The organism is Nonomuraea angiospora (assembly GCF_014873145.1).
GTDB lineage: Bacteria > Actinomycetota > Actinomycetes > Streptosporangiales > Streptosporangiaceae > Nonomuraea > Nonomuraea angiospora.
Genome location: NZ_JADBEK010000001.1, coordinates 8,051,181 through 8,107,803 on the forward strand (window position 1 = coordinate 8,051,181; position 56,623 = coordinate 8,107,803).

General features: G+C 70.4%; 52 protein-coding genes and 1 pseudogene (2 of these 53 only partly in view). 30 read left to right on the plus strand and 23 right to left on the minus strand.

What is annotated here, in order from left to right; all coding sequences use genetic code 11:
• Both H4W80_RS36860 and H4W80_RS36865 read right to left on the minus strand, forming a co-directional pair.
• Positions 1–820, minus strand: partial view of a TIGR04013 family B12-binding domain/radical SAM domain-containing protein gene (locus H4W80_RS36860; protein WP_318787236.1) — the 5' portion only. Its footprint begins 461 nt before the window's first position; the window shows 820 of its 1,281 coding nt (coding positions 1–820); its start codon is at positions 818–820; its stop codon lies beyond the left edge, outside the window.
• A 15-nt stretch (positions 821–835) separates the two neighbouring features.
• Positions 836–1,408 carry an NADPH-dependent FMN reductase gene (locus H4W80_RS36865; protein ID WP_192789278.1) on the minus strand — a complete coding sequence of 191 codons (573 nt, stop codon included), beginning with the start codon at positions 1,406–1,408 and terminating at the stop codon, positions 836–838.
• 87 nt (positions 1,409–1,495) lie between these two features.
• On the opposite strand from H4W80_RS36865, the gene H4W80_RS36870 reads away from it, so the two are divergent.
• From H4W80_RS36870 to H4W80_RS36895, 6 genes are all read left to right on the plus strand, one after another.
• Positions 1,496–1,828: a winged helix-turn-helix transcriptional regulator gene (locus tag H4W80_RS36870; RefSeq protein WP_192789279.1), complete on the plus strand. Its 333-nt coding sequence runs from the start codon at positions 1,496–1,498 to the stop codon at positions 1,826–1,828.
• A 192-nt stretch (positions 1,829–2,020) separates the two neighbouring features.
• Entirely contained in the window at positions 2,021–3,145 is a 1,125-nt protein-coding gene (locus H4W80_RS36875; RefSeq protein WP_192789280.1) for a S1 family peptidase, read from the plus strand.
• A gap of 136 nt (positions 3,146–3,281) precedes the next feature.
• A complete protein-coding gene (locus H4W80_RS36880) occupies positions 3,282–3,686 on the plus strand; it encodes a VOC family protein (protein ID WP_192789281.1) in 405 nt (134 codons plus the stop codon).
• Positions 3,687–3,831: 145 nt separating this feature from the next.
• Entirely contained in the window at positions 3,832–4,518 is a 687-nt protein-coding gene (locus H4W80_RS36885) for a DUF998 domain-containing protein (RefSeq protein WP_192789282.1), read from the plus strand.
• 56 nt (positions 4,519–4,574) lie between these two features.
• A complete protein-coding gene (locus tag H4W80_RS36890; RefSeq protein WP_192789283.1) occupies positions 4,575–6,986 on the plus strand; it encodes a sensor histidine kinase in 2,412 nt (803 codons plus the stop codon).
• Entirely contained in the window at positions 6,983–7,360 is a 378-nt protein-coding gene (locus H4W80_RS36895) for a DUF742 domain-containing protein (RefSeq protein WP_192789284.1), read from the plus strand. The genes H4W80_RS36890 and H4W80_RS36895 overlap by 4 nt, the downstream gene beginning before the upstream one ends.
• On the opposite strand, the gene H4W80_RS36900 is transcribed toward H4W80_RS36895, so the two are convergent.
• The 5 genes from H4W80_RS36900 to H4W80_RS36920 all read right to left on the minus strand — a co-directional run bounded on the left by H4W80_RS36900 (position 7,357) and on the right by H4W80_RS36920 (position 11,841).
• The gene (locus H4W80_RS36900) at positions 7,357–7,929 is read right to left on the minus strand and encodes a GTP-binding protein (RefSeq protein WP_192789285.1); all 573 of its coding nucleotides are present in this window, start codon (positions 7,927–7,929) and stop codon (positions 7,357–7,359) included. The two genes, H4W80_RS36895 and H4W80_RS36900, sit on opposite strands and share 4 nt — an antisense overlap.
• Positions 7,910–8,272 carry a DUF742 domain-containing protein gene (locus tag H4W80_RS36905; protein ID WP_192789286.1) on the minus strand — a complete coding sequence of 121 codons (363 nt, stop codon included), beginning with the start codon at positions 8,270–8,272 and terminating at the stop codon, positions 7,910–7,912. Before H4W80_RS36905 ends, H4W80_RS36900 begins: the two co-directional genes overlap by 20 nt.
• Positions 8,269–8,676 (minus strand): roadblock/LC7 domain-containing protein, encoded by a 408-nt coding sequence (locus tag H4W80_RS36910; RefSeq protein WP_192789287.1) that lies wholly within the window; start codon positions 8,674–8,676, stop codon positions 8,269–8,271. The genes H4W80_RS36905 and H4W80_RS36910 overlap by 4 nt, the downstream gene beginning before the upstream one ends.
• A 13-nt stretch (positions 8,677–8,689) precedes the next feature.
• Positions 8,690–10,816 (minus strand): sensor histidine kinase, encoded by a 2,127-nt coding sequence (locus H4W80_RS36915; RefSeq protein ID WP_192789288.1) that lies wholly within the window; start codon positions 10,814–10,816, stop codon positions 8,690–8,692.
• Positions 10,817–10,983: 167 nt separating this feature from the next.
• A complete protein-coding gene (locus tag H4W80_RS36920; RefSeq protein ID WP_318787237.1) occupies positions 10,984–11,841 on the minus strand; it encodes a PrsW family intramembrane metalloprotease in 858 nt (285 codons plus the stop codon).
• 225 nt (positions 11,842–12,066) lie between these two features.
• Here H4W80_RS36920 and H4W80_RS36925 point away from each other — a divergent pair, with 225 nt between their 5' ends.
• The 4 genes from H4W80_RS36925 to H4W80_RS36940 all read left to right on the plus strand — a co-directional run bounded on the left by H4W80_RS36925 (position 12,067) and on the right by H4W80_RS36940 (position 15,920).
• A complete protein-coding gene (locus H4W80_RS36925) occupies positions 12,067–12,267 on the plus strand; it encodes a hypothetical protein (RefSeq protein ID WP_192789289.1) in 201 nt (66 codons plus the stop codon).
• A 14-nt stretch (positions 12,268–12,281) separates the two neighbouring features.
• Positions 12,282–13,754, plus strand: coding sequence for an SPFH domain-containing protein (locus H4W80_RS36930; RefSeq protein ID WP_192789290.1), 1,473 nt, complete (start codon positions 12,282–12,284; stop codon positions 13,752–13,754).
• Positions 13,755–13,833: 79 nt separating this feature from the next.
• The gene (locus H4W80_RS36935; RefSeq protein ID WP_192789291.1) at positions 13,834–15,165 is read left to right on the plus strand and encodes a flotillin family protein; all 1,332 of its coding nucleotides are present in this window, start codon (positions 13,834–13,836) and stop codon (positions 15,163–15,165) included.
• Positions 15,166–15,275: 110 nt separating this feature from the next.
• Positions 15,276–15,920 (plus strand): hypothetical protein, encoded by a 645-nt coding sequence (locus H4W80_RS36940; protein WP_192789292.1) that lies wholly within the window; start codon positions 15,276–15,278, stop codon positions 15,918–15,920.
• A 51-nt stretch (positions 15,921–15,971) separates the two neighbouring features.
• Here the strand turns inward: H4W80_RS36940 and H4W80_RS36945 are convergent, their stop codons facing one another.
• Both H4W80_RS36945 and wecB read right to left on the minus strand, forming a co-directional pair.
• Positions 15,972–18,008 (minus strand): glycosyltransferase family protein, encoded by a 2,037-nt coding sequence (locus tag H4W80_RS36945; RefSeq protein WP_192789293.1) that lies wholly within the window; start codon positions 18,006–18,008, stop codon positions 15,972–15,974.
• Between the two features lie 56 nt (positions 18,009–18,064).
• Positions 18,065–19,195, minus strand: coding sequence for a non-hydrolyzing UDP-N-acetylglucosamine 2-epimerase (wecB, locus tag H4W80_RS36950; RefSeq protein ID WP_192789294.1), 1,131 nt, complete (start codon positions 19,193–19,195; stop codon positions 18,065–18,067).
• Positions 19,196–19,371: 176 nt separating this feature from the next.
• Between wecB and H4W80_RS36955 the strand changes: the two genes are divergently transcribed.
• The 5 genes from H4W80_RS36955 (at position 19,372) to H4W80_RS36975 (ending at position 25,924) form a co-directional block, all read left to right on the plus strand.
• The gene (locus H4W80_RS36955) at positions 19,372–20,919 is read left to right on the plus strand and encodes a glycosyltransferase family 4 protein (protein WP_318787238.1); all 1,548 of its coding nucleotides are present in this window, start codon (positions 19,372–19,374) and stop codon (positions 20,917–20,919) included.
• Positions 20,920–21,040: 121 nt separating this feature from the next.
• Positions 21,041–22,303: a nucleotide sugar dehydrogenase gene (locus H4W80_RS36960; protein WP_192789296.1), complete on the plus strand. Its 1,263-nt coding sequence runs from the start codon at positions 21,041–21,043 to the stop codon at positions 22,301–22,303.
• 19 nt (positions 22,304–22,322) lie between these two features.
• Positions 22,323–23,414, plus strand: coding sequence for a glycosyltransferase (locus H4W80_RS36965; protein WP_185069817.1), 1,092 nt, complete (start codon positions 22,323–22,325; stop codon positions 23,412–23,414).
• A gap of 10 nt (positions 23,415–23,424) precedes the next feature.
• Positions 23,425–25,215 carry a DUF4434 domain-containing protein gene (locus H4W80_RS36970; protein ID WP_192789297.1) on the plus strand — a complete coding sequence of 597 codons (1,791 nt, stop codon included), beginning with the start codon at positions 23,425–23,427 and terminating at the stop codon, positions 25,213–25,215.
• A gap of 43 nt (positions 25,216–25,258) precedes the next feature.
• Positions 25,259–25,924: an NUDIX hydrolase gene (locus H4W80_RS36975; protein WP_185069819.1), complete on the plus strand. Its 666-nt coding sequence runs from the start codon at positions 25,259–25,261 to the stop codon at positions 25,922–25,924.
• Here the strand turns inward: H4W80_RS36975 and H4W80_RS36980 are convergent.
• Positions 25,914–26,570 (minus strand): GNAT family N-acetyltransferase, encoded by a 657-nt coding sequence (locus H4W80_RS36980; RefSeq protein WP_225963862.1) that lies wholly within the window; start codon positions 26,568–26,570, stop codon positions 25,914–25,916. The two genes, H4W80_RS36975 and H4W80_RS36980, sit on opposite strands and share 11 nt — an antisense overlap.
• A 109-nt stretch (positions 26,571–26,679) precedes the next feature.
• Here H4W80_RS36980 and H4W80_RS36985 point away from each other — a divergent pair, with 109 nt between their 5' ends.
• Positions 26,680–27,585 (plus strand): glycerophosphodiester phosphodiesterase family protein, encoded by a 906-nt coding sequence (locus tag H4W80_RS36985; protein ID WP_192789298.1) that lies wholly within the window; start codon positions 26,680–26,682, stop codon positions 27,583–27,585.
• Here the strand turns inward: H4W80_RS36985 and corA are convergent.
• Positions 27,582–28,691: a magnesium/cobalt transporter CorA gene (gene corA / locus H4W80_RS36990; RefSeq protein WP_192789299.1), complete on the minus strand. Its 1,110-nt coding sequence runs from the start codon at positions 28,689–28,691 to the stop codon at positions 27,582–27,584. The genes H4W80_RS36985 and corA overlap by 4 nt on opposite strands.
• 353 nt (positions 28,692–29,044) lie before the next feature.
• Here corA and purD point away from each other — a divergent pair, with 353 nt between their 5' ends.
• From purD to H4W80_RS37010, 4 genes are all read left to right on the plus strand, one after another.
• A complete protein-coding gene (gene purD, locus H4W80_RS36995) occupies positions 29,045–30,259 on the plus strand; it encodes a phosphoribosylamine--glycine ligase (protein ID WP_192789300.1) in 1,215 nt (404 codons plus the stop codon).
• Complete coding sequence (locus tag H4W80_RS37000) at positions 30,256–31,092, plus strand: phosphoribosylaminoimidazolesuccinocarboxamide synthase (RefSeq protein WP_192789301.1); 837 nt, start codon at positions 30,256–30,258, stop codon at positions 31,090–31,092. Before purD ends, H4W80_RS37000 begins: the two co-directional genes overlap by 4 nt.
• Positions 31,093–31,169: 77 nt before the next feature.
• Positions 31,170–32,435, plus strand: a complete 1,266-nt coding sequence (gene murA / locus H4W80_RS37005) for a UDP-N-acetylglucosamine 1-carboxyvinyltransferase (RefSeq protein ID WP_192789302.1) — start codon at positions 31,170–31,172, stop codon at positions 32,433–32,435.
• Positions 32,436–32,636: 201 nt separating this feature from the next.
• The gene (locus H4W80_RS37010; RefSeq protein ID WP_192789303.1) at positions 32,637–33,926 is read left to right on the plus strand and encodes a GTP cyclohydrolase IIa; all 1,290 of its coding nucleotides are present in this window, start codon (positions 32,637–32,639) and stop codon (positions 33,924–33,926) included.
• Positions 33,927–34,472: 546 nt separating this feature from the next.
• On the opposite strand, the gene H4W80_RS37015 is transcribed toward H4W80_RS37010, so the two are convergent.
• Positions 34,473–34,907 carry a rhodanese-like domain-containing protein gene (locus tag H4W80_RS37015; protein ID WP_192789304.1) on the minus strand — a complete coding sequence of 145 codons (435 nt, stop codon included), beginning with the start codon at positions 34,905–34,907 and terminating at the stop codon, positions 34,473–34,475.
• Between the two features lie 164 nt (positions 34,908–35,071).
• On the opposite strand from H4W80_RS37015, the gene H4W80_RS37020 reads away from it, so the two are divergent.
• Complete coding sequence (locus H4W80_RS37020; protein WP_225963863.1) at positions 35,072–36,091, plus strand: EamA family transporter; 1,020 nt, start codon at positions 35,072–35,074, stop codon at positions 36,089–36,091.
• On the opposite strand, the pseudogene H4W80_RS37025 reads toward H4W80_RS37020, so the two are convergent.
• A pseudogene (locus tag H4W80_RS37025) lies at positions 36,026–37,264 on the minus strand (aspartate aminotransferase family protein); the annotation flags it as partial. The gene H4W80_RS37020 and the pseudogene H4W80_RS37025 overlap by 66 nt on opposite strands.
• Positions 37,265–37,369: 105 nt before the next feature.
• Here H4W80_RS37025 and H4W80_RS37030 point away from each other — a divergent pair.
• The 5 genes from H4W80_RS37030 to H4W80_RS37050 are packed head-to-tail and all read left to right on the plus strand — an operon-like array spanning position 37,370 to position 42,346.
• The gene (locus tag H4W80_RS37030) at positions 37,370–38,215 is read left to right on the plus strand and encodes a fumarylacetoacetate hydrolase family protein (RefSeq protein WP_225963864.1); all 846 of its coding nucleotides are present in this window, start codon (positions 37,370–37,372) and stop codon (positions 38,213–38,215) included.
• A 9-nt stretch (positions 38,216–38,224) separates the two neighbouring features.
• Entirely contained in the window at positions 38,225–39,301 is a 1,077-nt protein-coding gene (locus H4W80_RS37035) for a helix-turn-helix domain-containing protein (protein WP_192789306.1), read from the plus strand.
• 14 nt (positions 39,302–39,315) lie between these two features.
• The gene (locus H4W80_RS37040; protein ID WP_192789307.1) at positions 39,316–40,335 is read left to right on the plus strand and encodes a BadF/BadG/BcrA/BcrD ATPase family protein; all 1,020 of its coding nucleotides are present in this window, start codon (positions 39,316–39,318) and stop codon (positions 40,333–40,335) included.
• Positions 40,332–41,609 (plus strand): hypothetical protein, encoded by a 1,278-nt coding sequence (locus H4W80_RS37045; protein WP_192789308.1) that lies wholly within the window; start codon positions 40,332–40,334, stop codon positions 41,607–41,609. Before H4W80_RS37040 ends, H4W80_RS37045 begins: the two co-directional genes overlap by 4 nt.
• Positions 41,606–42,346 (plus strand): sugar isomerase domain-containing protein, encoded by a 741-nt coding sequence (locus H4W80_RS37050; protein ID WP_192789309.1) that lies wholly within the window; start codon positions 41,606–41,608, stop codon positions 42,344–42,346. Before H4W80_RS37045 ends, H4W80_RS37050 begins: the two co-directional genes overlap by 4 nt.
• On the opposite strand, the gene H4W80_RS63935 is transcribed toward H4W80_RS37050, so the two are convergent.
• From H4W80_RS63935 to H4W80_RS37080, 6 genes are read right to left on the minus strand one after another with little or no spacing between them, the layout of a single operon-like run.
• Positions 42,343–43,683, minus strand: coding sequence for a GTP cyclohydrolase IIa (locus H4W80_RS63935; protein ID WP_192789310.1), 1,341 nt, complete (start codon positions 43,681–43,683; stop codon positions 42,343–42,345). The genes H4W80_RS37050 and H4W80_RS63935 overlap by 4 nt on opposite strands.
• Positions 43,662–44,468 carry an amidohydrolase family protein gene (locus H4W80_RS37060; protein ID WP_192789311.1) on the minus strand — a complete coding sequence of 269 codons (807 nt, stop codon included), beginning with the start codon at positions 44,466–44,468 and terminating at the stop codon, positions 43,662–43,664. The genes H4W80_RS63935 and H4W80_RS37060 overlap by 22 nt, the downstream gene beginning before the upstream one ends.
• Complete coding sequence (locus H4W80_RS37065) at positions 44,465–45,202, minus strand: amidohydrolase family protein (protein ID WP_225963865.1); 738 nt, start codon at positions 45,200–45,202, stop codon at positions 44,465–44,467. Before H4W80_RS37065 ends, H4W80_RS37060 begins: the two co-directional genes overlap by 4 nt.
• The gene (locus tag H4W80_RS37070) at positions 45,186–46,778 is read right to left on the minus strand and encodes a heparinase II/III family protein (protein ID WP_192789313.1); all 1,593 of its coding nucleotides are present in this window, start codon (positions 46,776–46,778) and stop codon (positions 45,186–45,188) included. The genes H4W80_RS37065 and H4W80_RS37070 overlap by 17 nt, the downstream gene beginning before the upstream one ends.
• Positions 46,769–47,770 (minus strand): Gfo/Idh/MocA family protein, encoded by a 1,002-nt coding sequence (locus H4W80_RS37075; protein WP_192789314.1) that lies wholly within the window; start codon positions 47,768–47,770, stop codon positions 46,769–46,771. Before H4W80_RS37075 ends, H4W80_RS37070 begins: the two co-directional genes overlap by 10 nt.
• Positions 47,754–49,049 carry an ABC transporter substrate-binding protein gene (locus tag H4W80_RS37080; RefSeq protein WP_192789315.1) on the minus strand — a complete coding sequence of 432 codons (1,296 nt, stop codon included), beginning with the start codon at positions 49,047–49,049 and terminating at the stop codon, positions 47,754–47,756. The genes H4W80_RS37075 and H4W80_RS37080 overlap by 17 nt, the downstream gene beginning before the upstream one ends.
• A 191-nt stretch (positions 49,050–49,240) precedes the next feature.
• On the opposite strand from H4W80_RS37080, the gene H4W80_RS37085 reads away from it, so the two are divergent.
• From H4W80_RS37085 to H4W80_RS37095, 3 genes are read left to right on the plus strand one after another with little or no spacing between them, the layout of a single operon-like run.
• Positions 49,241–50,137 (plus strand): carbohydrate ABC transporter permease, encoded by an 897-nt coding sequence (locus tag H4W80_RS37085; protein ID WP_318787634.1) that lies wholly within the window; start codon positions 49,241–49,243, stop codon positions 50,135–50,137.
• A complete protein-coding gene (locus H4W80_RS37090) occupies positions 50,134–50,955 on the plus strand; it encodes a carbohydrate ABC transporter permease (RefSeq protein ID WP_225963866.1) in 822 nt (273 codons plus the stop codon). Before H4W80_RS37085 ends, H4W80_RS37090 begins: the two co-directional genes overlap by 4 nt.
• A 31-nt stretch (positions 50,956–50,986) precedes the next feature.
• On the plus strand, positions 50,987–52,510 hold the full coding sequence (locus H4W80_RS37095; protein WP_192789317.1) for a hypothetical protein: 1,524 nt from the start codon (positions 50,987–50,989) through the stop codon (positions 52,508–52,510).
• On the opposite strand, the gene hisC is transcribed toward H4W80_RS37095, so the two are convergent.
• From hisC to fbaA, 4 genes are all read right to left on the minus strand, one after another.
• Complete coding sequence (hisC, locus tag H4W80_RS37100; RefSeq protein WP_192789318.1) at positions 52,511–53,569, minus strand: histidinol-phosphate transaminase; 1,059 nt, start codon at positions 53,567–53,569, stop codon at positions 52,511–52,513.
• An 80-nt stretch (positions 53,570–53,649) separates the two neighbouring features.
• Positions 53,650–54,933 carry an adenylosuccinate synthase gene (locus H4W80_RS37105; protein WP_185069831.1) on the minus strand — a complete coding sequence of 428 codons (1,284 nt, stop codon included), beginning with the start codon at positions 54,931–54,933 and terminating at the stop codon, positions 53,650–53,652.
• A gap of 107 nt (positions 54,934–55,040) precedes the next feature.
• Complete coding sequence (locus tag H4W80_RS37110) at positions 55,041–55,451, minus strand: DUF3151 domain-containing protein (protein WP_225963867.1); 411 nt, start codon at positions 55,449–55,451, stop codon at positions 55,041–55,043.
• 34 nt (positions 55,452–55,485) lie between these two features.
• Positions 55,486–56,508, minus strand: a complete 1,023-nt coding sequence (gene fbaA, locus H4W80_RS37115) for a class II fructose-bisphosphate aldolase (protein ID WP_192789320.1) — start codon at positions 56,506–56,508, stop codon at positions 55,486–55,488.
• Between the two features lie 108 nt (positions 56,509–56,616).
• On the opposite strand from fbaA, the gene H4W80_RS37120 reads away from it, so the two are divergent.
• A protein-coding gene (locus tag H4W80_RS37120) for a DedA family protein (protein WP_192789321.1) crosses the window boundary here: on the plus strand, positions 56,617–56,623 show its beginning. 701 nt of this gene lie beyond the right edge of the window; only the first 7 of its 708 coding nucleotides appear in the window; the start codon lies at positions 56,617–56,619; the stop codon falls past the right edge of the window.

Below are 56,623 nucleotides of genomic sequence, written 5' to 3' on the forward strand. Positions count from 1 at the left end.
TGGCCTCGGGGGTGACATGCTCGGGCCGCACCTCCGAGGGGAAGCTCCCGAAGAAGACCCGGCCGCGCGCTGGCAGCTCCTCCTTGACCCCGGCCAGCAGCTCCTCCACCTTGCCCAGGTCGGGATCGGGCCCGGGGGAGCCGTAGGAGAGCGAGGTCGGCGTGATGAAGCGGATGTCGCGCAGGCCCCTGTCGACCATCCCGCGCACGTGCTCGCGCACGCTGGCGACCGAGCGGTGGCGGAACTGCCCGCCGAACATGAACGGCGTCTGGCAGAAGCGGCAGGTGTAGCGGCAGCCGCGGGTGATCTCGATCGGCCCGTTCCGGCCCACGAAGGAGGGGAACGCGTCGAGCGGCAGCTGCGGCGCCGGCCTCGTGCGCAGGGCGACGCCGTCGGCGTCCTTGATCGCCAGCCCGGGCACCGAGGTGAGCGGCTCGTCCTGCTGGAGCGCCCGGACGAGGGAGATGATCGTGGTCTCGCCCTCGCCGATCCCCGCCAGGTCCCAGCCCGCGTCGATGACCTGCTGCGGCTCGGCCGTGGCGTGCACGCCGCCCGCGATGTGCAGCCCCCGGCCGCCGCTCAGCGACCTGACCGTGGCCAGCTCGGCGGCCATGGCCTCGGCGTCGGGCGAGTAGAACGACCAGAGCACGAGCACGCGGTCGGCCTGGCTGGCCGTGATGTGCTCCGCGGTCTCCTCAGGGGTGGTGCCGAGTCTCAGCTCGTGCTCCACCCCGGCGCTCTCCAGCGCGGCGAGCAGCGCGTGCACGCCGTACGTCACCGCCTTGCGGTAACGGACCACCACACCTACAGCCAGTGCCACGTCCGGCAGCGTAGCTCAGGCGGCGCGCATCGAGCGCAACGCGCCGGTCAGCTTGGCCAGCTCGGCCAGCATGGCGCCGGCGGCGGCGTCCATGACGTCGTTGGCGCGCACCTCGCCGTCCTCGCCGATGAACTGCGCGTAGAACGGGATGTTCACCGCCTCCACCACCGGGATCATCTTCAGCGTGCTGGTGACCTGGCGCAGGCTGTTCACGGCGCGGGTGCCGCCGGAGACGCCGCCGTAGCTGACGAACCCGGCCGCCTTGTGCTGCCACTCGTGGTGCAGGTAGTCGAGGGCGTTCTTCAGCACGGCGTTGAAGCTGTGGTTGTACTCGGGGGTCACGAACACGTACGCGTCGCCCCGCTCGACGGTGGCGCTCCACTCCTTGGTGTGCGCGTTCACGTACTGCTTGAGCCGGGGGTGGTGGGGCTCGTCCAGGAACGGCAGCGCGACCTCCGCCAGGTCGATCAGCTCCACCTCGAACAGCCCCGACTCCACGGCCTTGCCCTGGAACCACTCGGCGATGGCGCGCCCGGCGCGACCGGGACGGGTGCTGGCGACGACGATCTGCAGGACCGGCTTGCCCATGACATGCTCCTTCACTCAGGCGGTGTAGCTACTCAACATTATTGAGGTACTACATATTTCTGAGCAAGCGCTGGTAGGATTTGTGGCATGAGTCTCGATTCGGTCTGCGTGCGCTTCCACGTCGCCTTGGAGCTGATCGGTGCTCGCTGGTCGGGCGCGGTGATCCACATGATCTTCAAGGGCGCCCACCGGTACGCCGACCTCAAGGCGGCCATCCCCGGCATCAACGACACGATGCTGGCCCGGCGGCTGCGCGAGCTGGAGGGCGCCGGGCTCATCGAGCGCCGCGTGCTGCCCACCTCGCCGGTGCGCGTCGAATATCACCTGACCGAGATGGGGCAGGAGCTGCGGCCGGTGCTGGACGAGCTGGTGACGTGGGCGCACAAGTGGATCCCGCTGCCGGAGGCCAGGTCCGCCTAGCCCTCAGGAGCGGGAAGACGGGATCCGCTTGGGCAGCGGCGGCGGCGCCGGGGCCCACCTTTAAGGCGATAAATCGGGCCATGGCTCCTGTGTCCGAAAAGCCCCCATAACACCGAAATAGAGCCTGTTTGGCATGCTGGCAGGCGCCTTAGCAGCCGTTAGCTTGACAGCACCCCCACCCGAGGAGTGCACATGTTGAGTAAACGCTGTGCGTTGGTCGGCGGCGTCATCCTCGCCGCCTGCCTGGCCACCCCCCTCAGCACCGCAGCAGCTGACTCGGCGCCTCAATCCGCCTCCCCATCCCTTCCCCCGTCCGTCGTCGACGCGCTCGAAAGGGACCTCGGACTCTCCGAGCAGCAGGTCAACGCCCGGCTGGCCAACGAGGAACGCGCCGCGTCCACCCAGGCCAAGCTCACCTCCCAGCTCGGCGCGTCGTACGGCGGCGCCTGGCTGAACGACGACGCCTCCAAGTTCCTGGTCGCCACCACCGACCCCAACGCCACCGCCACCATCAAGGAGCAGGGCGCCGAGCCGGTCGTGGTCGCACGCTCGCTCGCCCAGCTCGACGCGGTCGTGCAGCAGCTCGACCAGGCGCCGAAGAAGGCCCAGGCCGGGGCGGCGCTGTGGTTCGTGGACGTCAAGACCAACAGCGTCGCCATCCAGGCGCCCACGGTGGAGGCCGCCGAGGCCCTGGCCAAGGCCGCGGGCGTGGACAGGAGCGCGGTCAGCGTGTCGGCGACCGCCGAGCGGCCCGTACCGCTGATCGACATCATCGGCGGCAACCCGTTCTACATCGGCTCCAGCCGCTGCAGCGTCGGCTTCTCCGTCACCAGGGGCAGCACCCCCGGTTTCGTCACCGCCGGGCACTGCCGCGTGGCCACCAACACCACCAACCCGACGGGCACCTTCCAGGGCGCGTCCTTCCCGGGTAACGACTACGCCTGGGTCGCCGCTCCCGGCAACACCCCGCAGCCGTGGGTACGCGGCTCCGGCGGCGCGAACGTGATCGTCCGCGGCTCCACCCAGGCCGCCGTGGGCTCGTCCATCTGCCGCTCCGGTTCGACCACCGGCTGGCGCTGCGGCACCATCCAGCAGCACAACGCCACGGTCACGTACCCGCAGGGCACCGTCACCGGCCTGACCCGCACCAGCGCCTGCGCCGAGCCCGGCGACTCGGGCGGCTCGTTCATCTCGGGCAACCAGGCCCAGGGCGTCACCTCGGGCGGCTCGGGCAACTGCTCCGTCGGCGGGACCACGTACCACCAGCCCGTCAACGAGATCCTGAGCGTCTACGGGCTCACCCTCCGCACAGGCTGACCCCCGGCGCCGAACTCCGCGCGGCACGCCCGGCTGGGCGGGCCGCGCGGACTTTTTGCGTGCACGGCGATGAGTTCTCCCGCTCCGTCCGGTCTGTCTGGTGGAAAGCCCGTCAACACCATCGGAGGAGCCCGCGATGAGGCGACCCGTTCTCGGCAGCCTGCTGCTCGCCAGCACGAACCCCGAGCGTCTGCGCACCTGGTACGCCGACGCCCTCGACCCGGAGGACAACTCCGACGTCGGCGGGTACGGGGTGCTCAAGTTCGGCGAGTTCTACCTGTTCATCGACACGCGGACGGACGTGTCGGACAAGAATCCCGAGCCCGGCAGGGTGATCCTGAACTTCGACGTGTCCGACGCCCGCGCGGTCGCCGAGCGCATGGAGAGCGCGGGCGTGACGTGGCTGGCGCAGCTCGAGGACCGCGACGGCAGCCTGTTCGCCACCGCGATCGACCCGGACGGCAACTACGTCCAGATCATCCAGCTGCGAGGGAGCGCCGGTGTCTGGACTGAGGAGGGAGGGAGCGAAGCGACCGAGTGACGAGGGAAGACACCGGACTTCAGCGACCGAGCCGCGATCCGCAGGATCGCCATAAGCACGTCACCCCCCTCTCAGGGTCGGGTCAGGGTCGGGTCGGGGATGGCGCCCGATGTTAAACACTTGTCCCCGGCGGGAGAGTTGCCTCATGACCGCAGTGAAGAGGCTCTCCCCCCTGATCGCCTGCGCGGCGATCCTGTTCTCGGTGGTCGCCGTGCTGGTCGGGCAGTTCGGGCCCGATCCTCAGCTCGACCCCATGAACGTGACCATCAGCGAATACGCCGTGTCCGACCGCGGGGGCGTCACGGAGGTCGCCATGGCGGTGCTCGGGCTGGGGTCCCTGGCGCTGCTCCTGGGGTTGCGGGCGGCCGGCGCGCCGGTGCGGGGGATGCCTCAGTGGTTGCTGGGGGTGTGGTCCGGGGCCCTGGTCGTGGCGGCCGTGGTCCCGACCACGCCCCTCGGGACGGATCTCGACCTCGCGGCCCAGATCCACCGGTACGTGTCCGTCGCGGCATTCGTGAGCCTGCCCGCCGCGGGGGCGTTGATGGTGCCCAGACTGGGCTCAGACGCCCGCTGGAAGCCCGTGGCGCGGGTGGTGGAGTGGGTGGCCCTGGCCGGGGGGTTCGGGCTGCTGGCGATCACGTACGTGGCCCTGCCCGGCGAGCGGGTGATGATCGGGCTCGTCGAGCGGTTGCTGCTGGGCGCGGAGGTGACACTGCTGGGCGTGCTGGCCGCGTGGCTGGCGTGGCTGACCTGGCGTCCAGTGACCAGCCGAGCTGATGCGCAACGTGCGAATTTCCTGACATATCACAGATTTATCGCAAGTCGATCTTAAAACCACCTGTTTCGATGCTATTCTCTCCCGCGATCTTCTATCCGGGAGCAGGTGTCATGGCATCGGGCAGATCCATCAGATTCAAGATCTCGACGCTGCTGGTCATCCCCTTGGTCTCCCTGGTCGCACTCTGGGGCTTCGCCGCGAGCACCACGTCGGGGGACGCGCTCAACCTGCTCAAGGTCGAGACGATCTGGACGGGCGTCATCAACAACGCCGACGGCCTGATCTCCAACCTCCAGACCGAGCGCCTGGCCTCCGCCGAGCGGATCGCGGGCTCGGTCACGGCCCCCGACGCGCTGAACAAGGCGCGGGCCAAGGTCGACAACAACCGCAAGACGCTGCGCGAGCGCGCCATGTCCGAGGACGTGCAGTCGGCGCTCACGCAGGACATGAAGACCCAGCTCCAGAATGTCTTCGAGGCGATCGACCGGATCCCGGACATCCGCAGCAAGGTGGACGGCCGCAAGCTCACCCCCGGCACCCTCGTCACCGAGTACGCGAAGGTCTCCGACGAGATCCACCTGCTGTACTCCAGGATGATGGTCAGCACCGACCTCCAGATGGCGCTGCAGGCCCAGGGCCTGATCGCCGCTGACGAGGTACGCGAGCTGCTGAGCCGGGAGCACGCGCTGATCGTCGCCGGGAACGGCCGGATGACCATGCACTCCGACCTCCACCTGCTGGCCGGCCTGGACCACACCAGGACGTACCTGTTCCCCAAGGCCCTGGCCAACCTCGACACCGAGCTGCGGGCCCCGTTCGAGAAGCTGTTCTACTCCCCGCGCTACGGCACCATGGAGAACCTGCTGGAGAGCTACATCTCCGGCCAGCCTGTGGACGTCGAGCTGTGGCGGGGCGTGTCCGAGCAGGTGCAGAAGGAATACCGCGAAGCCGTCTGGCGCACCGGCGACAAGCTGCTGGCCCGGATGGAGCCCGCGGGCGTGGGCATCGTGGTGCGGGCGGCCATCGCGGGCGCGCTCGGCCTCATCGCCGTCATCTTCTCCATCGTCATCTCGATCAGGGTCGGCCGCAGGCTCACCCGCGAGATGCGGACGCTGCGCCGTACCGCGCTGGACCTGGCCGAGATCCGGCTGCCGGACGTCGTGACGAAGCTGCGCAAGGGCGAGAGCGTGGACATCGCCACCGAGGCGCCGCCCATTGCGGTGGATCGCGGCTCGACCAGCGAGGTCGCCGACCTGGCCGCGGCGTTCGACAGCGTGCAGAGCACGGCCGTGGACGCGGCCGTCGAGCAGGCCAGGCTGCGCGAGGGCGTGTCGCAGGCGCTGCGCAACCTCGCCAGGCGCAGCCAGTCGCTGCTGCAGCGCCAGCTCAAGATGCTCGACGAGATGCAGCGCCAGACGGAGGAGCCGGAGGCGCTGGAGCGCCTGTTCAGGCTCGACCACCTGACCACCCGCATGCGCCGCCACGCCGAGGGCCTGGTGCTGCTCTCGGGTGGCGCGGCGGGCCGCAGGTGGCGCGGCGTCATCCCGATCGAGGACGTGCTGAGCGGCGCGGCGGCCCAGGTCGAGGAGTACACCCGGGTACGCGTCTACCCGATGGCCGAGTGCGGCGTCTCGGGCGCGGCGGTGGCCGACCTCATGCACCTGTTCGCCGAGCTGATCGAGAACGCCGCCTCCTTCTCCTCGCCCAGCAACGAGGTCTCCGTACGCGGTGAGATGGTCGGCCGGGGCTTCGCCGTCGAGATTGAGGACCGCGGCCTGGGCATGGACGAGGCCGCCCGCAGGGGCATCAACGCGCGCCTGGCCAGCCCGCAGGAGTTCGACCCCTCCCAGACCGAACGGCTGGGCTTCGCGGTGGTCGGCATGCTCGCGGCCAGGCACGGCGTCAAGGTGACGCTCAAGCCCTCGCCGTACGGCGGCACCACCGCCATCGTGCTCGTGCCCGGCTCCCTGGTGGAGCCCATGGCGACCCCGGTGCAGCCGATGGCGTTCGAGTCCGTCTCGGTCTCGGTGCTCGGCCGCGGTGAAGTCCGGCAGGAGCCCACGGGGCCGGGCGAGCTGCCGCGCCGGGTCCGTACCAGCAAGCGAGGCCAGCAGACGGGCGGGACCGGCCCCGTGGCCGTGCCCCAGCAAGTGCCCCAGCAAGTGCCCCAGCAGGTGTCACAGCAGGTGTCACAGCAGCAGACGGGCAGCGGCCCGATGGCCCTGCCGCAGCAGCAACAGGAGCCCGACCTGCCGCGCCGCCAGCGGCAGCGGGAGACCGGGTTGCCGCAGCGCGAGCGCCAGAGGGAGACGGGGCTGCCGCAGCGCCAGAGGGAGACAGGGTTGCCGCAGCGCGAGCGGCAGGCGGACCTGCCGCAGCGGCTCAAGCAGACGCCGCCACCGGCGCCGCCGGCCGAGGAGCGCTCACCGGAGGAGGCCAGGGCGCTGCTCTCCTCGCTCCAGTCGGGCTGGCAGCGCGGGCGGCAGGACGCCAGTGACCAGGATGGGGGATCTCAATCGTGAGCGGCGAGCACGAGTGGGTGGATGAGGAGGCGGGCCCCGTCGTGCGGCCGTACGCGGTCGCGCGTGGGCGCACCAGGCCCACTTCCTCCAACGCCCTCGACCTGCTGGCGACCGTCGCCGGGACGGGGCTGCCCGTCCCGGCCAAGGCGGAGCTCAGCGCCCAGCACCGGCGGTTGCTGAGCGTCGTGGCAGGTCAGACCAGGCCCGTCGCCGAGGTCGCCTCGGATCTGGGCCTGCCCGTCGGCGTCGTGAGAGTGCTGCTGGGCGACCTGCTCGACCACGGACTGGTCACGGTCCGCCCGCCCCGCGACAAGGCCGCGACGCCCACGGAGAGCCTGCTCCGAGAGGTGATCAACGGCCTCAGGGCGCTCTAGTTCGCTGAGGCCAGCGTCCGCAGGGAGTGCTCCACGAGGGCGATCATGACTTCCTTGGCGGAGGTGCGCCTCCGCACGTCGCACAGCATGACCGGTACGTCGTCGTCCAGGTCGAGCGCGATGCGCACGTCCTCGACGCTGTGCCGCGCCGCCCCGTCGAAGCAGTTGACGGCCACCACGAACGGCGTGCCGCGCTGCTCGAAGTAGTCGACGGACGGGAAGCAGTCGGTCAGCCGCCGCGTGTCCGCGATCACGACGGCGCCCAGCGCGCCGTAGGACAGCTCGTCCCACATGAACCAGAACCGCTCCTGGCCGGGCGTCCCGAACAGGTACACGACCAGCCCGTCGCGGATCGTGATGCGGCCGAAGTCCATCGCCACGGTCGTGGTGTTCTTGGCCTCCACGCCGTCGAGGTCGTCGATTCCGATCCCACGGTCGGAGAGCACCTCTTCCGTGCGCAGCGGCTTGATCTCGCTGATCGCCCCGACCAGTGTGGTCTTGCCGACGCCGAACCCCCCTGCGATGAGAATCTTCAGCGCGACGGGGTCCTCAGAGAGCACGGAGTCCATTGATCACTTCCTTGAGAATGCGCTCATTCGACCGCGACCCTCCGGATGAGGGCGACGACACCGAGATGAGGCCGTGGTCACGCATGTCGCCCAGCAGGACCCGGACGACGCCGACGGGCAGGTCGAGCTCGACGGCCAGATCGGCCACCGAGATCGGATTGCGAGCTGCCCGCAGGATGAGTTGCTGTTCGGGACCGAGCTCGCCAGGCGGGTCGCCGATGGCGCGCACGGTTGCCACGAGGTCGAACATGTCCCCTGAGGAACGTGTACGGCCGCGAATGAGAGCATAGGGCCGAACGACGGGCCCCGCGTCCTCATCGAACCACTGCGGGCTATCGCTCATGACGCTCCAGCGCGCGGATTGGTGGTGATGTGCTGGCCCACCCGCTTGACCAGCATCGCCATCTCGTAGGCGATGTGGCCGACGTCCACGTTCGCATCGGCGATCACGGCCAGGCAGGTGCCCTGTCCCGCCGCTGTCACGAACAGGAAGGCCGACTCCATCTCCACAATGGTCTGACGCACGTCGCCGCCGCCGAAATGGCGTCCGGTGCCACGGGCCAGGCTCTGGAACCCGGCCGCAACCGCCGACAGGTGCTCGGCGTCCTCCCGGACCAAGCCTTTCGAGTACCCAATCGCGAGGCCGTCGGTCGACAAGATGACGGCCTGGCGCACCGCGGCGACCCTGGTGGCAAGATCGTCCAGCAGCCAGTTGAGCTCACCGGTGTTGGTGGTCGGCAAAGTCATGCATCCCCCTTACTCATGGCCCCTCCTCAGAGGCTTCTTCTCGGGCTCGTTGGGTCCCCCGCTGGAACGCGGAGAACAAGTCCCTTACCTCGTCCGGAGAGCGTTCGGGCGGCGGCTCCTGCTCGCGCGGCTCCTGCTCGGGAGCCCGCTCCTGCCCGAGCGGCGGGCTCTCCTTGAGCTGCGGCACCAGGTTGGCCTGCCGCACCCGCCTGGGCAGTCCCGCGTGGGTGCCCGAGGTCACCACGGCGAGCGCCTTCTTCCGCGTACGGCTCGGCAGATCGGCCTTGCCGTCGACGTCGCCCGCCTCCAGCGCCGCCTGCTCGGTCACCATCGAACGCGGCACGAGCACGATGGCCGTCGTCCCGCCGAAGGGCGAGGCCCGCAGCAGCACCTTGATCCCGTACCGTTCCGCCAGCTTGGCCACCACGAACAGGCCCAGCCTGTCGCTGTCGGCCAGGTCGAACTCCGGCGGCGCGGCCATCCGCGTGTTGAACGCCGAGTACTCGGCGACCGACAGCCCGAGCCCCCGGTCCTCCACCTCGATGACGTATCCGTTGCTCACCAGGTCGCCGCGCACCTGGACCGTGGTGTCCGGCGGTGAGTAGATGGTGGCGTTCTCGACCAGCTCGGCCACCAGGTGGGTGAGGTCGGCGGCGGCGGTGCCGTCGACCGCGGCGACCGGCATGCCCTCGACGGAGACCCTGGTGTAGTCCTCGATCTCGGCGATGGCGGCGCGGACGATGTCGATCACGGGCACCGGCTTGCGCCAGGCCCGTCCCGGCGCGGACCCGGAGAGGATCATCAGGCTCTCCGCGTGCCGCCGCATGCGGGTGGTCAGGTGGTCGAGGCGGAAGAGCTCCTCGAGCCGGTCGGGGTCGTGCGTACGGCGCTGCATGGCGTCCAGCAGCGAGAGCTGCCGGTGCAGCAGGCCCTGCTTGCGGCGGGCGAGGTTGAGGAAGACCTGGCCGACCCCGCGCCGCATCGCGGCCTGGCCGACCGCCGCCGTCACGGCGGTGCGCTGCACGGAGCCGAAGGCCCTGGCGACGTCGGTGATCTCAGCGGAACCGTGCACCCTGATCGCCCTGGCCTCCTTCCGCACGTCGACCTCCTCGCCCCTGCGCAGCCGCTCGACGATGTCGGGCAGCCGGCTCTGCGACAGCTCGATCGCGGCGGAACGCAGCCCGGCCAGCTCGCCGGCCAGACGGCGGCCGAAGCGTACAGAGATGATGATCGACGCGAGCACGGCGATCAAGCCCACGCCGCCCGCGACGGAGATCTTGACGATGGTGGAGGTCGCGGCCTCGGACGTGCGCGTGGCCAGCACGCCGGCAGAGGAGGAGCCGAGCTGGTCGAGCCGCGAGGTGAGCTGGTCGACGGCCTCGGTCCAGCCTTCGGCGGTGGGGGGCGGGCTGCCGGTCTTGATGATCCGCGCTTCCATGGTGGCGAAGGTCTGGAACGGCTCGGTGGCGAAGACCTGCTCGTACGGCCGGCGCAGCGTCACGTCGAGCCCGGCCAGGCCGCGCGCGTGCAGGAACTTCCTGGAGGCCGCGTACTCGGTGAAGGCGGAGACCTCGGGCGCCGTGAGCCGGCGGTCCGCCAGGGCCCCGATGATGAGCGCGTGCTCCCTGGCGATGTACTCCCTGGCCATGCCCATGGCCTGCAGCGAGGACGCCTGCTGGAAGATCGTCAGGTCGGAGACGGAGACCAGGTGGTCGTAGAGGGTGAAGATCGCGTCGAGGATGCGGTTGTACTCGTTCAGCCCGGCCAGCCGGGAGCCGAGGCCCCCGTCGATGTCGGCCCTGATCGCCCCGAGGCGGCCGAGGGCGGACTGGAGGGTGTCGAGCGGCAGCCGCAGGTCGTCGCCGACCGAGCCGCCGGCCTCCATGACGGCCAGCTTGAAGTCGGTGGCGGACCGGTCGGTGCGGGCGCGCTGGGCGCTGAGCACCGAGGTGAGCTTACGCGTGGTGAGCGTCTCGGCGGAGCGCACCCGCTCCGCCTGCAGCTGTAGTCCCAGGTCGGTGGAGGTGACACCGAGAGTCCGATAGAGCGTGTTCGCGCGGAGCAGTGACTGGGCGTCGCCCATGGTGAGGTTGAGGACGAAACCCCAGAGCGCGCTCAGAGACAGGAGGGGTAGCAGCAACAATAAGAAGATCTTGAACCGAATTGACCGGTTTCGCGAGCCCATGTCCCAACCTCGAGTCGGGGGCATTTCCACACCTTGTGTAAATACACCTCCGGAAGATCGCATAGGAGACTAGCACCGTTTATGGTTCCGGCGCAGTGGGAGGAACACGTTCATTACCGTGATTATTGGGACAAGATCTCGCGCCCGCGACGGGCCTTGGCGGCGATCGTCCGCAGCCACAGCAGCGCTACCAGCGAGATCGTGATGAGCCCGGCCCAGTTGACCATGGTGTACACGTGTACCTGCCATGTGGTCACGTTCGGGACCCGGCCGATGCGCAGGAGCTCCCACTGCCACGGCTGGCCGGTCAGCACGAGCGTGATCGCGATCGCGATGGCGGTCATGGAGTCCCAGAGGGCGTGCAGCAGCGAGACGCCGAGGTAGGCCAGGACGACGGAGCCGGTGAGCCGGCCACGCGCCGCGAACAGCACGCCGCCGGCGATGGCCGTCCACAGGCCGTGCCCGACGGGCGACAGGATGCCGCGCAGCACCTCGGTCTCGACGAGCTGGGACAGCGACAGGCCGTCGGAGGTGAAGAGGGCGTTGAAGGCGTACCCGGCGCTCTCGAACGCGGCGAAGCCGAAGCCGACGGTGGCGCCGAGCACGATGCCGTCCCGGGCGGAGCGCCGGACCATCCTCCTGGTGAGGAACATCAGCGCGCCGAGCTTCACGCCCTCCTCGATGAGGCCGACGAGGACGTACATGGCGATCGACGGGCGGATCAGCAGGCTCTCGAGGAGGGACGCGCCCAGCACGCCCAGCACGCCGCCCACCACGAACGCCACGAACAGCAGCTCCACCGTCACCTGCGGCGAGCGGTCGCGCCCGTACGCCCAGACCACGAACGTCACGGGCACCAGGAAGCTGCCGATCAGCACCACGGTCGGCACGAGGTTGGAGTTGGCCGTCCAGGAGGTGACCGCGACGCTGGCCAGCCACAAGACGAACCCGATCAGGAAGACCCGCGCCCACAGCTTCACAGCGCCTTCACCTCCACAGCGCGGAGGGCCGCCGCGACGGCGTCGCCAGGCCGGGCCCAAACCGTCGAGGCGCGAATACCCCGTTCCCCAGGCGTCAACCGTCGTCTCAGGCGCCAATCGTCCCGAATGTCCGAGTATTCGGGCCCGCCGGAATCTTCGTGCGGCCTATTACCGCGAATGCTCGTTTGGAGTAGCGTCCGGAATATCGCGAGCGGGGGGAGTCCGGTGGTCGGCAAGCAGGGCAGGGTCACGGGAAAGATCGGCCCAGGGCTCGTCGGCGAGGTCATGATCCCGGTCAGGGGCGGCGTGGAGGCGTTCTACGCACATCCCAGCGTGCCCGACGAGGAGTTCCTGACCGGATCCATCGTGGTTGTGGTCGAGTACTTCCCCCCGCGGACCGTCTACGTGGCCAGGGCGCTCATCTAAGGGAGGCCGCTCCGATGTCCCCCGAGTTCTACATCGCCGCCGGTGGCATCGTCGCCGCCGCGGTCGTCATCATCCTGCTGTTCAAGGCCGTGTGGCGGGTCGCGGAACCCAACGAGGCCCTGATCATCTCCGGGCTGGGCGCCCGCCGCCGGGGCGAGGGCGTGGACAGCCTGGGCTTCAAGATCATCACGGGCAAGGGCGCGGCCGTGCTGCCCGGGTTCCAGGCGGCCAGGCGGCTGCGGCTGGACACCAGGGCCGCCAACCTCCAGGTCTCCTGCGTCACCCAGCAGGGCATCCCCGTCCACATCCGCGGCGTGGTCATCTACAAGGTCGGCGACGACCTGTCCTCCATCGCCAACGCCGCCCGCCGCTTCCTCGACCAGCAGGACTTCATGACGAGCGCCATCCACGAGCTGTTCACCGGCCACCTGCGCTCGATCATCGGCAACCTCACCATCGAGGACCTCATACTCAACCGCGAGCGCCTGACCAGCGAGACCAGGGCCTCGGCCGCCGACGAGATGAGCAAGCTGGGCCTGATCGTCGACTCCCTGCAGATCCAGGAGATCGACGACGAGACCGGCTACATCGTCAACCTCGGCAAGCCGCACGCCGCCAAGGTCGCCTCCACCGCCCGCATCGCCCAGGCCCAGCGCGACCAGGAGGCCACCGAGGCCGAGCAGATCGCCGCCGCCAACATGGCCGCCGCCCGCCGCGACTCCCGCATCAAGGAGGCCTCCTACCAGGCGGAGATCGACCGCGCCCAGGCCACCGCCCGCCAGGCGGGCCCGCTGTCGGAGGCGACCGCCCGCCAGGAGGTGGTGGTCCAGGAGACCAAGGCCGCCGAGCTGGAGGCCAAGCTCGCCGAGCAGCGGCTGCAGTCGCAGGTGCGCAAGCCCGCCGACGCCAAGGCGTACGAGACCGTCACGCTCTCCCAGGCCGAGCGCGACGCCCGCATCGCGCAGGCGGAGGCCGAGGCCAGGGAGACCGAGCTGCGCGCCGCCGCGCAGGCCTCCCAGGTCAAGCTGGCCGCCGCGGCGGACGCCGAGTCCGTACGGCTGCGCGGCGAGGCCTCCGGCGCCGCCACGAAGATCGCCGGTGAGGCCGAGGCCCAGGCCGCCCGGGCCCGCGGTCTGGCCCAGGCCGAGGCCGCCAAGGCGCTGGGCCTGGCCGAGGCCGAGGCGTCGGAGGCCAAGGGCCTGGCGGAGGCGCAGGCGATCAGGGCCCGCGCCGAGGCGCTGAAGGAGAACCAGGAGGCGGTCATCGCCCAGCAGCTCGCCGAGCGCTGGCCGGAGGTCGTGGAGGCGGGGGCGAAGGCGTTCGGGAACGTGGACCACATGGTCGTGCTGAACGGCGCCCAGGGCGTCGAGGAACTGCTGGCCAAGGCCCTCACGCTCGGCGGCGCCGGGATCGGCCTGGCCAGGGCCCTGCTCAACGGCGCCACCCCCAACGGGACAGAGCCGGAAATATCTAGTAAAGCGCCTTGATCGGGCGTACCTTCTGAATAGGGCGAGCCGGGAAGTCTGGTCGGCGACTCATACGACCACGTCTTCCCTGGAGTGAGTCATGGACTTAATGCTCGCAGGCATCATCGCCCTCATCGCGTTCGTCGGCGTCGTGGCGTTCAAGCTGGTCTGGCGGGTCGCGGAGCCCAACGAGGCGATCCTCATCTCCGGCCTGGGCGCCCGCGGCCGGGAGACGCTCGGCTTCAAGATCGTCACCGGGAAGGGCGCGCTGGTCGTCCCCGGGTTCCAGACCGCGCGCCGGATGTCGCTCGACAGCCGCGTCTCCCAGCTCGAGGTCAAGTGCGTCACCAAGCAGGGCATCCCGGTACACGTGCGCGGCGTGGTGATCTACAAGGTGGGCGACGACTTCGTCTCCATCGCCAACGCCGCCCGCCGCTTCCTCGACCAGCAGAAGACCGTGGACGAGAAGACGCACCAGCTCTTCTCGGGCCACCTGCGCTCGATCATCGGCAACCTCACGGTCGAGGACCTGATCGTCAACCGGGACGCGCTCACCAACGAGATCCGCACCTCGTCGGCCGACGAGATGAGCAAGCTCGGCCTGAACGTGGACTCCCTGCAGATCCAGGAGATCGACGACGCCACCGGCTACATCTCCAACCTCGGACGCCCGCACGCGGCCGCGGTGGCCTCGCTGGCCAGGATCGCCGAGGCCCACCGCGACCAGGAGGCCAACGCCGCCGAGCAGGAGGCCGCCATCAAGAAGGCCGCCGCGGTCCGCGAGGCGCGCATCCAGCAGGCCGGGTACCAGGCCGAGATCGACCGGGCGGCGGCCCTGGCCAAGCAGGCGGGCCCGCTGGCCGAGGCCACCGCCCGCCAGGAGGTCGTGGTCCAGCAGACGACCGCCGCCGAGCGCGAGGCCCTGCTCGCCGAGAAGCGGCTGGAGGGCGAGGTGCGCAGGCCCGCGGACGCCAGGGCGTACGAGCAGGTCACGCTCGCGGAGGCGGCGCGGCGCGCGGCGGTCGCCGAGGCGCAGGCCGAGGCCGAGGGCATCCGGCTGCGCGGCGAGGCGGAGTCGGAGGCGACCAGGCTGCGCGGCATGGCGGAGGCCGCGTCCGCGCGGGCCAAGGGGCTGGCGCAGGCGGAGGCCATCAAGGCGCGTGCGGAGGCGCTGGCGAGCAACCAGGAGGCGGTCGTCGCGCAGCAACTCGCCGAGCGCTGGCCGGAAATCGTCGAGGCCGGCTCGAAGGCGTTCGGAAACGTCGAGCACATGGTGGTGCTGAACGGCGCCCAGGGTGTCGAGGAAATGCTCGCCAAGGCGCTCACGCTCGGGGGCGCCGGATTGGGCCTGGCCAGAGCCCTGCTCAACGGCGGATCACCAAACGCCGCCGAACCGGAAATCGTTCGTGAAACCACTGAATCCCGCGAATAGCGACGTTACTCGGCTGTCCGGTCTTCCATTCATCTAGCGTTTTGACAATGCCGCTGGAGCGAATTGGAGGACGAATGCTTAAGCCCATTTCCGGAATATTCCTGAGTTTGGTGGCCATTTCCGGATGTTCCGCCGACAATGCCCCGTCGGCGGCGCCCGCGGCCGCCGCGCCGTCCGCGGCGCAGGCCTCCGCCGAGACGGCCCGGCTGCGCGCCGCCCTGCTGCCCGTCCCCAAGGGCATGCACGTCGCGTACGGGCCCGAGCTGGGCGCGTTCGGCTCGCTCAAGTCCACCCAGCAGGGCCTCGCGGCCGTCCGCGCGGCCAAGCTGCAGCGGCCGGAGTGCGCGGGCGCGGCCCAGCTCGACGCCGACCAGCCCGACGTCGCCCAGGCGCCGGCGGCCGTGATCGCCTTCGCCGCCGACCGCGGCTCGATCACGCAGGCCGTGGTGTCGCTGCCCAAGAAGGCCTTCCCGGCGCCGCTGCCCAAGGAGTGCAACTCCTATACCGCGGACGTGAGCGGTACGCAGGTCACCTACAAGACGCGCATGCTCGCGATGCCGGCCAAGGGCGACGAGTCGCGGGCCTACCTCACGACGGCGGCGGGGGACCAGAAGAACGCGCAGATCGGGTCGGTCATGATCCGGCGAGGGACACTGATCATGAGCATGCTGGTGGTGGGGCAGCGGGTGAAACCGCAGGGGCTCTACGAGCTCGCCCGCCTCGCCGACCAGAACCTGGCCCAGATCACCCACTGACCGGTCCTTCTGAATGGGGGCACCGCCTGCGCGGCGCTCCCAGGGGAGGCCCTAGATGAGGACGTGGTCGTCCGGGCGGCCGACGAAGGAGAACTGGGCGTTGCGGGTCAGCTTGATGTGGTCCGCCTGCCAGGTGTGCATCGACGCGTCCGCGCTGCGCCAGTAGACGAAGTTGAAACGGTCCGCCGAGTAGATCTTGACGGAGTCCTCCTTCAGCCGCCGCACCAGGTGGGTGTCCTCACCACGGGTGATGTCCGCGAAGCCGTACGAGCGGAACATGTCCGCCTTGCCGAGGAACGTGCCGCCCTGGACCAGGAAGGAGTAGCGGTGCTCCAGCCCCGGCAGGCGGAGCATGGTGGTGTTGCTGCCCTCGAAGTACGCGTAGTGCGCCCCCTTGCCGACCAGCTCGGCGTCGGAGTAGTCGAACGCGCGCACCAGGTCCGACAGGTAGTGCTCCCCGTACAGGTTGTCGTCGTCCATCTTGGCGATCAGGTCGCCCTCGGCGGCCGCGATGCCCAGGTTCATGCAGGCGCCGAGCGACAGGGATGCGTCGGCGGGCAGGACGACGACGTCCGAGATGCCCGCCATGCGGGCCTTGTCGGCGACCACGACCGGGTCGATGTCCAGCCCGTGCAGCACCATGACGAGCTGGAGCGGCCGGTGGAGCTGGCGGGCCACGGAGGAGATGGCGTGCTCGATCTGGGAGGCGCGGTTGGTGGGCAGCACGACCGAGATCGAGCGCGACCTGGGCCGCACCTGGTGCCCGAGGTCCTGGAGGATCTGGTCCACGCGGTGCGAGAACAGGTGCTTGTCGAAGACCTCGCGCATCGCCAGGTGCCCCATCCTGGCCCGCAGTTCGGGGCTGTTGATCAGGTGCAGGACCTGGTTGTACGACTCGACCGGCTCGCGCGCGATGGGGATGAGCTCGCCGAACGTCTCCTCGACGGCCCGTGACCACCCCGACACGACGGGCGTGGCGCAGGCGGACAGCTCGAAGACCCGGCGGGCGCACATGGTCGGCGACTCGAGCACCGAGTTGACGTTGAGGAAGACCTTGTACATCCGGTACGCGGCCAGCATCTGGTCGTAGGGCAGCTCGCCCACGATGTGCGGCCGGTACTTCTCGGGCCAGGCGTACTTCTCGTCCACCTCGCCGTTGCGCGCGAAGATGTGCAGACCCAGCTCCCTGACCGGGTCGATGACCGTCTCCATCTGCTCGCGGCGCTCGGGGTGCTTGTCGCGGAAGTACATCCCGGCGAAGACCACGTCGTGCAGGCGTCCCTGCCGCTGCTGGATCGGGTTGTGGACGCGGGGCTGCGCGGCGAACTGCAGCACATCAACCCGATCGTGTCCCAAAATTTCCCGATATTTCGGCACCATGTCACCGTCGCAGGTGAACACGTAGTCGAACAGCTTGGCCGTGTCGATGAAGAAGTCGAAGTTCGGCGGGTCCTCCTTGTTCCAGAAGACCGTCGGGATGCCCTCCCGCCTGCACCAGGCCACCAGCTCGCGCAGCGGCTCCTTGGGCGCGTTGGTGCCGGTCATCTGGTAGCGCCAGCGACCCTGGTTCCCGTGCCAGGCCGACTCGCAGAACAGCAGGTCGGGCCGCTTCTCGGCGAAGATCTCCGGCCAGTCCTTGAGCCCGAACTCGATCTGGTCCCACTCGTACTTGAAGGCCATCCGGGAGAAGTCGTCCAGGATCACCGCGACCTTCAGGTCCGGCCGGTTGACCGGCCCCTTCGGCCACTTCACCGCCGGCACCTCGACCAGCGGCGGCCGGTGGTTGGCGAGCTCGGTCGCCTCGGAGACCGGGACGGGCGGCTTCGGCGCCTTCTCCTTCGACCTGACCGCCTCGACGATCTTCCCCGGGCTCTTCGAGCCCAGGGCCTCGCCCAGCTTGAACGTCCGCTTCGCCTGCGTGGCCTCCAGCTTCCAGCTCGCGTACGCGGCCTTGGCCTCGGCGATCTCCAGCCGCCGCCGCAGCTCCCTGACCTCGGCCTCGAATCGCTCGACGAGCTTGCGCTCCTCGGGCAGCCAGTTGACGGGCCCGAGCCGCTGGTACGTGGGCTCTTCGGGGGTTTCGGCCATGGTGATACGCCTATCGCTTAGCGGAGGTACGTGTCATGTTAAGGGGGATAAGGCCGCTATTCGGGGCGTTTGGCCTGAGAGGCAGGGGCGAGGTTGTCGCCCTTCAGCCACGCGGAGATCACCCGCGCGATCCGCGGCCCGGCCTGGCCGTCCCAGAGCACCGGCAGCTCGCCCGCCGGCGTGGCGGCGCCGTCGGCCAGCGCCTTCTCCGCGGCGGCCGGCAGGAGGGCCGGCGTGACCAGGCGGTTCGTGCCGTGCGTGATCGTGATCGGCCGCTCGGTGTTGGGCCGCAGGGTCAGGCAGGGGACGCCCAGCACGGTCGTCTCCTCCTGGACGCCGCCGGAGTCGGTGACCACCAGCGCGGCGCCGCGTACGAGTGAGAGAAAGTCCACATAGCCCAGCGGGTCGACGACCTTGATCGACTCCCCGTCGACCAGGCCCGCCTCGGCCAGCCGCGCCTTGCCGCGCGGGTGGACCGGCACCACGACCGGGATCTGGCGCGAGACCTCCAGCACCGCGTCCACGAGCTCCTTGGCGGCCTCGGGGGTGTCCACGTTCGCGGGCCGGTGCAGGGTCGCCACGGCATAACGAGCCGGTATGGCCAGCCGCTCCACGACGGGCGCCGGGTCCAGCGTCGGCAGCGCCGCGTACAGGCTGTCGATCATGGGGTTGCCCACCAGGTGCACCTTGGACGCGGGCACGCCCTCGTTCGCCAGGTAGGCCAGGGCCTCGGGGGAGGTGGCGAAGAGCAGGTCGGCCAGCGCGTCGGTGACGACCCGGTTGACCTCCTCCGGCATGCCCCGGTCGAACGAGCGCAGCCCCGCCTCCACGTGCGCGGTCCTGACGCCCAGCTTGGCGCAGACGAGGATTGCGGCCAGCGTCGAGTTCACGTCGCCGTAGACGACGACCAGGTCGGGGTCCTGCTCCTGGACGACCTCCTCCAGGCCGACGAGCAGCGCCGCGGTCTGCTTGGCGTGGCTGCCGGAGCCGACCCCCAGGTTCGCGACGGGCTCGGGGAGGCCGAGGTCGGCGAAGAAGACGTCGGACATCAGCGCGTCATAGTGCTGACCAGTGTGGATGATGCCCTGCCGCACGCCGAGTTCACCGAGTGCCCGCACCACCGGGGCCGCTTTCACGAAATTGGGACGAGCGCCCAATACGTGCAGGACCAGGGGGTTCTCCCTCATTGACCTCGCCTTTCATAGCGGAAGGGGAAAAACGTTGCCTATGGTACGGTCACCGCGTGGCATCCGACGCCAGTCGTCAAGACTCCTCCAAGGTTTCCGCGAAGTCCGCCCGAGCCGGCGTCGGTGGACTTCTCAAAGGTTTCGTCCAGCACCCGATCATCGTTTCCCGCGTCGTCGTGACGAAGGTCAAATCCGACCCCGTCCGGGTGGCCCAGGCCGCCGCCGACGCGCTCCCGCCCCGGCTGCGTCCCGTCGTGGGCAGCGTCGCGTGGCCGGCCGCGCGCCGCGCCCGGCGCATCGTGCGCAAGTTCGGCATGCGCGTGGTCAAGGGGCCGTGGAACGAGGCCAAGGAACTGTGGAACGCCGGCAGGGTGACCGAGGCCGCCGAGGTGCTCGAAGCCCACACCAAATACCCGTTCGTCAAGCGCAGGGCCGCCTACTACCGGGGCGAGCTGGCCGCGATCAGCCCTGACCCGATCCCGCCCGCGCCGAAGGTGGCCATCACCGACCGCGTGGAGGGCCGGGTGCTGCACCTGGTCACGAACGCGCTGCCGTACACGCAGGCCGGCTACACCGTCCGCACCCACCGCATCGTCACCTCGCAGCAGGCCGCCGGGCTCGACCCGCACGTGGTCACGAGCTGGGGCTGGCCGATGCTGCAGGGGCACGCGGACGCGCCGCCGTTCGAGGAGATCGACGGCATCCCCTATTACCGGCTGCTGCCCGACGGGCACGGCGAGATGCCGTTCGAGACGCGCGGGCGCATCATCAAGGGCGCCGCCGCGGTCACCAAGCTCGTCACCGAGCTGAAGCCGCAGATCCTGCACGCCGCCACCGACCACCGCAACGGCTCCATCGCGCACGCCGTGCGCGACAGGACGGGCACGCCGTTCGTCTACGAGGTGCGCGGCTTCCTGGAGGAGACCTGGGCCTCGCGCGACCCGATCCGCGTGGGCAGCGAGCGGCAGGTGCTCCAGCGCGAGCGCGAGGCGTTCCTCATGCGCGAGGCCGACGCCGTGGTCACGCTCGCCGAGACCATGGCCACGGAGATCGTCGAGCGCGGCGTGCCGCGGGAGAGGATCCACCTGGCGCCCAACGCGGTGGACGACTCGCTGCTGACCGCCCACTACGACGGCGCCTCGTTCAGGAACGCGTACGGCATCGCCCCCGACGAGATCGTCGTCGGCTCGGTGTCCAGCATCGTGGCCTACGAGGGCTTCGCCACCCTGCTGCGGGCCGCCGCGCTGCTGCGTGACGGCGGCACCCCCGTACGGGTGCTCATCGTGGGCGACGGCACCGAGCGCGAGAACCTCCTGGCGCTGGTCGACGAGCTGGGCCTGAGCGACGCGATCCTGCCGGGCCGGGTCGGCCCCGACGAGGCGTTGCAGGCGCAGGACGCCATCGACATCTTCGCCTGCCCGCGAGAGGACCTGCGGGTATGCCGACTTGTTACGCCATTGAAACCCGTCGAGGCGATGGCGCTCGGAAAGCCCGTCGTGCTCAGCGATCTGCCTGCTCTGTCCGAGCTCGTGGGCTCCGACGGCGCCGGGCTGCTCGTCCCTCCGGGTGACCCGGCCGAGCTCGCCAAGGCCATCGCGGGGCTCCGGGAGGACCCGGCCCGGCGCGCCGAGATGGGTGAGGCGGGACGGGCGGAAGTGGCGGCGAAGCGGACTTGGAGCCGCGTTGCCGAGACTTATCAAGCCCTATACCGGTCGCTTGCCTAATGTTGACCTTCGCGTTGGCTGTCACTTCTGACGTGTTCGGTCGCATTAGGCGTGAGCTAGGTGGACTTGAGATAACCTTTGCGACCATGAAGTGTTGTTTCCGGCTCTCTAAGGCACTGCTGTGACAGAAATCGACTTGGCTGTCATCGGCCTGGGCTATGTCGGCATGCCGCTGGCCAAGGAGGCGGTCGCCGCCGGCCTGCGGGTCGTCGGCCTCGACGTCGACCCCGCCAAGGTCGACGCGCTCAACGCCGGGCAGTCGTACATCGATGACCTGGCCGACGCCGACCTCGAGCACATGCTGGCCAACGGGTTCAGCGCCACGCTCGACGAGACCGTGCTGGCCAGAAGCAACACGATCGTGATCTGCGTGCCCACCCCGCTGGACGAGGACCACCGGCCGGACCTGTCCGCCGTGGAGGGCGCCACCAAGGCCGTCGGCCGCAACCTGAGCGCGGGCACGCTCGTCGTGCTCGAGTCCACCACCTGGCCCGGCACCACCGACGAGGTGGCCAGGCCGCTGCTGGAGAGCTCGGGGCTCGTCGCGGGCAAGGACTTCCACCTCGCCTTCTCGCCCGAGCGCATCGACCCCGGCAACCCCAAGTTCGGCCTGCGGAACACCCCCAAGGTCGTGGGCGGCTACACGCCGACCTGCCGCGACCGCGCCACGGCGTTCTACGGGCAGTTCATCGAGCAGGTGGTGCCGGTCAGCGGCACCCGCGAGGCCGAGATGGCCAAGCTGCTGGAGAACACCTACCGGCACGTCAACATCGCCCTCGTCAACGAGATGGCGATCTTCTGCGACGAGCTCGGCATCAACCTGTGGGAGTCGATCGAGGCCGCGGCGACCAAGCCGTTCGGCTTCCAGAAGTTCCTGCCAGGTCCGGGCGTCGGGGGGCACTGCATCCCCGTCGACCCGTCGTACCTGTCGTACACCGTGCGCAAGCTCGGCTACCCGTTCAGGTTCGTGGAGCTGGCGCAGGAGATCAACGAGCGGATGCCGTCCTACGTGGTGGCCCGCGTCCAGCGACTGCTGAACCGGCATAAGAAGGCCGTGAACGGCGCCCGGGTCGTTATGCTCGGCGTCACCTACAAACCGGACATCGCCGACGAACGCGAAACTCCGGCCCTCCCGGTGGCGCGTGCGCTGCTGGAGCTGGGCGCCGAGCTCTCGTTCGCGGACCCCTACGTCAAGGAGTGGGCGGTAGACGGCACCCCGGTGCCGCGTGAGGAGGATCTGGCCAAGGCCGTGATCGACGCGGACGTGACGCTGCTGCTGCAGCAGCACGCCGCGTTCGACCTCGACATGGTCGAGGACAAGGCCCGGCTCGTGCTCGACACCCGCGGTGTGCTCACCGAGGGTGAACGCGTCGAGCGGCTGTAGCGACGGAGGGCTGCGCGCAGTGCACGTGCTCGTCATGACGGTGGTGCATAACCCCGAGGATGCTCGAATTCTGCACAGGCAGATTCGTGCCCTTGTGGATGCCGGTCATGAGGTCACGTACGCCGCTTCGTTCACCGCTCACGGAGTCGTCCCGCGACCCTGGGTGACCGGCGTCGACCTCCCCCGAGCAGCCCAGCGCAAACGGATGGCGGCCGTGTGGGCCGCCCGGCGGCTGTTCAAGCGCATGCGCGACAAGGTCGATCTCGTCCTCATCCACGACCCCGAGCTGCTGTTCGCCGTCTGGGGCGTGCGCAACCGGCCGCCCGTGGTGTGGGACGTGCACGAGGACACCCCCGCCACGCTCTCGCTCAAGCCGTGGCTGCCGGCGCCGCTGCGGCCTCCCGTGCGGTTCTTCGCCCGCATGCTGGAGGGCACCGCGGAGCGCCACATGCACCTGCTGCTGGCCGAGACGGCGTACGCGGGCAGGTTCAAGCACGCCCACCTGATCGTCCCGAACGAGACCTGGGTGCCCGACTCCGTGACGCCTCCCGGCGACGACCGGGTGGTCTACCTCGGCTGGCTGTCCAGGGCCAGGGGCGTGTTCGAGGCCGTCGAGGTGGCGAAGCTGCTGCAGCCGTACCGGGTGGCCGTGGAGCTGATCGGGTACGCCGACCCGCAGAGCCGTCCGATGCTCAACCAGGCCGTCACCGAGGGCCTGCTGGAGTGGCGCGACTTCATGCCCAACGACGAGGCGCTCAAGCGGCTCGACGGGGCGCTGGCCGGACTGTCGCTGCTGCACGACGAGCCGAACTACCGCCACTCGATGCCCACGAAGATCGTGGAGTACATGGCGCACGGCATCCCCGTCATCACGACCCCGTCGCCGCGCGCCGTCGAGCTGGTGGAGCGATATGACAGCGGCGTCGTGGTGCCCTGGGAGGACCCCAAGGCCGTGGCGCAGGCCGTCCTGACGCTGCGGGACGACGTGCGGGAGCGGCGGGCGCAGGGCGCGCGCGGCTACGCGGCGGCACGGGCGAACCACCACTGGCCCAACTCGGCCAAGCGCTTCGTGACCCAGCTCGAGTCCTGGGCCGGGGTCAAGCGGGGGTAGGTTCCTGAGCGTGCGCTGGCTCTTACTCGTTGTGGGCGCAGCGATCCTGGCAGTGGTCGCCGCCGTGGTCATCGTCATGCCGCCGTCCGACGAGCCCGCGCCCACGGCCGCGTCCTCGACGCCCAAGCCGTCGCATACCGACCCCACGCCGAAGGTGTCGAAGTTCACCGACCCCTGTGGCACGTTCGAGACCAGAGAGCGGGCCCCGTACGCCGTCACCGGCTACTGGATCACCCCCAAGTCCAACCCCTGCACCTGGCGCAGCCAGCTGGAGGAGATCCACAGCGTGGGCGGCGACACGATCATCCGGATCGGGTACGGCCTGCAGTTCCGCACCGTCTCCGACTCGGGCGAGATTCTGACGAGGGACGGGGAGCTCGACTCGCTCTACAAGGCGTGCGAGGAGGACGGGCTCACCTGTCACGACGCCGCCGAGCGGGACCTGCGCGAGGCCAACCCCGGCAACCGGATCGGCCGCACCTACGTCTACCGCACGGACGAGTCGTTCGGCCCGGACCTGTTCCGGTGCCCGCAGATGGAGCGCCCCATCAAGGCGGGCAAGCGGATCTACTACCGGCTCATCACCCAGCCGGACGGCTCCGACGACGCCACGTGCGACTTCTCCAGCAAGGCCACCTCGTACGACATGATCCTCGTGGCCGGGTCGGCGGAGGACAGCCTGGGCAAGCTCCTCGACCTGGGCGACCAGTTCGGCATGCGGATCTTCCCGGCGCTGCCGCTGGCGCCGCGCGACCCCCAGACGCCCATCAGGGCGTACAAGAAGCATCTCGGCACGCTGACCACGCTGACGCGGCGCATCCTTCAGGACTACGGCGTGCGCTTCGCCGACCGCGACTCGCTCGGCGGGGTCTACCAGCCGTTCGAGGTCCAGATGGCCGCCACCCTGGCCACGAATCCGACGCTGGAGGTGTACGCCGACCAGCACACGATCGTGGAGCAGGAGCTTCCCGGCAAGCCCATCCTGATCAGCCCCTACATGGACGCGCGCAAGAGGGTGCCCTTCGGGCAGACGCCCAAGCAGGTGGCCGAGGCGTTCAAGGCGCTGGCGAAGACCGGGGTCGGCATCATCGCGCCCCAGGACAGCCGGGGGACCGGCAAGGTGGGGCTGTTCTGGCCGGACCAGCGCGACGACGAGGTGGACGAGCGGCTGCGTCCCGTGGTGGGAGAGTCCACCTACGGGACGGCCTACCACGGCTCCACGCGGGACTACTACCGGGAGATGGCGGCGGCCCGAGCGGAGATGGTCGCGGCCGGCTACCAGGTGGACCTCTGGGCGAACGTCGAGGCGTTCGAGCCCTCCGGCAAGGAGCCGTGCGCCCCGCAGGGCACGCGCGGCAAGACGGACAAGAAGCGCCTGGACCAGGCCGTGACCATGGCGGGACGGTACGTGCAGAAGGTCGTCTCCTACATGTGGAGCGACTTCATGACGTGCGGCACTCCTTCGCTGGAGAAGGAGATCACCACCGACTGGCGGCGGCCGATCGCGGTGGACGCGATCAGGAAGGCCCGCGACATCCAGGACGGGGTGGAGGTCCGCGGCTACAACTTCAAGGACAGCACCGTCACGATCACCTGGTCCGGGGGGACGAAGGACCTGTCGGTGCCGGCCGTCGGCTGGCTGGACGAGACCCGGCAGGAAGGGCTGGCCGAAGGCATGGTCACGGCGTGGGTGCCGTTCGATTGGACGCAGGTGCCGGCCGGGGAGTGGGTGCAGATCACCGTCAAGGGGCCGTCCGGTCAGGTGACGACGGAGCCCCTGCACGTTCGGATTGTCACGTAGGCACGGTTACCTGCCGACTACTGACAGCGTGTAGCGTTCCTCCATGGTCCCGAGCATCCCGGTCAGCGTCGACCTGGTCGTGCTCACCGTGCGAAACCACGCCCTGAGCGCCCTGGTGTGGCGCCGTGACAACCCCCCGTTCCTCCGCCGCTGGTCCCTGTCCGGCGGCTTCATCCAGCTCGACGAGGACCTTCCGGCCGCCGCCCACCGCATCCTCGCCGAACGGGCCGGCCTGCCGGGCGCGCCGGTCCACCTGGAGCAGCTCCAGACGTACGGCTACCCCGACCGCGACCCTCGCCAGCGCGTCCTGAGCGTCGCCTACCTGGGCCTGGCCCCCGACCTGCCGGCCTCGGAGAAGGCCCACATGAGCTGGCAGCCGGTCGACTCGCTCACGGTGATGGCCTTCGACCACCGCCGCATCATGCAGGACGGGATCGAGCGGGCGCGGGCCAAGCTGGAGTACACCCCGCTGGGGGCGGCCTTCTGCCCGCCGGAGTTCACGGTGGCGGACCTGCGCCGCGTGTACGAGATCGTCTGGGGCCGGTCCCTGGACCCGCGCAACTTCCACCGGAAGGTCACCAAGGCCGAGGGCTTCCTGGTGGAGACGGGCGCCACCACGACCAGGGACGGGGGCCGCCCGGCCAAGCTCTACCGCCGCGGCCCCGCCGAGCTCCTTCACCCGCCGATGCTGCGCAGCCTCAAGGAGTAGGGCTCCTCAGCACGGCGGCGGTCATGGGGGTGTGCAGGCTCCAGCCGAGGGTCTCGTAGAGGGCCTGGCCCTCCGCCGTGGCCACCAGCACGCCCGTGCGCGCCCCCATCGACGCCGCCGTGCTCGCCAGCGTCCGCATGATCACGGTGCCGAGCCCGCGGCGGCGGTGGTTGCCCGCGGTCTCCACCTGGTCCACCACGGCCGTGCGGCCCGCCAGGGCGAACTGGCCCCTGGCGGCGACCTCGCCCGCGGCCGTCAGCAGGCGGGCCGCCGTGACCCCGGCGCGGGTCGTGACGGCCAGCGTGTAGCCGGGGGGAGCAGGGAAGGCCCCGCGGGCCAGGGGTGCCGTCATCATGAACTCCGGGTCCTGGACCGCCCACCGCTCCGGCAGGAAGGGGCTGACGTCCGCGGCGGAGGCGCACAGCTTCAGCCAGGTCCCGGGCGTCATGACGGTGTCGGTCAGGCGGTGGAGGGTCTCCGGCGTCGGAGTGGCGACGATGTGGCGGGCCACGTGGCCGGGCAGGCCCACGTCCACCCGCAGGCCCCACGGCACCGGCACGGGTCGGGGGGCGTTGCGGGAGATCACCCAGCCGTCCACCCAGGCCCGAACTGTTGCGGTATGGGCAGTTATGAGAACCTCCGTCATGATGTCCAGCTTATGGTCTGCCCTCCACCGCCTACCGGGGCGTAGCAGGATAAAAAGGACACGGCGTGGCGCTGTCGAGTCGTGACCCGGGCCAGGTAGGGTCCCCGGTGTGCGCGTTGAGATACATGGTCACAGGGGAGCTCGTGGCCTCTGGCCGGAGAACACCCTGCCGGGGATGAGCCGCACGATGGAGCTCGGCGTCCACGCGCTCGAGCTCGACGTGGCCCTCACCGCCGATCGGCGGCTCGTGCTCACGCACGACCTCACGGTCTCCGCCGTGACCAGTGCCGACCGGCGGCCGCTCAGGGCCGACGATCCGCTCTACCCCTATGTCGGCAAGCCGATCAACGCCCTCACGCTGGCGCAGCTGCGCACGCTCGACGTGGGCGTGCGGCTGCCGCGCCACCCCGACGACCCGTTCGCGCTGACGCAGGTCGCCATGCCCGAGACCAGGATGCCGACGCTCGGCGCGGTGCTGGGGCTGGTGAACGCCTACGAGGCGGAGGGCGTGCGCCTGCACGTCGAGCTGAAGTCCGACCCCACCAGGCCCCACCTGACGGCCGACCCCGAGCTGTTCACCGAGCTGGTCGTCGAGGAGCTCGACCGGCACGGCCGGCTGGACAACGTGGCCATCCTGAGCTTCGACTGGCGGATCATCACCCACGCCGCCGGGCTCGCCCCGGGCGCGCGGCGCTTCGCGCTGATCGAGCTGGACACCCTCCACTGGCACGACGGCCTGGGCGACGACATCCCCGCCGCCGCGCGCGACGCCGGGGCGACCACGCTCTCGCCCGAGCACGTCATGGTGGACGAGGCGCTGATGGCCCAGGCCCGCGCCGCCGGTCTCGACGTGGCGGTCTGGACCGTCAACGAGACCGGCCTGGCGGCGAGAATGCTGGACCTGGGAGTGGCCGGGATCGTCACCGACTATCCCGATCGGATGCGGGAGCTCTGGCGGGAGCGGGGGATGGAGCTGCCCGAGCCCGTCGGCCCGCTGAAGCCGGTGGGGGTCTAGAGCCAGCCGTTCCTGCGGAAGCCCCGATGGAGGAACACGCAGGCGGTGACCATGACGCCCAGCACCGCGGGGTAGCCCCAGACGGAGTGGAGCTCCGGCATGAAGTCGAAGTTCATGCCGTAGATGCCGGCGATCATGGTGGGCACGGCCAGTATGGCGACCCAGGACGAGATCTTGCGCATGTCCTCGTTGGCCAGGGCGTTCGAGCGGGCCAGGGCGGCCTGCAGGATCGAGCTGCACAGCTCGTTGGAGGCCTCCACCTGCTCGCAGACCCGGGAGAGGTGGTCGCCGACGTCGCGGAAGTATTCGCGCATGTCCGAGGGGATGACGCGACGCTGCGGCAGCGCGGCCATGGGGGACTGCAGCGGGGTGATGGCCCGCTTCATCTCCAGCATCTCCCGCTTGAGCTGGTAGATCCGGTTGATGTCGCGGGAGCTGACGTCGGCGAAGACCGTCGCCTCGACCTCTTCGAGCTCCAGTTGCATGAGGTCGGCGACCTGGAGGTACTGGTCGACGACGTGGTCGGAGATGGCGTGCAGGACGCCGGCGGGGCCGCGGTTCATCAGCTTGGGCTTGTCCTCGAGGCGCTCGCGGACCACGGCGAGCGGACAGTGGTCGCCGTGCCGCACCGTCACCACGAAGTCAGGGCCGAGGAACACCATGATCTCGCCGGCGGCGATGATCTCGCTGGTGGCGGTCAGCTCGTCGTGGTCGAGGTAGGCGATGGTCTTGAGCACCATGAACAGCGACTCGCCGTACCGCTCGACCTTCGGGCGCTGATGGGCCTTGACCGCGTCCTCGACGGACAGCGGGTGCAGGCCGAACACCTCGGACAGCCACTCGACCTCGGGGGCCTCGGGCTCATGGAGCCCCACCCAGACGAACGCGTTGGCGCCCTCGGACTCCTTGTTGCGCTCGCGGACGAGGTCGAGCGCCTCGACGATGCCGGTGGAGGCGACCTTCTTGCCCTGGACGTAGGCGCCGTACTCGACGATGGAGTCGACGGGGGGCACGCACATGTCACGCACCGGCTCGGCGAGCTGGAGCGCGGTGCGCGTCGTAAGAGGGTGACGGTTGATGCGACGGAAAAGCGTGGACGAGCGCATGGCAGTCCCTTTCCGCCCGACCTGGCACGCTCCACGCGCGATGAAACTTCACCTCACAGAATGCGTGGAGGCACGATCAGGCTGCCGGATTGGAGTGGTCGGGGGTATACGGGGTGTACGTGAGCGAGCACGTACTGCTGGGATCACCAGGATTCATCCCGGACCACCTCCAATCACATTGGGACGCCGCGAAGCCGCCCTAACTTACCACGGCCGGGTGAACTTCTTTGACGATACTCGCCAGGACCGTCTCGACTCAGGTAGAACTCCACAAAGTTATGGCCCTATTCCGGCGATTGGTGTGGCCGAGGCCCCAGCCTGTGCCTGGCTGCGGGCCTGCGACAATGGACCTCGTGCGCGTTCTAGTCATTGGTTCCGGAGGGCGTGAGCACGCCCTGTGCCGTTCCCTCAGCCTCGATCCCCAGGTCAGCGAGCTCCACTGCGCCCCGGGCAACCCGGGCATCGAGCAGGTCGCGGCCCTTCATCCCGTCGATCCGCTCGACCCCGGGCAGGTGGCCGAGCTGGCCGTGCGGCTGCGGGTCGATCTCGTGGTCGTGGGGCCGGAGGCGCCGCTCGTCGCGGGGGTGTCCGACGCGGTGCGCGACGCGGGCATCGCGTGCTTCGGGCCGTCGCGGGACGCCGCCATGATCGAGGGCTCCAAGACCTTCGCCAAGGAGGTCATGACGGCGGCCGACGTGCCGACCGCGCGGGCCAGGACGTGCGTCACCGAGGAGGAGGCGGCCGCCGCGCTCGACGAGTTCGGGGCCCCCTACGTGGTCAAGGACGACGGGCTGGCGGCCGGCAAGGGCGTGGTCGTCACCGGCGACCGGGACAAGGCCCTCGCGCACGCGCGGGCGTGCGAGCGGGTGGTGATCGAGGAGTTCCTCGACGGGCCGGAGGTGTCGCTGTTCGCGCTGTGCGACGGCAGCACGGCGGTGCCGCTGCAGCTCGCCCAGGACTTCAAGCGGGCCTATGACGGCGACCAGGGCCCCAACACCGGTGGCATGGGCGCCTACACGCCGCTGCCGTGGGCGCCCGACGGGCTGACCGAGCAGGTCATGCGGGAGGTCGTGCACCCGACGATCGGCGAGCTGACCCGGCGCGGGCTGCCCTACCAGGGCGTGCTCTACGTGGGGCTGGCGCTGACCTCCAAGGGGCCGAAGGTCGTGGAGTTCAACGCGCGCTTCGGCGACCCGGAGACGGAGGTGCTGCTCGACCGGCTGGAGACGCCGCTGGGCGGGCTGCTGATGGCGTGCGCCACGGGTGAGCTGGGGCTCGACCCGGTGTTCAAGGACGGCTCGGCCGTGACCGTGGTGATCGCCTCCGAGGGCTACCCCGAGGCGCCGGTCAAGGGCGACGTGATCACGGGGCTGCGGGAGACCGGCGACGCGTACGTGCTGCACGCCGGGACCGCGCGGCAGGGCGACGACGTGGTCTCCGCCGGCGGGCGGGTGCTCGCCGTCGTCGGCCACGGGCCCGACCAGGAGAGCGCGCGCCGGGCGGCCTATGACCTCGTCGATCGGATCGAGCTGCGCGGCTCCCACCACAGGACGGACATCGCCCGATGAAGCACGTGCACTCCGGCAAGGTACGCGACCTCTACCGGACCGACGACGGCAAGCTGCTGATGGTCGCCTCCGACCGCCTGTCGGCCTTCGACTACGTGCTGGAGCCGGAGATCCCCGACAAAGGGGCCATCCTCACGCAGATGTCGTTGTGGTGGTTCGACCAGCTCAAGGACATCGTGCCCAACCACATCCTGGGCCAGGGCGACGACTCCCGCAGCGTGCTGTGCAAGCCGCTGACGATGGTGCAGGTCGAGTGCGTGGCGCGGGGCTACCTCACCGGCGGCGGCCTGAACGAGTACCGCGCCGACGGCACGGTCTCCGGGGTCCGGTTGCCGGCCGGGCTCGAGGACGGCTCCCGGTTGCCCGAGCCGATCTTCACGCCGTCCACCAAGGCGCCCATGGGGCAGCACGACGAGCCGATCTCCTACGAGCAGGTCGTCCAGGAGGTCGGCAAGGAGACCGCCGAGGAGCTGCGGCGGATCACCCTGGCCGTCTACGCGCGCGGCGCGGAGATCGCCGCGGAACGCGGCATCATCGTGGCCGACACCAAGATCGAGCTCGGCTGGGACGCCGACGGGGTGCTGACCCTGGGCGACGAGGTGCTGACCCCCGACTCGTCGCGGTTCTGGCCGGCCGACGAGTGGCGGCCGGGCCGCGCGCAGCCCTCATTCGATAAGCAATTTGTACGTGATTGGCTGCTATCGCCCGAATCCGGATGGGACAAATCCTCCGGAAACCCCCCACCTGCGCTTCCCGACCACATCGTGGAGCGCACGAGGCAGCGATACCTAGAAGCATATGAGCGCATCACGGGGGCTTCCTTTAGCGGATGATTCGGCTGGGCCAGTTGGTGTTACCGACTACTGTTGGCCCGATCGAGCCTGACCGTTGATTTCAAGGAGCCGCACGAATGGTCCGTTACCGCGTGCGCGGTGGCAACGCACTGCGTGGAACCGCGTTCATCCAGGGCGCGAAGAACGCCGTGCTCCCCATGATCGGTGCGGCTCTGCTCGCCGCCAGGGGCCGCACCGTTCTACGCAATGTGCCGATCATCGAGGACGTCCGCCGCGCGGTCGAGCTGGCCGAGGCGGTCGGCGCGTACGTCGAGCTGCACGAGTCCGAGCGCACGCTGGTCATCGACGCCTCCAGGCTGACCAGCGCCGTTCTGCCGGCAGAGATCGCCAGGCGCTTCCGCGGTTCCGTCCTGTTCACCCCCGCCCTGCTCCACCGGCTGGGCGAGGCCATCATCGAGGGCATCGGCGGCTGCAACCTCGGCAGCCGCAACCTCGACTTCCACTACCTCGGCTACAAGCGGCTGGGCGCGCTCGTGGACGAGGGCGAGACCGTCATCCACGTCAAGGCGTCCGGCCTGACCGGCGCGACCCTCTACCTCGACACCCCGTCGCACACCGGCACCGAGAACCTCATCATGGCCGCCGCCCTGGCCAAGGGCACCACCGTGATCGAGAACGCGGCCCTGGAGCCCGAGGTGCTCGACGTCATCGACATGCTGACCAAGATGGGCGCGCGGATCAGTGGCGGCGGCACCGGGTTCATCACCGTGGAGGGCGTGGAGGAGCTGCACGCCGTCGAGCACACGGTGATGCCCGACCGGCTCGACGCGGGCGTGTTCGCGATGGCCGCGGCGATCACCGGGGGCGAGCTGAGCCTCGTGGGCACGGGCCTCGATCTCGGGGTCGTGCGCTACAAGCTGGAGCAGATGGGCGTCGAGTTCGCCCGGCAGGGCGCCGTCCTGCACGTGCGGTGCGAGGGCCCGCTGCGCCCGATCAACATCATCACCGACACCTACCCCGGCTTCGCCACCGACCTGCAGTCGCCGATGATGACCGTCGCGGCGCTCGCCGACGGCACCAGCTACATTCACGAGCGCATTTTCGACGGCAGGTTCGCGCTGGCCGGAGAGCTGAACAAGATGGGCGCCAACGTCGAGGTCGAGGGCAGCCGGGCCATCGTGCGCGGCCGCACGCCGCTGATCGGCACCCAGGTGACGGCCCACGACCTCCGCTCCGGCATCGCCCTGGTGCTCGCCGGCCTCGCCGCCGAGGGCGAGACCCACATCGACTCCGGATACCTCATCGATCGCGGCCACGCGCATCTCGCCGCCCGAATGCGCGCTCTCGGTGCGGACATTACACGAGAGATTTCAGAGCGCTAAAAAACGCCAGAAAAACCTCGTTGAGCTGCTAGGACATCTTGTCGGGCGGTCAACCTGAACGACTTTCCGGAAAAGTCGGGCGTGACATTACGGCCCCCGCGAGCGATCGTTCCAAAAGAGAGCACTGCAACGGACGGCAGGATGGGACGAACATTGGTCGAGAGGGCCGAAGAAACTCCCCGAGTGTCACGCCCGGGCGCTATGACACCGGACCTCACCATCGGCGTGGTCGGACCCCACGACCTGGTCGAGCGAGTCATGCTGATGGGTCATGCCGCGGCTCCGCTGCCGTGTCGCCTGGTCGCGGCCGCATACCGCGACGAACAGGAGGCGCCCGACAAGGTGACGCGGCTCGGACCCGGAGTCGACGCATGCTTGTTCGCCAGCCCGGTCCCTTATGACCTGGCCAGGCGTTCCGGTGTGCTGACGATGCCGGCGACGTACGTCCAACTCGGCGGAGCAGCATTGGTGGCGGCGTTGGCCAAGGCCGCGCTGGACACTCGGATCGACCCCCAGCGGGTCAGCATCGATGTGGTGAGCAGGGCAGATGTCGAGGAGGCGTACACCGACCTCGGCATCCCCGCGACGGACGTGCACAGCCGCGACGAGCCGGGTGCGACCGGCACGATCGCGGCCTACCACGAACGTCTGGCCAGGCAGGGTGCCACCTCGGGGGCGCTGACGTGCCTGCCCGCGGTGGCCGAGCGCCTGCACGCCGCGGGCGTGCCGGTCATCAGGATCAGGCCGACCTCGGGGGCGGTCCGCACGGCGCTGCACACCGCGGCGCTGCTGGGGGCACACCACCGGCTGGAGGAGTCACAGCTCACCGTGGTGCTGGTGGAGGTGCCGACGCTGCGCGAACCCGTGCGCCGCGCGGCACCCCGCTACTGGCGCGACGAGCTGCGGCTGTCGCTGCACCGGCTCCTGGTCCAGGAGGCGAACCGGATCAACGCCACCGTCTGGCCCATCGACGATCACAGCTATCTGGTTACCGCTACCAGGGGCTCGATCGCGGCGGCGACGGACGGGTTCAGGGTGTTGCCGTTCGCGGCCAGGATCAGGGACGAGCTGGGACTGGCGGTCGAGGTCGGCGTGGGCATGGGTCGCACGACGCATGACGCGGAGTCGCACGCCCGGGCGGCACTGGCCCGCACGCAGGCGGGCAAACAGGCACAGGGATTCGCGGTGGATCGCGAGGGGCGGGCGCTGATCCCGGCCCCGCGGATGCCACCGACCGGGTCCAACGCACTCAAACCGAAGGGAGTGGAAGTACTGGCCCGGCTGGCGGCCAAGCTCGAAGGCGGAGACACCGTGGTGGACGCCGAGGGCGCGGGCAAGATGCTGGGAGTGACGCCGCGTACGGCTCGAAGGTTGCTGCGCACGTTGGTTGACGAGGGACTCGCGTGGCCGCTACCGCCGAACCGCACACCGCAGCCTGGCCGTCCGCGCCAGCTGTACCGGCTGATCGTGGAGAAGCTCGGGCCCCGATGAGGGTCCGGGACTGAGCGTTTCGGTGCCGGGCCGCCTCTCGGCACCGAGCGTCACGGGCGTGGTCCGCGCCCGCGGGGCACTTCGTGCTGCCCGCCGTACGGGCCTGAGGCGTCTTTTGAGGCTGGAAACGCTCCCGGGGCTGGTCTGGTGCCCGGCGGGGAGTCGCCGCCCCTCTGTGTGCATTACGGAGTCGTGTGTGACTGTTGAGGGCTTTCGTATGACCTGGGGAACAGGATGGCATTGACAATCGGTGTCATCTTTGCGAACTCACGCATTGACTCTTGTGAACTCATTGGTTGACCCGTGTAGATCCGGGTATGTTCTCCAGTGCCCCCGATCGACGGGATTCGGACGGGGGCGCCAATTCTTTGAGGCGTCGGTCTTCCGCCCCCGCGCGCGTTCTGGCTGTGTGTTTCTGGCCGAGGTGCCGCGGTTTCGTCCAACACCACGTGGCTCGGCGCGTTTCCGCAGGTCGGAGGCTTGGAGCCGTGGTAGGGAAGCGGCCGGTTTCGGGCTGGTCCGCCCGGCGTTGCGGGCCGTGCGCCGTCAGCAGGCGCAGTCGATGCCGGACACCGGCGCCGTGAGGGCGTCCACGGGGCGCCGGGTGACGCCCGAGGCGCTCTCCACGGGGAAGCCCTCCCTCGCCCAGTACTCGAAGCCGCCGATCATCTCCTTGACCCGGTAGCCCAGCTTCGCGAACTCCAGGGCCGCCCTGGTGGCGCCGTTGCACCCGGGGCCCCAGCAGTACGTCACGACCGCGGCCTCCCTCGGGACCAGGCCGGGTGCCCTCGCGGCGATCTCGGCGGTCGGGAGGTGTACGGCGCCCTCGATGTGGCCCTGGTCCCAGCTCTCCCGGCTGCGCGAGTCGACGACCACGACGCCGGGGACCCCGGCGGCCAGGTCGGCGGCCACGTCCGAGACGTCGGTCTCGAAGGCGAGGCGGGCGGCGAAGTGGGCGAGCGCGGCGGCGTTGTCGGACATCACGGGATCGTTCCCTTCGTGGCGGGGTGACTCGCAGGATCGTGTCACTTTCCGCAGGTGGGAGGACAGTGGCGTGAATGCCTCGGATCGCTAATATCCCGCCAGAGTGCGATGTCTGATACCTGCCGGAGTTCTGTCGGAGTCGCCCGGTACAGTCATGAGCCATGCGTACGGACACCACTGACAGCCGGCCCACCGTCCTCGTCTGGGGCGCCCTGGCGGTCGTCTACGTGGTCTGGGGTTCGACGTATCTCGGGATCGGCGTCGCGATCGAGTCGATCCCGCCCATGCTCAGCGGGGCCCTGCGGTTCATCACCGCCGCCGCCCTGCTCGCCGGCTTCCTGCTGATCCGGTCGGGGCCGTCGGCCTTCAAAATGTCGCGCCGGCAGTTTTTCGGCGCGGCCGTCGTGGGCGTGCTGCTGCTGACCACCGGCAACGGGCTGCTGGCGGTGGCCGAGCAGTACATCTCCACGGGCCTGGCGGCGCTCCTGGTGGCCTCGGTGCCGCTGTGGCTGGTCGTGTTCAGGTTCGCCGTGCGCGACCGTCCCAAGCCGCTCACGCTCGCGGGCGTGCTGGTCGGGCTCGGCGGGGTCGCGGCGCTGTCGCTGACCGGCGCCGACGGCGGCAGCGGCGTCGGGATCGTGGTGGTCCTGCTCGGCTCGGTGTCCTGGGCCGTGGGCTCGTTCCTGTCGAGCAGGATCCAGATGCCCGCCAATGCGCTGGCCACCAGCGCGGTCGAGATGGTCGTGGGCGGCGCCGGGCTGCTGGTGCTCGGCACCGGAGTCGGCGAGCGGCTCGACGTGTCGGCCGTCACCACCAGGTCGTGGGTGGCGCTGGCCTACCTGATCCTGGTGGGGTCGCTGATCGGGTTCACCGCGTTCTCGTGGCTGCTCGGCAACGCCCCCATCTCGCTGGTGTCCACCTACGCCTACGTCAACCCGGCGGTGGCCGTCGCGCTCGGCGCGCTCCTGCTGGACGAGCCGATCACGACCCAGGTGGTCGTCGGCGGCCTGGTCATCCTGGCCGGCGTGGCGCTGGTGATCTCAACCGAGCGGAAGCGACCGAAGCGCGTCCTCGAAGACGTCGACGGTGGCGGCGACGTCGGCCTCGGTGTGGGCGGTGGACAGGAACCACAGCCCTCGCGGCACCATGTTGACCCCACGGTCGAGCAGCGCGGCGTGTAGGCGGGTCATCATGGCGCGGTCGGTCCCGGCGAAGTCGCGGTAGTCGCGCACCGCGGGCGCGTCGGTGAAGTACGTCTGGAAGACCGGCCCCGGCCCGTCCACCAGCATCGGGACCCCCACGCGGGCGGCGGCCTCGCGCAGGCCGGCCATGAGCTGACGGCCCCGCGCGTAGAGGGTGCCGTAGACCTCCTCGCGCCGCTCGTCCAGGATGCGCAAGGTGGCCTCGGCGGCGGCGATGCCGACGGGCTGGGAGTTGAACGTCCCGGCGTGCGCGACCTTGCCCGAGGAGATGGCGTCCATCACGGCCGCCCGCCCCGCCAGCGCGGACACCTGCATGCCGCCCGCCATCGCCTTGCCGAAGACCGACAGGTCGGGGCTGACGCCGAGGTACTCCTGGGCGCCGCCGGGCGCGAGCCGGAAACCGGTGATGATCTCGTCGAAGATCAGCAGGCTGCCGTAGCGGTCGCACAGCGCGCGCACCCCCTGCAGGTAGCCGGGGTCCGGCTCGATGGCGCCGGTGTTGCAGAGCACCGGCTCCGTGACGACGGCGGCGATCTGCCCCGCGTGCTCGTCCATGAGGGCGCTCAGGGCGTCCAGGTCGTTCCAGGGGCAGATCACCAGGTCGGCGGCGGGCGGCTGGCCCGCGGTGCCGGGGACGGGGCGCGGGTGGTCCTGCGGTCCCGCGTCGTCCAGGGACGGGTGGACGCTGTAGAGGACCGGGTCGAGCCAGCCGTGGTAGTGGCCCTCGAACTTGAGGATCTTGGACCGTCCCGTGAAACCGCGCGCCAGGCGCCAGGCGGCGTGCGCGGCCTCGGAGCCGACGGTGTTGAAGCGGACGCGCTCCGCCGAGGGCACCATCGCGCACAGCCGCTCGGCGACGCGGGTCTCCGCCGCGTGCTGGGCGGAGTAGACGATGCCGCGGGCCACCTGCGCGGCGACGGCCTCCACCACGGCGGGCGGGCAGTGGCCGAGCAGCGCCGGGCCCTGGCCGAGCACGTAGTCGGTGTAGACGTTGCCGTCGACGTCCCAGAGCCTGGCTCCCGATGCCCTGTCCACGTAGAGCGGCACGCCCGCGGTGCGGCGGGCGTCGCTGGAGACGCCGCCCGCGATGTAGCGCTGGGCATGGGTGTAGAGGTCGCGGCTGACGTCCAGAGTGCGGGTCATGCCGACCATCCAACGGCGGCACCTCGCCCGGCCACAAGAAAGAGAGCAAGAAGCGGGTCTAAGCGCAAATTTCGGTGCTTGTGGAGGTCACAGGGCCTTGATGGGCTTACGGACATGTTTCTTGGACGCATTCGGCGCACCGCTTCCGGCCCCGTCGAGCTGGTGGCCCGGCGTGCGCCCGGCGAGCTCGTGAGCCTGGCCGACCTCGGGTCCGACCCGGTGGCGGCCCTGGACTCGTACGGGCTCGACCGCCTGACCGAGCTGGTGGCCGGCCACGACGGCCCCACGCTGGACGAGGGCGCGGTCGTCTTCGAGCCGCCCGTGGCCACCTGCACGAAGATCTGCTGCCTGGCGCTGAATTACCAGGAGCACGCGGACGAGAGCGGCCTGGAGGTGCCGCCGGAGCCGGTGCTGTTCTTCAAGCCGCCGTCCGCGCTCGTGGGCCACGGCCACCCGGTCGTCGCCCCCGCCCGCACCCGCCACCTGGAGCACGAGGTGGAGCTGGCCGTGGTCATCGGCAAGGTGACCAGGGACCTGCCGGCCGAGCGGTGGCGCGAGGCCGTCGCCGGCTACACCGTGATCAACGACATGACGGCCCGCGACCTCCAACTGGCCAACATCGCCCGCAACGTGCCGTGGGACCAGTCGAAGGGGTTCGACACCTTCGCGCCCGCGGGACCGTACCTGGCGACGGTGGACGAGGTGCCCGACCCGCAGGAGCTGGAGCTGACCCTGGAGGTGGACGGCGAGGTCAGGCAGCGGGCCAACACCCGGCAGATGGTCTTCGGGCTGCCCCGGCTCATCGCCGACCTGTCCGACGGGATGACGCTGATGCCCGGCGATCTCATCGCGACCGGCACCATCGCCGGGATCGCCCCGCTCAAGGACGGCGACACCATGCGGGCCACGGTGGAGGGAATCGGGACGCTGGTGAATACGGTCAAATTTCGGTCCGCCTAAAGTAGAGGCATGACCTACGCCGTGGCTGCCCTGGTGGACATCGACGACTTCATGGTTTCCGAGAAGACCCGTGGCCGGCCGTGGGCGCTGCGCCAGCTCCAGCGCGCCGACCACGCGGTGCGCGCCGCCACGAGCGCCCGCCGCGACGCGACCTGCCACCCCCGGCCCCCGGAGGAGTGGCTGATCATGCTGTCGGGCGCCGATCCTGGCGCGCTGATGTCCGACGCGGAGGAGCTGGCCGAGGAGCTGCGGGCCAGGATCGTCCGCGAGACGGCGTGGACGGCCACGGTCAGCCTGGGCGGGCCCAGCCTCGAACACGTCGCGGCGGAGCGGGACGCCAGGCGGGTCAACGACTACAAGCTCGTGCTCGGCGGCGACCGGGTGATCGCGCCGCCCGCGCACGAGAGCGCCGCGCCGACCCCTCCGGTGCGCATCGAGCAGGAGCTGACCAGGCGGGTCCGCGCCGGTGACCGCAACGGCGCGGCGGGGCTGCTGGCGGGGTGGGTCGACAGGTGCGCCAGGGAGCCCGGGGCCGATCCGCGCACGCTGCGCAACTGGCTCATCGGCCAGCTGCTCTTCGTGGTGGACGTGGCCAACCGGAGCAGGCTGGCCGACGGGTCGACGGACTGGGTGGAGGCCTGCGCCCGGCTGCCGATCGAGGACATCATCATGGTCGGGGACATCCACGAGCGCTCCTACCTGCACATCTGGCTGCGGGAGACGCTGGGCCGGCTCATGCCGGCCGCGCCCCGGCGTGACGTGCTCGCGCTGGCCGAGGCGTACCTGGCGGAGCACTACACCGATCCAGGGCTGCGCCTGGCGACCGTGGCGCAGGCCGTGAGCGCGAGCCCGTACTACATCTCGCACCTGTTCGCGGAGGAGCGGCGGACGACGTTCCTGCGGCACCTGACCGGGCTGCGGCTGCGGCACGCCCGCCGGCTGCTGTCCACCTCGGCGCTGCCGGTGGACGTGATCGCCGCGCACACCGGCTACCCGACCGCCAAGGCCCTGCGCAGCGCCTTCCGGCGGTACGTCGGGTGCTCCCCCACGGAATACCGCAGGGCCGGGCTCCGGCCCGGATCGTGACCAGGAGGACGCGCATGGATCTGGCGATCGACGGCGGGCAGACGGGCCTGCGGATCGGCCTGGCCGAGTCGGGGCGGATCCGGGAGATCCGCGAGCTGCCCGGCCTGTCGTACGCGGAGGGCTCCCCGGTCGAGGCCGTGCTGGAGCGGATCGGGACGGGGTGGGGGCCGCTCGGCACCGTCTGCCTCGGCCTGACCACGATCCTGGACGACCCCGGCAAGCTGGCCGGCCGGCTGCTCTCCATGGCCCGCCGCGTGCTGATCACGACGGATGTGGTCACCTCGCACGCGGGAGCGTTCGCGGGCGGTGAGGGCGTGGTGCTGGCCGCGGGCACCGGAGCGATCGCCCTGGGCGTCGGTGACGGCATCCGGCAGGTGGACGGCTGGGGCTACCTCTACGGCGACGCGGGCAGCGGCTTCTGGATCGGCCGCCGCGGCCTCGACGCCGCCTTCCGGGGCTTCGACGGGCGCGCGGAGCCCGGCCCGCTCACCGAGCGCGCCCAGGCGGTGTTCGGCGACCTGGCCGGCCTGCCTGAGCGCCTCTACCTCGCCCCCGACGCGGTGGCGCGGATCGCCCGCTTCGCCGTCCACGTCCTGGAGCTGGCAGGAGACCCGGGCCGCGCTGTGGGGCGGGCGGGAGACCCGGGCCGCGTCGTGGAGGGGGCGGGTGACCCGGGCCGCGTCGTGGAGGGGGCGGGTGACCCGGGCCGCGTCGTGGAGCCGGTGGGAGACCGGAGCCGCCCGGACCCCACGGCCCGCGCCATCGCCGAGGAGGCGGCCCGCGAGCTGGCGGGCACGGTGGCGGCGGCGGCCCGCTGCTTCGCGAAGGAGGCGGCGGCGGTGCCCGTCGCGTGGACCGGCCGCCTGCTGCGCGACCCCGGACTCCGCACCGGCTTCGAGGCGGAGCTGGCCCGCCTGCTCCCTCAAGCGACCCTCCGGCCTCCCGCGGGCGACAGCCTCGCGGGCGCCGCCCTGCTGGCCGCCTCCACGGGGCCGAGCCGCTACCAGTCGATGATCAGAACGGCGGAACGATGAGAGTGGGACACGGCAGCGCCGAGCTGCCCGTGCCGGACGGCACGCCGATGGGCGGCTACATCGACCGGCCGGGGCCGTCCACGGGCCTGGCGGACCCGCTGTCGGTCAGCGCGGTGACCTGGTCGGACGGCGGGAGCAGGTTCGCGCTGGCGATCGCCGACGTCATCTGCGTCAACGAGGACCTCGCCGGGCGGGCCAGGCGGGCGGCCGGGTGCGAGCTGTGGCTGGCGGCGAGCCACACCCACGCGGGGCCCGAGACCGGCTGCGTGCCGGGCGGCGGGCCGACGCCCGAGCCCTGGCTCGACCGGATCACCGAGGCGGTGCGCACGGCCGTGCGGCGGGCGATCGACGCGGAGCGGCCGTGCGAGGGCATGGCGTACCGTGGCGAGCTGCACGGGGTCGGCGCCGATCGGAGCAGGCCGGGGGCGCGGGCGGTGGTGCCGCTCGACCTGATCGCCGTGCGTGACGGCGGGCTCGCCGGGGTGCTGGTGGTGCTTCCCGTACACCCCACCGTGCTGCCCGCGGCCAACCGCCTGGTCAGCGCCGACCTGGTCGGAGCCGTACGCGCGAGCCTGCGGCGCCGGCTCGGCGAGGACGTCTGGGTGGCGGTCGCCACCGGCGCGGCCGGCGACATCAGCACCCGCCACACCCGGCGCGGCCAGGACGCGGCGGAGCTGCGACGCCTGGGCGAGCTCGTCGCGGACCGCTGCGCCGAGCTGCTGACGCGCCCGGGGACCCCGCTCTGGCAGGCCGCACCCACGGGCATCGCCTCGGCCGGTGCCACCGGCCTCTCCGGGGCCGCAACCACCGGCATCTCCGGGGCCGGAACCACTGGCATCGCCTGGGCCACGCGGCGGCTGACGCTCGAACCCGCCGCCACGACGGCCGATGAGGAGGCCCTCCTCGCCGGGTACGAGCGCGCCGCGGCGTCGGGTGACCCGGTCGCCACCCGCCTGGCCCGCAGCAGGCTCGAAGGGCTGCGGGCACGCACCGCGCCGCCCGTCCCGACCGGCGTGGACGTGAACGTCGCCCGCCTCGGCGGGCTCGCCCTCGCCGGGCTCCCGGGCGAGCCGTTCCTGGCCGTCGCCGAGCGCGTCGCCGACCGGCCCGGCGAGCCGACCGTGGTCCTGGGCTACGTCAACGGCTATCCCGGATACCTGCCGACGGCCGCCGCCTACCGGCGGGCCGAGTACGAGGTCCTGGCCAGCCAGGTGGCCCCGGGCAGCGCCGAACTCATCGCCGAGACCGCACGAACCCTGCTGGAGGAGCTGTGATCGACCAGAGCGCGTACGCGCTGATCGCCGGATCGGCCGTGGACCGGCTGCTCACCGCCGAACGCGACGCGATCGAACGCGCCGGCGCGCTGATCCACGCCTCGTTGCGCGCGGGCGGGGTGCTCCAGGCGTTCGGCACCGGCCATTCGAGGTCCGTGGCGCTGGAGCTCACCGGCCGGGCGGGCGGCCTGGTGCCGGTCAACCAGCTCGGCATCCGCGACCTCGCCTACTACGGCGACGCCTCGCCGCGCGACATCCTCGACCCGAAGATCGAGCGCGAGCCCGGCCTGGCCGCACGCATATGGGAGCTGGCCGACATCCGGCCCGAGGACGTCTTCGTGATCATCTCGAACTCCGGCGGCAACGCGGCGATCGTCGAGATGGCCCGCCTCGCGGTCCGGCGCGGGCACCCGGTGATCGCCATCACCTCTCGCGAGCACACCGCCGCGGTGGCCGTCGAGGAGCGGCTGGCCGACCTGGCCCAGGTGGTCATCGACAACGGGGCGCCGTACGGCGACGCCACGCTGCCGCTGCCGGGCGGCGGCAGCGCCTGCGGCGTCTCGACCCTCACCGGCGTGCTGGCCGCCCAGCTCCTGGTCGCCGAGGTCGTCGGCCGCTTCCTCGCGGCCGGCGAGCCGCCGCCCGTCTTCAGGTCGGCCAACACCCCGGGCGGCGACGCGCACAACGCCCGGCTGCTGGACAGGTACGGCCCGCGCGTGCGCCTCGGCGACGCCTAAGCGCGCACGAGCCGGTACGGCTGGCGGGGCCGGCCGGCCTGGGTGCCCTTGACCGGGGGCATCGGCCAGGCCAGGCCCTCCTCCGCGAGGCTCTGCAGGACCCGGCGGGCGCTGCGCGGCGAGATCGACAGCACCTCCGCGACGATCTCGGCGTCGACCACCATCGAGTCGCCGTCGTGGAGGCCCTCCACCAGGCGTTCGAGCAGCTTGGCCGCCTTGGTGGCGACGATCGGCTCGTCCTGCCGCTTGCGCCGGCGTACCGGCAGCGACAGCACGGTGCCGTCGCCCCCGACCAGGTACGCGGCGGTCGCCCCCGCGTTGCGGGCCTTCTCGACGGCCGCCACCGCGTTGGCGTCGGCGTCGCGAGCGGTGCTGCCCAGCCCGACCCCGACCTCGACGTCGACGCCCACGTCGGAGCGGATCCGGTCCATGAACGGCGCCATCCTGAACCCCTCGGTGGCCTGGCCGAGCGCGCCCACGGTGGCGGTGACGACGTAGCCGTTCTCGTCGCGGGGCGCCACGGTGGCGCCCATCAGGCGCGCGTCGGCGAGCAGCGACCGGTGCAGCGACAGCTTCAGCTCCTGCTGCCAGTAGTTGCCCGGCCCGGAGTAGCTGGGCTTGGCGGAGGCGGCGAGCTCGACGACCACGATGGCGATCTGCGCGTCCTCCAGCCTGCTGCCGGTGCCGAGCAGGGCGGCGGTGTTGAGCGCGAGGCGCAGCGTGTGGGAGGTCGGCAGCAGGCGCAGCACGGGCACGCCGGCGGCGCTCAGCTTGTTGGCGACGCTCCTTATCGTGGTCAGCGCCGCGGTGGTCTGGCCCTGGCGGTAGAGCTCCTCGTGGAAGGCGCCGAAGCCGCGCGCCGACTCCGGCCGGTCGTACTCGGAAAGGTGCACGCCGGCCGTGCTCACGCCGATCTCGCCGTACGCCTCGTCCACGTCGGCGGCGGGCAGCGAGTCGATGCTCACCCTGGCCGGGTCGATCCCGTGGGTGAGCACCCCGCGCAGCAGGCTGGCGTACAGGCTGGCCCCGCTCATGGGCACGAAGGTGGCGGGGACGGTCAGCTCGCCCGCCTGCCTGGCCAGGTCGTGCTGGAGGGGCCCGGTGAACAGCACCACGTCGATGCTGTCGGCGATCCTCGAGAACTTGTCGTAGGTCTCGTGCTCCTCGGCATGAGGCGCGCCGACCAGCCGCCAGTCGGCGGCGGCCGGCAGGCCGGCGCCGATCATCATGATCTGCTCGACGAGATCGTGCGGCCCCACGACGCCGATCGTCACCCTGGGCCGCGACTCGGAACGCAGCCGGTCCATGATCTTGATCACCCCAGTCCGGATCTCCACTGCAGCAAGCGGGTCATCGTCGCACCGAGCACCGCGGCCTGGTCCCCCTCTGCGAGGCCACTGAAGATTACCCTCCCCAGCGAGATCCGAAGATCGATGAAGGGGAAGTCGGACCCGTAGACCACCCGGCCGGCCCCGAGTTCCCGCACCATCCTGGCGATGTCCGGCCCGGTGTTGAAGGACCCGCACACCTCCAGGATGACCCCTGGACGCCGCTGCGCCACCTCGATGGCCCGCTCGATGCCCAGCGGGGTCGCGCCCGCGTGCCCCGCGATGATCACCACGTCGGGGTGCTCCGACGCGACCGCGTCCACGGCGGCCAGGTCGTTGTAGGGGGAGCCGTCGTAGGTGTGGGTGAGCACCGGGCAGCCGGTGCGCTGCGCGAACTCCCACACGCCGGCGTAGCGCCTGCCGGTGAGCGGGTAGTCGTGCAGGTCGGGGTGGAGCTTGATGCCGCCGAAGAGCGGGTCCGCGCCCCACTTGGCCAGCTCGCCGCCGGGGTCCTGCCAGGGATTGATCGTCAGGTATCCGGTGAAGCGGTCCGGAGCGCGCTCCACCGCCTCGGCGGTCGCGGCGTTCCCCGCCGCCGCGTCGAGCTGGATCGCCAGGTGGCTGGAGATGACGGCGTGCGCCACGCCGCACCGGTCCATCACCCGGACCATCGCGCCGGGGGAGGCCTCGGGGATGAAGAACAGGCTGTAGGGGCCGGCGTGCGCGTGCGCGTCGACGATCCGGACGCTGGTCTGCGGGCGGCGCTGCCACAGCGCCGAGGTGATCGCGTTCACGCCGCCCCCACGGGCAGCAGCTCCAGCAGGGTGCCGGCGCCGATGGCGGCCACGGCCGCGTCGTCGAGCTCCGCCCACAGCAGCCGGGTGACGGCCTCGGCGGGGTCCCTGAGCGGCGCCCCCGTGCCGAAGACGAGACGGCGCTCGCCGTACCGCTCGACGAGCCATTCGAGCCCGCAGTGCGAGGACAGGTTGGCCAGCCCCAGGTAGACGTTGCCGGTGCGGGAGAGCACCCCGGCCGCCTGCCTGAGCTGGCGGTAGCCGATCGCGCCGACCACGACCCGCAGCTTCGGGTGCGCGCCGGCGACGGACTCCACGGCGGCCCAACCGGTCTGGGCGGCGTCCACGAGCAGCGGCAGCCCGGCCTCGGCGACGGCGGCGAGCATGGCCGCGCAGTCGCGGCCGGCCAGGTCGTAGCCGTGGTCGGCGGGGTAGGCGCGGACGGCGCACACGCCGCCCTCCAGCGCCCCGGTCACGAACTCGTCCGGCGTGCCGGTCTCGCCGCAGGTGCCGGGCAGCAGCACCCAGCAGGGGCGCAGCCTGGAATGGCCGGCGACCAGGCCGAGCAGCTCCCTGTTGCCGGTCGCGGGGTCGTGCAGCCACGACAGGGTGTGGCTGACCACGGCCTCCGCGATGCCGAAGCGGTCCATCCTGGCCAGCGCCTCCGTGATCGAGCCCGTGCCCACGTCCCTGCGGGGGTAGCGGCCGAGCATCGCGTCAGCGTCGATCAGCATGAACCGTCCAATCCTTGGGGACATTTGGGGGTGCGTCGCGGTAGGGGAAGATGCCGACGGTGAACCTGCCGTCGGCGCGGCGCAGGCCGAGCGAGTGGATCTCGCCGTACTCGGCGGTCCTGGTGGCGGGGTCGGGGATCCTGGCCGGGCCCGTCCTGAACAGCACCTCGTCGGGCGGTTCCAGCGGCACCACCAGGATTCCCGGGCCACGGGTGCCCGCGAACCCGCCGTCGCGCCCGACCCACGGCGACAGGCCGTGGATCTGCCAGATCGCCTCCGCGTCGATCCGGTCGGTGACGACCCAGTACGGGTCGTCGCCCTTGACGAAGACGATCTTCCGGTCGTGCCGGGCGCTGTAGCCGTGGTGGTGTCCCGCGAAGACGTCGGCCAGCGCGGACACCGAGAACAGGTCACAGGCGGCGCGGCGGTCCTCGGTGTAGCCCTCGCCCGGGACGAGCAGCGTGTTGTGCGCCCTGGTCGCCTGGTACCAGTCGTAGTAGCCGGGGTCGTCGTAGGACGGCGGGCCGCCCCCTTCCCAGGCCAGCGGCACGCCCCAGCCCGTCAGCACGAAGTCGAGCGCCGCGTGGTGGCTGTGCGGTTCGAGCTCGTGCCCGACGTAGGGGCCGTAGTTGACGACGGTGTGGAAGTCGCCGTGGCGGAAGGTGGCGTAGCCGCTGGCCTCCAGGTTGTGCGAGCCCTCGGCCGGTCCGACGCCCTCCGGCCAGATCAGGCCGCTGTCCTGCAGATGGGGCACCCAGCCGCCGGAGGTCATCAGGACGCTCAGCCAGCGGTACATGGCCTGGCGGCGCGGGTGCCGCGCGAGCGCGGGCTCGACGGCCACGGCCCGTTCGAGGTTGTCCAGGCACATGAGGTGGTAGCTGGGCGAGCGCTCGTGGTGGCCGCCGTCGGCGCGCACGTCCTGTTCGAGGTGCTCCAGGATGCGGGCCATGGCGACCTCGGCCCACTGTCCGGCCTCGGGGAGGTCCGCGAACACCCTGGCCGTGTGCAGCAGCTCGCACGCGTTGACGAACTGCCAGTTGCCGTGGCGGAACTCGTCGTGCTCCTCGGCCGACCACCTGGCGCCGCCGACGACGGTCTTCATCATCCGCAGCCAGCACCCGTCGCTCAGCGCGGGCTCCTCCGCGAAGGCGGCCAGCGCCTCGGTGACGTACATGGCGCGGGCGCGGACGCCGAGCGAGTACCAGACCACGTCGAGCCCCGGCCAGTCGCCCTCGACCCGGTCGCGGTCGTCGTACCACTGGCTGAACAGGCGGTCCCACCCGGCGGCGTAGCGGGGGTCCCCCGTCCCGGCGTAGGCCGTGATCAGCGGGGACATCCAGCGCAGGTAGTGGAAGCCGTACAGCAGCGAGCGGCCATGGCCCTTGTCCAGGAAGTCGACCTCGATCCCGAGCAGGGCGTCCGCGCCCTCCGGGCCGAGGGCCGCAGGGACCGGCCGCCGCCGGCGCCAGGCCCTGGCCTCCGCGACGCTGCCCGCCCCGAGCGTTTCCAGCAGCGCCTCATCGGCGATGTGCCGCATGCGCGTGGGATGCACGTGCGGCGGCTTCTCTACGAACATGTCACCGGCCGTCCCGTACGGGCGGACTCGTGCGCGGCGGCGAGCACGGCGGTCACGTGCCGCGAGCTCTCCACGCTGACCAGCGGCTCGGCCCCGGTACGGGCGCAGTCGACGAAGTGGTGGATCGCGTCGCGGTAGGCGCCCGCCGGGATGCCGTGCACGACCCGCTGGAGCATGTTGCGCGGGTAGGAGTAGGACTTCTCGGTGGCGAGCTGGATGTTCTCCTTCTGCCGGTCGAGCTGGATGACGCCCGACTCGCCGGCCACGGTGACGTAGCTGTCGACCATGGTCGGGAAGGTGTTCGGGTAGATCCAGGCCGACTCGAAGGTGGCCACGGCGCCCCGGCTGAAGCGGGCCTGGATCTGCATCGCGTCGGGGGTGTCGATGCCCATCCCGCGCAGCTTGCCGTGGCGGGCGGTGGCGAACACCTCCACCACGTGGTCGTCGTAGAGCCAGGTCACCAGGTCGATGTCGTGGCTCGACAGGAACCAGGCGCAGGTCGTCCGGTCGGCCCAGCCGATCATCTCGGTGGGCACGTGGATCGTGTCGTCCTTGCGGGCGTAGCCCACGACCGGCTCGCCGATCAGCTCCATCTGCTGCTTGGCCTGCGCGTACGCGGGCACCCAGCGGTGGTTGAACAGGCACATCGCGGTGACGCCCGCCTGCCGGATCGCGGCCACGGACCGGTCGGCGTCCTCGACCGTGGTCGTGAACGGCTTCTCGACCAGGATGTGCAGCCCGGCCTCCGCGGCCGCCACCATCACGTCCGCGTGCAGGTGGTCGGGGGTGGTGATCGACACGGCGTCGACCGTGCCGGAGTCGATCAGTTCGCGGTAGCCGGGATGGACGGCCGCCTGCGGGGCGGCGTCGAGAGGACGGCGCGCGACGGCGGTGACCTCGGCGTCCGGGTGGGCGGACAGGACCTCGGCGTGGCCGCGACCCATGATCCCGGCGCCGATGATCCCGACTCTGAGCTTAGGCAAGTGCGTCATTCCATTGCTTCTCTGCGGCGTCGAGCGCCTCCTTGGCGCTCTTGGATCCCTGGAGGAAGGCCCTGATCTCCTCCGACAGCGCCTCGCCGAGCTCGGCGTCCTTGGCCGTGCCCAGCGGGACGTACTCCAGCTTCGGCAGGCCCTTGACGATCAGGCGGCGGGCGACGTCCGTCGGGGAGTCGCCGGTGATGTCGGCGAAGAAGGCGTCCTTGGTGGAGGAGATCGTCGAGGGGTAGATCGGCACGAGCTTGCAGAACGCGAGCTGGTTGGCGCCGTTGGTGAAGAACTTGACGAACTCCGCCGCCGCCCGCTGGTGCCTGGACGCCTTGGGGATGGCCACGGTCTGCTGGGCGAGCAGCAGGTATCCGCCGGTCCTGGTCTGGACGGGCTCGGTGACGAGCAGGTCCTTGTAGACGTCGGGGGCGTTCTTCTCGACGTTGACCAGCGTCGCCGCCGACGCGCTCGCCGCCATCGCGATCTGGCCGTTCTCCAGGGTCTGCGGGTAGTTCCGGACGTCCTTGGAGATCGATCCCGGCGCGATGCCGTGCTTGTCGTAGCTCGCCTTGAACGTGTCCAGCAGCTTGGCGACCTCGGGCGTGTTGAACGTCGCCGTCTTCTTGTCGGCGCTCAGCAGCTCGACGCCGTAGTAGCGCAGCACCGAGGCGGCGTTGACGCCGGGGACGTCGTTGCTGCCGTAGACCTTGGTCTCGGCGTAGACCTTGTCGGCCAGGGCGAGGGCCTCGGCGTAGGTCTTGGGCGGGGCCTTCTCGTCGAAGCCCGCCTTGCTGACGACGGACTTGCGGTAGATGCCGACGGGCGCGCCGCCGTTGTACCACGGCACGGCGTACAGCTTGCCCGCCACGCGCAGCGAGTCGATCAGGTTCGGCTGGAAGTCGGCGAGGTCGGCGGGCTTGAGCAGCTCGTCGAGCGGGGCCAGCGACGGGGTGAACCGGCCGAGGTCGGAGGAGGCGATGTTGACCGCGTCGGGGACGTCGCCGCTGGCGACCGCGGCGAGCAGCTTGGTCGCGATGTCCTGCCCGGGCACGTCGACCCACTTGACGGTGACCTTGGGGTGCTCCTTCTGGTACTGGGCGATCAGCCCGTCGATGTAGGCGCCGAAGTTCTTCTTCAGGTTGATCGTCCAGAACTCGACCTCCCCCTCGAACGGCTGGTCGTCCGCCTGTCCCCCCGACGTGCTGCCCGACGTTCCGGCCACGCAGCCGGACGACATGAGAGCCAGCGCGAGCGCGCCTGCCCCCAACGCTCTTCTCCTCGACATCGGGGGACCTCCTGAGAATTATGGCCGTCCTTAATAATTCTTTCGGCACAATGACATTCAGGCGGCCGGGCCGTCAAGGGCCCCTGCTCAGATCCGCTCTTGACGGTCGAGATCGGCCATCTATAGTCTGCGTCCAAATTCTGGCCAACTCTTATCAAGGCTTTGGGCGTCACTATTAAACATTGAAGGATGTGAGGCCGGTGGCCGCCAGCCGGATCCCAGGGCAGCGCTGGTACACGCCGTACCTCTTCCCCTTACCGGCCCTCGTGCTGTTCGGGGTGTTCTTCGCCTGGCCGGCCGTCACCGCGGTCCAGCTCTCCTTCACCGACTACGACGGCGTCAGCCCGCCCGTCTTCACCGGACTGGACAACTTCGTCGAGATCCTCGGGGACGCCAGGTTCTGGACCGCCCTGCGCAACTCGCTGGTGTTCCTCGTGGGCCTGTTCCCGCTGCTCGTCGTGCTCCCGCTGCCGCTGGCCGTGCTGGTGAACCAGAAGCTGCCCGGCATCAGGACGTTCCGGATGCTCTACTACCTGCCGGTCGTGACCTCGATGGTCGCGGTCGCGGTGGCCTGGAACTACGTCTTCCACCAGCAGGGCGTGGTCAACTGGCTGCTCACCGGCCTGGGCATCCTGGACGAGCCCATCCAGTACCTCCTCGACCCCGTCTGGGCGCTGCCCGCGCTGATCCTGGTCGAGGGCTGGAAGAACATGGGCGTCTACATGATGGTCTACCTCGCCGGCCTCCAGACGATCCCGTCGGAGCTCTACGAGGCCGCCAGGATAGACGGCGCCAACGGCTGGCACCGGATGCGGCGCATCACCGTCCCGCTGATGGTCCCCTACATCGCGGTCACCGTCACCATGGCCATGCTCGACGCGATGCAGGCGTTCACGACCGTCTTCGTGATGACCAAGGGTGGCCCGCAGGACGCCACCCTGATGCTCGGCTACTACATCTGGGCCGAGGCGTTCGAGAAGTACGACATGGGCTACGCCAGCGCCGTCGGCCTCGTCCTGTGGGTCCTGCTGATCGTGATGGCCCTGCTCAACTACCGGCTCACCAGCGGAAGGAGGGAGACCCGTTGAACCGGTGGATCCGCCGCGCGGGGATGTACGTGCTGCTCACCGCGATCGCCCTGGCGTTCGTCGGCCCCTTTCTCATCCTGCTGTCGGCGGCGTTGAAGCCGGCCGGCCAGGCCGTCTTCTCCTTCCCGCCGGACATCATCCCCCGGCCCCCGGTGCTCACCTGGGCCAAGGAGGCGTGGACGGCCATCCCGTTCCCGCGCTACCTGCTCAACTCCGCGTTCCTCGTGGCCGTGATGGTGCCGCTCTACATCCTGGTGTCGGCGCTGTGCGCGTACCCGCTGGCGCAGCTGGTCTTCCGCGGGCGGAGCCTGATCTTCTTCGCGATCCTCGCCACCATGTTCCTGCCCGGCGAGGTGATGCTGCTGCCGAGGTTCCTGGTGGTCTCCCAGATCGGGATGGCCGACAGCTACCTGGGCGTGATCCTGCCCGGCCTGCTGTCGGCGTTCGGGATCTTCCTGCTCCGGCAGACCTTCGCCGGGGTGCCGCGCGAGATCGTGGACGCCGCCAGGACCGACGGCTGCCACGAGCTGCGCATCTTCTGGCACGTCATGCTGCCGGCCGCCCGCCCCACCCTGGCGATCCTCGGCGTCTTCGGCTTCATCTCGGTCTGGAACAGCTTCATCTGGCCGATGGTCGTGCTGAAGGACTCCTCCCTCTATCCCATCTCGCTGGGGATCGCCTACCTGGCCGGGATCACCGGCACCGACATCCGCAGCCTGGCGGCGGGCACGATCATCTCGATCCTGCCCGTGGTCGTCTTCTTCATGATCATGCAACGACACGTCCTCGAAGGCATGCGCGGCGCGGTCAAGAGCTGACGCCGCCCGCTCGCTCGTCGAAAGGTTCACCATGCTTACTCGCCGCCAATTCGGCGTGGGCGCGCTCTCCCTCGGCGCCCTGGCAGCACTGCCCGGCACGGCCCGCGCCGCGGCAGGCTACGACTACACCACGCGCGAGACGTTCGACCTGTTCGACAAGGTGTTCCACGAGAGCGGCAACGCCGGCCAGCCCACCGACACCAACGAGGCGGGCGGCCTCGGCTGGGGCGCCTCCTACGTGATGGCCGCCTACATCAGGATGTACGAGGCCTACCACGCCACTGCCTACCTGGACCGGCTCATCCACAACGCCGACCTCGTGCTGGCCAACCGCGACTCCGAGCGCGGCGTCACCGACTACCGCGGCCTGTCGCTGCCCGCCTGGCGCAGCATCGTCTACAGCGCGGGCGGCGTGAGCCTGCTCGACGCGTCGGGGCAGCCGCTCCTGGAGGTGCGCAGCGCGCTCACGAACGTCAACGACGCGGTGGCAACGGTACGGGCGGGCACCTCGGACGGGCGGTTCACGCTCGAGGTGAGCAACCCCGTCAAGAGCAAGGTGTCCACCTTCACCGACCTGACGATGGACCCCGCCAGCCCGGACTACGCGGTGAAGCGGATCCTCGACGCCTACCCGTCGCCGACCATGGTGACGGCCAAGGACCTGCGCCGCTCGCCGGCGGGGGCGGCGACGCCGGCGCTCGGGACGTTCAAGCTGGCCGCCGCGCCGGTGATCTTCTCGGTGCACACCGGCATGATCACCTACCCGCTCGCGTCGTTCGTCCGGATCGTCCGCCGCGACCCGCGCCTCTTGCGTAACGCCCGCTACCGGGCCAAGGCCGCCGAATACCTCAAGGCGTGCCGGGACGCCGCGGCCGTGCACGACCCCGAGTGGGTGGCCGACGGCTACTACATCTGGCCCAAGGGCATGCCCGTGCCCTACGACGGCGTCGAACAGCCGATCAACCAGAGCGTCGCCCTCGGCCAGACGTACGCGGAGCTGGCGGCGGCGACCCGCGACCCGTTCTACCGCGACCGCACCCGCCGGCTCGCCGCCACGTTCGCCCGCGACCTGCGGACCAACGACAAGGACGCCTACCACTGGCCGTACTGGCCCGGCTTCGGCAAGCTCTACAGCGGCTACACCAAGGCCGACGGCGTCTCCGAGTGGACCCCGTCCTACGGCACGCCGCCCAAGGGCGGGCAGCAGATCGAGGACCTCAGCCACGGCGGCATCGACGTCGAGTTCGCCGCCGCGGCGCACCGGTTCGGCCTCGCCTTCACCGACGCCGACATGGGCCGCTTCGCCCGCAGCTACACCAAGAACATGGCCACCACCGACAACGGCGTGGCGACGACGTTCCTGCGAGTGGACGGCACCGGCGGCCTGGCCGCCGCCGGGCAGTACCTCCAGGCGCCGCGCTACATGCCGGTGGCCCAGTGGGACCCGGCCCTGTTCACGCACGCGCTGGCGGTCTACGCCGACCACGCAGTCCAGTCGCAGTACGGCTCCACGCTGCTGTCGGTCGCCTACCTCAACTGGCAGGCCAACCGCTGATCAGCCGCGGAAGGCAGCGGCGGCGGTGAGGAACGCGTCGTTCGCCTCGGGGGAGCCGATGGACACCCGCGCGCCCTCCCCGGCGAACGGCCGCACCGCCACCCCCTCCACGGCGCAGGCGGCCGCGAAGTCGAGGGTGCGCTCGCCGAGCCTGAGCCAGACGAAGTTGGCCTCGGTGGGCGGCACCGTCCAGCCCTGGGCGATCAGCGCCTCGCGGACCCTCGTACGCTCCTTGACCACGTGCTCGACCCGCTCCAGCAGCTCGTCCTCGGCCTTGAGCGAGGCGATGGCCGCGACCTGGGCGAGGTGGTTGACCGCGAACGGGATGATCGTCTTGCGGATCGCCGTCGCCACCGGCTCGTGCGCGACCAGGTAGCCGACCCGCAGGCCCGCCAGCCCGTACGCCTTGGAGAACGTGCGCAGCACGCAGACGTTCGGCCGGTCGCGGTAGAGGGTGAGGCCGTCGGGGACGTCCTCGTCGCGCACGTACTCGCGGTAGGCCTCGTCCAGCACCACCAGCACGTGCTCGGGCACCCGGTCCAGGAACGCTTCCAGCGCCCCCCGGCGGATCGAGGTGCCGGTCGGGTTGTTCGGGTTGCACACGAACACCATGCGCGTGCGCTCGTTGATCGCCTCCGCCATGGCGTCCAGGTCGTGGTCCTCCCCCGCCAGCGGCACCATGACCGACTTCACGCCGGCGAGGTCGGCCAGCAGCGGGTACGCCTCGAACGACCGCCACGCGTAGACGACCTCGACCCCGGGCTCCCCGATCGACTCGAACAGCTGCTGCGCCACCGTGACCGACCCCGCGCCGAGCGCGATGTTGTCGGCCGGCACCCCGAACCGCTCCGCGATGGCCTCCGTCAGCCCGACGGCGCCGGGGTCGGGGTAGCGGTTGATCTGCCGCGCCCCCTCGGCGATCGCCTCGACCACGGACGGCAGCGGGTCGTACGGGGATTCGTTGGAGGACAGCTTGTACGACCGGCCGTCGGGGGCCGCTACGACCTTGCCCGGCTTGTAGGCGGCCATGGTGTCCAGGATGTGGCGGAAACGAGGCATACCCCAACCATATGAGGCCAGGCAGGCCGAGGCATCACCCGCCTCGCGGGGCGCCGGGGGTCCGGCGCCCCTGGGCGCGCTCAGACGAGCGAGCGCACCACCACGGTCTGGTCGCGGCCGGGGCCCACGCCGATGGCCGAGATCGGGGCGCCGCTCATCTCCTCCAGCGCCCGCACGTACGCCTGCGCGTTCGGCGGCAGGTCGTCGAACGACTTCGCGCTCGTGATGTCCTCCTGCCACCCCGGCAGCTCTTCGTAGACCGGCACGGCGTGGTGGAAGTCCGTCTGCGTCATCGGGATCTCGTCGTGCCGCACCCCGTCCACGTCGTACGCGACGCACACCGGGATCCGCTCCAGGCCCGACAGCACGTCCAGCTTGGTGAGGAAGTAGTCGGTGATGCCGTTGATCCTGGTCGCGTAGCGGGCGATGACCGCGTCGAACCAGCCGCAGCGCCGGTTGCGGCCCGTGGTGACGCCGTACTCGCCGCCCGTCTGGCGCAGCCACTCGCCGACCTCGTCGGTGAGCTCGGTCGGGAAGGGGCCGGAGCCGACCCGGGTCGTGTACGCCTTGAGGATGCCGATGATCTTGGTGAGGCGGTTCGGCGGGATCCCGGCCCCGGCGCAGGCGCCCCCGGAGGTCGGCGAGGAGGACGTGACGAAGGGGTAGGTGCCGTGGTCGATGTCCAGCAGCGTGCCCTGGCCGCCCTCCAGCAGCACGAACTTGCCCTCGTCCAGCGCCTTGGAGAGCACCAGCGAGGTGTCGGCGATGTGCGGCTTGAGGCGCTCGGCGTAGGCGAGGTACTCCTCCAGGACCGCCGCGGGCTCGATGCCGCGCCGGTTGTAGACCTTGGTCAGCACCTGGTTCTTCTCGCCCAGCGCGACCTCGATCTTCTTGGCCAGGATGCCGGGGTCGAGCAGGTCCTGGACGCGCACGCCCATGCGGGCGATCTTGTCGCCGTACGCCGGCCCGATGCCGCGGCCCGTGGTGCCGATCCTGGCCTTGCCGAGGTAGCGCTCGGTGACCTTGTCCAGGGCCTTGTGGTGCGGCATGATCAGGTGCGCGTTCGAGGAGATCAGCAGGCGCTCGGCGGAGATGCCGCGCGCGGCGAGCCCGTCGATCTCGCTCAGCAGCACGCCGGGGTCGATGACCACGCCGTTGCCGATCACGGGGACCACGTCGGGCGACAGGATTCCCGTCGGTAGAAGGTGCAACGCGTATTTCTGGTCCCCGATGACCACGGTGTGTCCCGCGTTGTTGCCACCCTGATAGCGGACGACGTAGTCGACGTCGCCACCGAGCAGGTCGGTGGCCTTGCCCTTGCCCTCATCGCCCCACTGGGCGCCTACGAGAACGGCAGCCGGCATGGTTCAGTCTCCCGTGCACAAAACGAAAACCCCTGGCGCAAGCGCGACAGGGGCTCTTGCGTAGAGAGACTACCCGAACGTGCCTATTCGTCCCAAGACAGCGAGCACTAACCCTTGGTGAGCGCCTCGTAGCCCGTCTCGGTGCTGTCCTTGAGGAACTGTATGCATCGTTCGGCCTCGTCCTTCTCGCCGATCGCCTGGGCGGCCCTGGACAGGGCGTACAGGCAGCGCAGGAAGCCCCGGTTGGGCTCGTGCTCCCAGGGGATGGGCCCGTGTCCCTTCCAGCCGTTGCGCCGCAGCGCGTCGAGCCCGCGATGGTAGCCCGTGCGGGCGAAGGCGTAGGAAGTGACGGCGTGCCCTTGTGCGAAGTACTCTTCCGCGAGCGTTGCCCAGGCCGCCGGGAAGGCGGGGAAACGGGCGGCCACGTCCGCGGCCTTGGCTCCGGATTCGAGCGCCTCCCTGGCCTCGGGCAGATCCGGCAGTTGAGTCGGGGGCGGCCCGGCGAGAAGGTTATCCATAGGACAAGTCATACCCGCCGGGCCCCGAAACTGGCTAGGAGATCTTCGTCCCAGCGCTCTTGAGGTTCTCGCACGCCTCCACGACGCGCTTGGCCATGCCGGCCTCGGCGCTCTTGCCGTAGGAGCGCGGGTCGTACGTCTTCTTGTTGCCCACGTCGCCGTCGACCTTGAGCACGCCGTCGTAGTTGCGGAACATGTGGTCCGCGATCGGCCTGGTGAAGGCGTACTGGGTGTCGGTGTCGATGTTCATCTTGACGACGCCGTACGAGATCGCCTCGTGGATCTCCTCCAGCGACGAGCCGGAGCCGCCGTGGAAGACCAGGTCGAACGGCTTGTCCTTGCCGTACTTGGCCGCGACCGCCTCCTGGATGTCCTTCAGCACGCCCGGGCGCAGCTTGACGTGGCCCGGCTTGTAGACGCCGTGGACGTTGCCGAACGTGGCGGCCAGCAGGTAGCGGCCCTTCTCGCCGATCCCGACGGCCTCCGCGGTGGCCAGCGCGTCCTCGGGGGTCGTGTAGAGCTTCTCGTTGATCTCGCCGACGACGCCGTCCTCCTCGCCGCCGACGACGCCGATCTCCATCTCCATGATGATCCGCGCCCTGGCGGACTTCTCCAGGAGCTCCTTGGCGATCTCCAGGTTCTCCTCCAGCGGCACGGCGGAGCCGTCCCACATGTGGGACTGGAAGAGCGGGTCGAGGCCCTTGGAGACCCGTTCCAGGGAGATGTCGAGCAGCGGCCTCATGAAGCCGTCGAGCTTGTCCTTCGGGCAGTGGTCGGTGTGCAGCGCCACCGTCACGGGATATTTGGCGGCCACCACCCGCGCGTACTCGGCCAGCGCCGTGGCCCCCGTGACCATGTCCTTGACGGTCGCGCCGGACAGGAACTCGGCGCCGCCCGTGGAGACCTGGACGATGCCGTCGCTCTCGGCCTCGGCGAAGCCCCGCAGAGCGGCGTTCAGCGTCTGCGATGAGGTCACGTTGATCGCCGGGTAGGCGAATCCGCCGGCCTTGGCCCGGTCGAGCATCTCAGCGTAGACCTCTGGAGTCGCAATAGGCATGATTCATCTCCCTGAGAAGTAACGGCTTCGCGCAGGCCCAGTATCCCGACTCACTACCCCGTGTGGTAGACACAACGCGTTTGTCGCCTCTACAGGTAGGCTCTCGGCGTGGACT

Excerpts from the sequence above, each read along its gene's own strand:
- H4W80_RS36935 (WP_192789291.1), top strand. The coding sequence starts at position 13,834 with ATGGACTTAATGCTCGCAGGCATCATCGCCCTCATCGCGTTCGTCGGC.
- H4W80_RS36905 (WP_192789286.1), bottom strand. The coding sequence starts at position 8,272 with ATGAGCGATAGCCCGCAGTGGTTCGATGAGGACGCGGGGCCCGTCGTT.
- H4W80_RS36880 (WP_192789281.1), top strand. The coding sequence starts at position 3,282 with ATGAGGCGACCCGTTCTCGGCAGCCTGCTGCTCGCCAGCACGAACCCC.
- H4W80_RS37065 (WP_225963865.1), bottom strand. The coding sequence starts at position 45,202 with ATGCTGATCGACGCTGACGCGATGCTCGGCCGCTACCCCCGCAGGGAC.
- H4W80_RS36975 (WP_185069819.1), top strand. The coding sequence starts at position 25,259 with ATGGTCCCGAGCATCCCGGTCAGCGTCGACCTGGTCGTGCTCACCGTG.
- H4W80_RS37075 (WP_192789314.1), bottom strand. The coding sequence starts at position 47,770 with ATGACGCACTTGCCTAAGCTCAGAGTCGGGATCATCGGCGCCGGGATC.
- wecB (WP_192789294.1), bottom strand. The coding sequence starts at position 19,195 with ATGAGGGAGAACCCCCTGGTCCTGCACGTATTGGGCGCTCGTCCCAAT.
- H4W80_RS37045 (WP_192789308.1), top strand. The coding sequence starts at position 40,332 with ATGAGAGTGGGACACGGCAGCGCCGAGCTGCCCGTGCCGGACGGCACG.
- murA (WP_192789302.1), top strand. The coding sequence starts at position 31,170 with ATGGTCCGTTACCGCGTGCGCGGTGGCAACGCACTGCGTGGAACCGCG.
- H4W80_RS37070 (WP_192789313.1), bottom strand. The coding sequence starts at position 46,778 with ATGTTCGTAGAGAAGCCGCCGCACGTGCATCCCACGCGCATGCGGCAC.
- H4W80_RS36870 (WP_192789279.1), top strand. The coding sequence starts at position 1,496 with ATGAGTCTCGATTCGGTCTGCGTGCGCTTCCACGTCGCCTTGGAGCTG.
- H4W80_RS36980 (WP_225963862.1), bottom strand. The coding sequence starts at position 26,570 with ATGACGGAGGTTCTCATAACTGCCCATACCGCAACAGTTCGGGCCTGG.
- H4W80_RS37000 (WP_192789301.1), top strand. The coding sequence starts at position 30,256 with ATGAAGCACGTGCACTCCGGCAAGGTACGCGACCTCTACCGGACCGAC.
- H4W80_RS37095 (WP_192789317.1), top strand. The coding sequence starts at position 50,987 with ATGCTTACTCGCCGCCAATTCGGCGTGGGCGCGCTCTCCCTCGGCGCC.
- H4W80_RS36945 (WP_192789293.1), bottom strand. The coding sequence starts at position 18,008 with ATGGCCGAAACCCCCGAAGAGCCCACGTACCAGCGGCTCGGGCCCGTC.
- H4W80_RS37110 (WP_225963867.1), bottom strand. The coding sequence starts at position 55,451 with ATGGATAACCTTCTCGCCGGGCCGCCCCCGACTCAACTGCCGGATCTG.
- H4W80_RS37010 (WP_192789303.1), top strand. The coding sequence starts at position 32,637 with ATGACACCGGACCTCACCATCGGCGTGGTCGGACCCCACGACCTGGTC.
- hisC (WP_192789318.1), bottom strand. The coding sequence starts at position 53,569 with ATGCCTCGTTTCCGCCACATCCTGGACACCATGGCCGCCTACAAGCCG.
- H4W80_RS36900 (WP_192789285.1), bottom strand. The coding sequence starts at position 7,929 with ATGGACTCCGTGCTCTCTGAGGACCCCGTCGCGCTGAAGATTCTCATC.
- H4W80_RS37030 (WP_225963864.1), top strand. The coding sequence starts at position 37,370 with ATGTTTCTTGGACGCATTCGGCGCACCGCTTCCGGCCCCGTCGAGCTG.
- H4W80_RS36930 (WP_192789290.1), top strand. The coding sequence starts at position 12,282 with ATGTCCCCCGAGTTCTACATCGCCGCCGGTGGCATCGTCGCCGCCGCG.
- H4W80_RS37035 (WP_192789306.1), top strand. The coding sequence starts at position 38,225 with ATGACCTACGCCGTGGCTGCCCTGGTGGACATCGACGACTTCATGGTT.
- H4W80_RS37015 (WP_192789304.1), bottom strand. The coding sequence starts at position 34,907 with ATGTCCGACAACGCCGCCGCGCTCGCCCACTTCGCCGCCCGCCTCGCC.
- H4W80_RS36885 (WP_192789282.1), top strand. The coding sequence starts at position 3,832 with ATGACCGCAGTGAAGAGGCTCTCCCCCCTGATCGCCTGCGCGGCGATC.
- H4W80_RS36910 (WP_192789287.1), bottom strand. The coding sequence starts at position 8,676 with ATGACTTTGCCGACCACCAACACCGGTGAGCTCAACTGGCTGCTGGAC.
- corA (WP_192789299.1), bottom strand. The coding sequence starts at position 28,691 with ATGCGCTCGTCCACGCTTTTCCGTCGCATCAACCGTCACCCTCTTACG.
- fbaA (WP_192789320.1), bottom strand. The coding sequence starts at position 56,508 with ATGCCTATTGCGACTCCAGAGGTCTACGCTGAGATGCTCGACCGGGCC.
- H4W80_RS36875 (WP_192789280.1), top strand. The coding sequence starts at position 2,021 with ATGTTGAGTAAACGCTGTGCGTTGGTCGGCGGCGTCATCCTCGCCGCC.
- H4W80_RS37080 (WP_192789315.1), bottom strand. The coding sequence starts at position 49,049 with ATGTCGAGGAGAAGAGCGTTGGGGGCAGGCGCGCTCGCGCTGGCTCTC.
- H4W80_RS37020 (WP_225963863.1), top strand. The coding sequence starts at position 35,072 with ATGCGTACGGACACCACTGACAGCCGGCCCACCGTCCTCGTCTGGGGC.
- H4W80_RS36865 (WP_192789278.1), bottom strand. The coding sequence starts at position 1,408 with ATGGGCAAGCCGGTCCTGCAGATCGTCGTCGCCAGCACCCGTCCCGGT.
- H4W80_RS37040 (WP_192789307.1), top strand. The coding sequence starts at position 39,316 with ATGGATCTGGCGATCGACGGCGGGCAGACGGGCCTGCGGATCGGCCTG.
- H4W80_RS36890 (WP_192789283.1), top strand. The coding sequence starts at position 4,575 with ATGGCATCGGGCAGATCCATCAGATTCAAGATCTCGACGCTGCTGGTC.
- H4W80_RS37105 (WP_185069831.1), bottom strand. The coding sequence starts at position 54,933 with ATGCCGGCTGCCGTTCTCGTAGGCGCCCAGTGGGGCGATGAGGGCAAG.